Origin of the sequence: Candidatus Soleaferrea massiliensis AP7, from assembly GCF_000820765.1 — a bacterium.
Classification (GTDB): domain Bacteria; phylum Bacillota; class Clostridia; order Oscillospirales; family Ruminococcaceae; genus Soleaferrea; species Soleaferrea massiliensis.
In genome coordinates, this window is sequence record NZ_CCYH01000027.1 from 115,344 (window position 1) to 173,014 (window position 57,671).

Genomic DNA, 57,671 nt, shown 5'->3' on the forward strand with positions numbered 1-57,671 from the left:
TGAATATCCGCCAGCCAGAGGAGCAGGACGGATAGCCGACAGCGCGAAACCGTTATCATTTATGATAGGAGGCATTTATCATGGAAATCATCGTCAGAAAACCGACCGCGGACGAAAGGGAAGAGCTTGAAAGCTGCCCGACCTGGGACTGTGAACCTTCGGTCTTTGACTGGTCCTACAATATGCAGGAAACCGGCCTGATATTGGAAGGCGAGGTCGAGGTGCGCTACGATGGAAAATCCGTCAAATTCGGCGCGGGCGATCTGGTCGTCTTCCCACAGGGTCTTTCCTGTGTCTGGGATGTCAAAAAATATGTCAAGAAGCATTATAAATTTGGTTAAATAAGAAAATCGATGCGCACCTCTTGACAGAATGACTTTTCTGTACTAACATAATAAACAAGATTATAACAAAAATGCGATGACGGGGACGGAACACAGATCCTTTGCTTCAGAGAACTGCCGGCTGGTGAAAGGCAGTGCAAAACCTGTGGGAGCATCACCCCTGAGCAGTCCGCTGAAATGCCTTTCGGCACAATAGGTTGGAACGGTTCCTCACCGTTAGGAAGAGGCTGTATTAATGGATACAGAAAAAGCGGGCATATTTCCGATATGCCAATAAGAGTGGTACCGCGTTGGGTTTTACGGCCTGTCGTCTCTTTTTATGAGACGACAGGTCTTTTATATTGTCCAGATAACTTTCGTATGCCATTCTACCTTTGTAACGAAATTACTCTAAGGGGGCTTTTCATCATGAAACTGACAGGTGCACAGATCATCATCGAATGTCTGCTGGAACAGAAGGTGGACACCGTATTCGGATTTCCGGGCGGCGCGGTGCTCAACATCTACGACGCGCTGTACGAATACAGCGACCGGATCAACCACATTCTGAGCGCGCACGAACAGGGCGCGTCCCATGCCGCGGACGGCTATGCCAGGACCACCGGCAAGACCGGCGTCGTCATTGCGACGAGCGGCCCGGGGGCTACCAACCTCGTAACCGGCATCGCAACCGCCTATATGGATTCGGTCCCGCTCGTGGCGATCACCGGCAATGTGGCCTGCAGCCTGCTGGGGCTTGACAGCTTCCAGGAGGTGGACATCACCGGCATCACGATGCCGATCACCAAGCACAACTTCATCGTCAAGGATGTCACCAGGCTGGCCGACACCATCCGGGAAGCCTTTTATATCGCCAATGAGGGACGCAAAGGTCCGGTACTGATCGATGTGCCGAAGGATATCACGGCGGCGGTCTGCGACTACAACCCGAAGAAGCCCCTCGCGATTGAGCAGCCGAAGCCGCAGTTCACCTCCAATCAGCTCGAGGAAGCCGCCGCCATGATCGCGGCGAGCAGAAAGCCGTTTGTCTACACCGGGGGCGGCGTCATCGCATCCGAAGCGGCTGAGGAGCTCAAAGAATTCATACGGCGCATCGATGCGCCGGCCGCATCCTCACTGATGGGGCTGGGCGGCTTCGACAATACGGATGAACGGTTTATGGGGATGCTCGGCATGCACGGCACCAAAACCTCGGCGCTGGCTATCGGCGAGTGTGATCTTTTCATCGGCATCGGCACGCGGTTCAGCGACCGGGTCATCGGCGACCCGAACCGGTTCGCGCAGCATGCGAAGATCCTGCACATCGACATTGACGGCGCGGAGTTTGACAAGAACATCGTCATCGACGCACAGCTTGAAGGGGATATCAAAACCATCCTCTCCATGCTGAACAGGATGCTGGCACAGCAGCAGCACCCACACTGGATGGATAAAATCCACGGCTGGAAAAAGGCGTATCCGCTGATGCAGAAGGCGATGAACGGCTATCCGACCCCGCAGCAGGTCATCGAAACGCTCGACAGGCTGACCGGCGAGGACACGATCATCACAACCGAGGTAGGACAGCACCAGATGTGGGCCGCGCAGTTCTACAATTTCCGGTCGCCGCGTTCGCTGGCAACCTCCGGAGGACTTGGAACGATGGGCTACGGCCTTGGCGCGGCAATCGGCGCACAGGTTGCGAATCCTGGCAGGCGGGTCGTCAATATCGCGGGCGACGGCAGCTTCTACATGAACGCCAATGAGCTTGCAACGGTTGTGCGCTACCAGCTTCCGGTTGTGGAGCTGATCATGAACAACAATGTGCTCGGCATGGTGCGGCAGTGGCAGAAGCTGTTCTACGGCGGACGCTTCTCTCATACCACAATGAACCGGCCAACCGACCTTGTGAAGCTGGCCGAGGCATACGGACTCAAGGGCTTCACGATTTCGGCGCCCGATGAAGTCGAGCCGGTGCTCAGGCAGGCGCTCGCGCTGCACGAGCCGGTATTGATCAACTGCATGATCGACAGCGACATCAACGTGCTGCCGATGGTTCCGGCAGGCGCTTCGGTCGAAGAACAGATTCTGGAGATGGACTGATTGGTTTGCCGTGTTTCCCAGGCTGATCGGATGTCTGACAGAGTGTGCGAATCCAAGTGAAACGGCACTGCCCTTCAGCTGGATTCCGGCTTTGCTGAATGGATATCCGTTCCGGCAGGTATGAGACCAGACACAGCCGGTCAGTGTGGAATTTATGCCTGACGAAGCCCATTCTGCACCAGTTTTTCTGCATTCTATACTTTTATATTAAAAATAAATCATCCGGCCTTTCTTTTGCTCTTCAGATTTCTTAGATAACATTTCACAGGATCACATCTTAGTTGCTGTGTATCACACAATGTCCTATACCGGACAGGACAGATCAGAAGGAATGGCCGAGCATATAGATAATGGGAGGGAATCCGCATGGAGGAGAAAAAACATCTACTTTCCGTCCTGGTCAAGAACCAGACAGGTGTGCTGATCCGCGTCGCATCGCTGTTCAGCCGCCGCGGATACAGCATCGAAAGTATGTCTGTCTCCGAAACGGAGAACATTGAAACGTCACGCATGACCATCGTGGTCCGCGGCGATGAGAGAACGCTGCAGCAGGCGGAAAAGCAGCTGCTCAAGCTCTGGGATGTCATCGAGGTCAAGCAGCTTCACAAGGCCGAGGCGGTCTGCCGCGAACAGCTTCTGATCAAGATGCAGTTCGACGAACAGAACCGCTCCGCGCTCATTGAGATCGCAAGCCTCTTCAACGCTAAGATCGTCGACGTCTCCAGAGGCACACTGCTGATGGAGCTGACCGGTGAGCCGCAGAAGATCGATTCCTTCATCGAGATGCTGACACCCTACAACGTCAAGGCGATGGTGCGCACCGGCGTCACCGCGCTGGAACGGGGATAGGAAAGAAAGGGGGACACTGCCATGAGAGAGATCGAAATCTTTGATTCCACACTGCGCGACGGCGCGCAGGGGGAGAACATATCCTTTACGGTGGACGACAAAATACACATCGTCAAGGCGCTTGATAAGCTGGGAATACCGTACATCGAGGCGGGAAATCCCGGTTCGAATCCAAAAGACATCGAATTCTTCGAGCGGGTGCAGAATCTGGGACTGAAGAATTCCCAGCTGGTGGCGTTCGGCTCCACCCGTCGGCGCGGCATCCGCGTCGAGGAGGACAAGAACGTCATGGCGCTGGTAGCCGGCGGCACCGACACCGTGGTGATCTTCGGAAAGAGCTGGGATTTGCATGTGACCGAGGTGCTGCGCACCACGCTGGAAGAGAATCTCAGCATGATCTACGATACCCTTCATTTCTTTGTGGAAAACGGCAAGCAGGTCATGTTTGACGCCGAGCATTTCTTTGATGGCTTCAAGCTGAATGAGGAGTATGCGATGCAGACCCTTTACACCGCGCAGAAAGCGGGCGCCAGCCGCATCGTTCTGTGCGATACCCGCGGCGGATGCTTTCCCGAGGAGATTTACAACATCACAAAAAAGGTGGTGGACCGTCTGGATGTGAAGATCGGCATCCACTGCCACAACGACATGGGCTGTGCGGTCGCGAACAGTCTGATGGCGGTCGAAGCGGGCGCCGTACAGGTTCAGGGCACCTATGTCGGCTACGGCGAACGCTGCGGCAACACCAATCTGAGCTCGGTGATTCCAAGCCTGCAGTTTAAAAAGGGGTACCGCTGCATCCCTGATGAACAGATGAAGAACCTGACCGAAACCGCGCGGTTCGTCGCTGAAATCTCGAACATCACACTGTCCGGCGGTATGCCCTATGTCGGAAAGAGCGCGTTTGCCCACAAGGCCGGGATGCACATTGACGGCGTGATGAAGAACGCCGGTTCGTTTGAGCATCTGCCGCCCGAGACGGTCGGCAACAAGCGCAACATCCTGCTTTCGGAGGTGGCCGGACGCACGGCGATCATCGACCGCATCAAGCACATCGACCCGCGTATCACCAAGGATTCCCCGATCGCGCAGGAAATCGTCGACCGGCTCAAGGAGCTGGAGCATGACGGATACCAGTATGAGGCCGCGGCGGCCAGCCTGGAGCTGGTCGTGCTCAAATACCTGAAGAAGTTCCAGCCATTTTTTGAACTGGACCACTTCCGCATCATCGGCGAGCAGGATACGCAGAATTCCCCGAAGGTATCGTCTGCATTGGTCAAGATCAAGGTCGGCGAGCAGTACGAGATCACGGCAGACGAAGGCGAAGGCCCTGTCCATGCGCTCGACAAGGCGCTCAGAAAGGCGCTGACCGTCTTTTATCCGTCACTCAACGATGTACGCCTGATCGACTACAAGGTGCGTGTCATGGAATCCCGCAAGGCCACGGCCGCGAAGGTCCGTGTCCTGATCGAGACGACTGACGGACGCAGTGTCTGGACCACGGTCGGCGTCTCGACCGACATCATCAACGCCAGCCTGCGCGCGCTGCTCGATTCAATCGAATACAAGCTGATGAAGGACTACAACGAAAACCTGAACATGGGCTGACCATGAAATCCTGTGGACTCAGCAAAGACCAATTTGTGTGCATTGATTTTTGGTATATCTATATAGATTAAGCGCACATACCTCGAATCTCGGCCTTTTTGATGTTATAAAATAGACAGTCCCGTTTCAGCTGCATTATTTGAATTGCATAAACGGTACTGGGAAACTGGAGAAACCATATACTTTTTCATTCTTTCACAGGATATACTTTGCATCCTGACAGAAAAAGTTGTATAATAAAGATCGTTAAAAAGAAATCAAACAGGGAAAGGATTTTAGATTATGGAAAAGAAGATAGCAGTGATCAGAGGAGACGGCATCGGCGTTGAAATCGTCAATCAGGCGCTCAGAGTGCTTGATAAAATTGCGGAGAAGTACGGCCACACCTTCCGCTATGTGGATGTTACGGCAGGCGGATGCGCCATCGATGCATTCGGCGAGCCTTTGCCTGAAAAGGAGCTTCAGAAATGCCTGGACAGCGACAGTGTCCTGCTCGGCGCGGTCGGCGGCCCGAAATGGGATACGCTCGAAGGCAGCCAGCGTCCGGAACGTGCGCTGCTGGGTGTGCGCCAGGCGCTGGGACTCTTTGCGAACATCCGCCCGTCCTGCCTGTTTAAGGCGCTGGAGAACGCCTGCCCGCTCAAGCAGGAGATCATCGAGGGCGGATTGGATCTGGTCATTGTCCGCGAGCTGATCGGCGGCGCTTATTTCGGCAAGCGTGAAATTCTGCAGACAGAAGGCGGCAAAACCGCTTATGATACCATGATCTATTCCGAGATGGAGGTCGAGCGCATCGGCCGCGTGGCCTTTGAAACCGCCCGAAAGAGACGCGGCAAGCTGACCAGCGTTGACAAGGCAAATGTGCTGGAAAGCTCCCGCCTTTGGAGAGAGGTCATGCACCGCCTGAAGGATGAGTATCCGGATGTCGAATACAGCGATATGCTGGTGGACAACACCGCGATGCAGCTTGTGCGCAATCCGGGCCAGTTCGACGTCATTGTGACCGAAAACATGTTCGGCGATATCCTTTCCGATGAAGCCAGCATGATCACCGGTTCCATCGGCATGATCCCGTCTTCGAGCCTTGGTGAGGGAAGCCGCGGCATGTATGAGCCGATTCACGGTTCCGCTCCGGATATTGCCGGCCAGAACAAGGCGAACCCGATTGCAACCATCCTTTCCGCAGCTATGATGCTCCTCTATTCCTTCGACGCACCGCAGGAATGCAGGGACATCGAGAATGCCGTGGAAAAGGCGCTTGCCGACGGCTACCGCACCGGCGACATCATGAGCGAGGGCAAAAAGCTGGTTTCCTGTTCCGAAATGGGAGACATCATCCTTGCAAACCTGTAAATTGTCCGATGTGGGTAAAATACTGATTTGGTGACCAGGCTTCATCATAAATTTTCAGGAGCTGATACCGTTTTCGGTATCAGCTCCTGCTTTAATTCCCCGGTCATATATTTCGATCATTCTTTTATTGCAGCTTTAGCAAGAAAAAACACCGGCTGAGCCGGTGAGAATAAAAAGCTTTAAGACAAGTAAAAGCCTAGCGAATAACTATAATCATTTTGCTCAGAGTGAAAAACTATTGGGACATAACCGCTTTAGCAAATACCGTGCGTTTGATGCAAACAACAGTTTTTCAGTGTCTTTGTGAGACGAACTGGTATGATGCCCTACTGGGGCTCGTGCAAACCACCAGTTCAATTAGTGGTTTTGATTTATGCTTATCCTTCATTCCTATACGAGTAACTCCTGTTTTGCCGCGAGAGCGCAGCTATTGCTTCCTGTGCATCCTGATATAATCCCGCGGAGATATGCCGAACTGCCTGCGGAATATCTCCGCATAATAGCTTGGCCCGGAAAAACCGCTGGCCATTGCGGCTTCCGTGACATTACAGCCCGGCTGTGTCAGCATGGATAAGCTTTGATCGATCCGATACCGCTGCAGATAGGTGATCAGCGTTTCCTTCATCTGGCGTTTAAAGAGGTGACAGCATGCGCTTTTGGATAGCCCTGCCGCCGCCGCAATTTCATCCAGTGTAATGTGGCGCATATAGTTCTCATGCAGAAAGGTGAGGATGGTCTTGATCAAGGCATGGCTGCGTTCCTGTTCAAGATCCTCGACAATGCTGCTTTGTATCTCCTGATACAGGTGTTTCCAAACCTCCAAAAGCAGTGCGGTGATGGACAGTTCGTAACATGCCGGCTGCTCCCGATATAAGGTCTCGATCTTCTGAAACAACACGTTGAACTGTTCATCTCTGAGCAGGACACCGGTCAATGACGGGAAGTGCAGGATTGGCTGGACATATCGCTCCTGCACTGCGCATCCCGCTTCGCCAAACAGGGAAGGATGCAGCGTGACCGCAAGATACTGACAGTCAGTATTTGGCACGGCGCATCCCAGATGCAGCGCGTTCGCATTGATAAACAGACAGTCGCCCGCTTTCAGCGAAAACAACTGAGAGCCGGCCTGATAGTGCATCCTTCCGTTCAGGATCAGCGTAAATTCTATCTGCGGGTGCCAGTGGCAGTTGAAGCGGCCGTTTTCATACTGCAGAATTTTCTCATAGCCGATCCGAAACGGAAATTCATACGTTCCGTGGGATTTCAGTTCCCGTCCGTCCTGATTGATCTGGATGTTCCGTGTCATCTTCTCATCCCCGCAAGATTGTTATAAAATTAAGCAAAATACAGGTGGTTTTTGCTCCTATATTTTATTATACTGATAAAAACAAGAAATGCAATCAAACGGGGAGGAATCATCGTGAAGGAAAAAAAGGTCGGCGTAATTTTTGATTTCAACGGGACTTTGTTCGACGACGCATATCAACAGGAAAAAGCGTGGCGTACATTTGCACGGGAGGTATTTAACAGGGAGATCACACAAGAAGAGATGTTCCAGCATATACATGGCCGGAACAATCGGTTTATCATGGAATATCTGGCAGAAAAAAAGCTGGATGACGATCAGGTCGATCTGCTGGTTGAGCGCAAGGAGACCCGATACCGGTCTCTTTGCAGGGAGAATCCAGACAGCTTCTATTTAGCTGCCGGAGCCGTTCAGCTCCTGGATGAACTGAAAGTCCGGGGAATTCCCCGGACCATTGCGACGGCCTCCAGGAAATCCAATGTTGATTTCTATATTGAAAGCTTTGCATTGGAAACCTGGTTTCAACCGGCGGATATCGTATATGACGACGGTTCCATCCCCGGCAAGCCCGAACCGGATTTTTATCTGCGCTCGGCTCAGAAAATCGGAATCGCGCCAAAGCACTGTATCGTTGCGGAGGACGCTGTTTCCGGCATTCAGTCCGCCTGGCGCGCCGGCATCGGCAGGGTGGTTGCTGTGGCACCTGAGAATCGATGGGATACGCTGAGTGAAATGAAAGAAGTCTCGAACCTGATTGAGAATTTTTATGCTTTTGACCGCAGTTGGCTTGAAGAGTAAAGAATAAACTGGAACAGCCATCTCCCTGCATCTTTTTCCGTATTTAAGTATTTTTTTGTTCCTTCTTTCATATATCTGTGATAAGCATTCTACAGATGGGGAAGGACGTGACGTCGATGTTTGCGGTTTTGAATCTTCAAAACGGCCAAAGAAGCGGATTGTTTGAATGGATGGGAAGACTGTTGTTTACGCAGTATCCGGATATCCGGTTGGTACGGTATGGCGAGAGCAAGATACATATCATCTCATATAAAGGCGGCGAAAAGCAAATCGACTGGGATTTCCTCAAGGAGGTCACCGGCCGGCTTGGATATAATCTGGTTATGCCGGATATCAAATGCCCGCATCCCAATATCCGCCGGTTCCAGCCGTATCAATTTCTGCGGCGCACTACCCGTAATGGTGTGGCTAAGATCATCGAGGACATTGAACTGCCATTGTATAAAAAATCCATTGTACTGGTAGATGAATACGGACGTTATCTGGACTATACCCATACACTTATCAAGTACTGCGCTGTGGTTAAGGTCTATACGCAGAATGTACAGAAATATGAACGCTTCGCCAATGACATCATGAACCTGTATGGAGCGCCGGTTATCGTCAGTGATGAACCGGATATTCTTTCTTCACACAGTGTCATTGTGGCGCCGGACGGCATCCGGGAAGAATTGTGCAGCCGTATCCGAAACACCGTATTATCGGTGCATGAACTGCCGGCATCGGCCAATGTTCGCCAGGTATATGATTTTGAATGCGAGACCGATGAAGAGATCGAAGCTTTACGGCTCAAAGGCATCAGCAACAGCGATATTTTGGGTGCGCTCTATGAATTGAACTGCATCCGTGGTTTGGGTGAATTGGTTCCACAATATTGCAGATTTAATGGGGAACAGGTCGCACTGTCAGAGGTGTCAAAATATATCACCGGGGAATTAAAGGATGAAATCCTGATCTGATCACGCAATAAAGCCACAACCTTAGATGGTTGTGGCTTTATTGCGTACTATGAAACATGATCTAAGCAGTCTTAAAAATCAAAAGAAAAAAGTATAGAAAATCTTAAGGTTCCCTTTTTTTAATATTTGAAAGGGGAGATTTTGCGCTTGCCTGTTCCAACTGTTTATTGGAAACATGCGTATAGATCTCTGTCGTTGAAATTCTTTCATGTCCCAAAAAATCCTTTAATGTACGAATATCCACTTCACCGTACTGGTACATCAGAGTAGCGCAGGTATGACGAAGCTTATGTGTGGAGAATCCCATATGATCCAAGCCGATCGCTTTCAAACAATTTTCGACAATTTCCTGAACACGCCGCCGGCTGATGCGCGTACCGCCGCGCGTGATAAACATTGCATATCGATCTTTGACGTTCTTCTGCTTGTACCGCAGTTTCAAATGCCGATCCAGTGCATCCAGCGCAGCGTTGTTCAAATAGATGATACGCTCCTTGTTGCCTTTGCCGAGCACCTTGATGGTATTGTCCTTGATATCGCCGAGATTGAGGCCAACAAGTTCAGAAAGCCGCATGCCGCAGTTTAAAAATAGTGTGATGATGCAGTAATCACGTTCTTTGTTTGATCCGTCAATTTTGTTGAGCATTTCCAGGCATTGCTCCAAACTCAAATATTTTGGGAGAGCCTTCTTCGTGGATGGAACCTCCAGTTCCTGTATTGGATTATAGGTCAGCAAACCGGATTTCTTTGTAAGGTATTTGAAGAAAGATTTTAATACGGAAATTTTCCTGCTGCGTGTAACCGGCGAGTTCTGCCGCTCAGACTGCAGATAATCCAGATACTGATAAACATCCATCAGCGTGACGGATCGGATCAATTCGATATCGACATCTGAAATCTTGATTTCTTCAAAAGAGGTATCCGTGGAGACTAGATTTTTCTGTTGCTTGATAAACCGAAAAAATGTGCGCAGATCGATGTAATATCCATCCACTGTATTTTCGCTGCGCCCTTGAATGGTTTTCATATAAAACAAATATTCTTTAATAATATCCGGGCATTCATCCATAAATTTTGCGTCCAAACTAAAATCCTCGTTTTATTTTAATTCACCTCCTTGGGATGCAATTTCTTTCTATCCCACTACGAACCGCACTAAATACTTATTTAGTGCGGTTTGGGAGGAGTGTTTTAAGTATATCACCAAAATACTGCAAAGTCAATATAAAAAGCGGGTACTGCCTTGAAAATGGCAGTACCCTATGTGCAGCAAAATGATACGAACTAACTCCTTGATTTCATACAACTCTTGCAAATATCAGACAATCTGGATATGCTCTTTAAAAGCCTCTTCATATCTACTTATCGAATCAACGATGGTCTGCCGTTGCTCCTGCGACAGCTGTTCCCATGCAGCTTCTTCGGCTTTCGCCATGCGATCCATGATTTTTTCGGCATATTCCAATCCGGATGGACTCAGGCGAATCGCTTTGTTGCGGCGATCCGACTCGATTTCCACCAGTTCGACATATCCTTGCTTCCAAAACGATTTTATCACAACATTTACAGTCTGCTTTGGCAGATGGGTGTCCTCACAGATGCGTTTTTGTGTACAGCCATCCGGCTTCAGATAAATCATCTCTAAAATGGTCATACCTAAAAAGGTCAGGCCTACGGATTTTGCATACTGTTCATACAGCTTATCAATAGCGCGGCAGTTTTCATTGAACAATGCAATCTGCTCTTTAGCAGTAAGATCCTGCACGATGTTTCGCTTCCCTTCTATATCACGCGTATTTGTAAATGGGTTTCATCTTCTTGAAATAGTAAATAGTCATGAAGATTGCCAGAATCTCTGCAAGCGGTATGGCAATCCAGACGCCGGTCACACCGAAGATAAATGGCAGGGTCAGCGTTGTGATAAGTACAAAGACCAGTGTGCGGAAGAAGGAAAGAATTCCCGAAACTCTGCCGTTGTTGAGCGCTGTGAACATCGATGAGGAAAATCCATTGAAACCCATGAAGAGGAATCCAATACAGGTGATGCGAAAGCCATGTACAGCCATTTCGTAGACTTCGGTACCTGCATTTGTAAAGATTCCGACCAGCGGCTTTGTAAAAACAAGACCAGCGGCCAAACTGATGACGGAGACTGCAAAAATGATGGACAGGCTGATAGAATAAATCTTCTTGAGCCGATCGGTATCCTGTTTACCGTAATTGAAGCTGATGATCGGCGCAATTCCCGAGGAATAGCCCATATAAATCGAAGTCAGGATACCCTGCGCAATCAATATAATGCTGATTGCTGCGACGCCGTTTGAGCCTGCCAGCCTGATTAAGATGTTGTTGATCACCAGCATCGTCACACTGGATGCAAGCATGGAGATCATTTCAGACACACCGTTGGTACAGGATTTGATAATAACCGGTACATCAAGCTTGGGTTTTACAAAGTATAGCCCGCGCTTCCGGCTGCAGGCGAAATAAACGATACCGACCAGAGCAGGGATGGAATAACCTATGCCGGTTGCAAGCGCCGCACCGGTGACGCCCATATCAAATACCGCAATCAGCAGATAGTCCAGGCCGATATTTGCAATGCCGCCCAATACGGATGAAAGCATTCCTAAATTTGGTCTGCCCTCCGTGATAAAGAACTGCTGAAACAGTATTCCAAGGAGTGCGAATGGAATCAGAATAAAGAGGGGCTGGGTATACTCGTAACACAGCGTATAGATGTCGCTGTTTGCACCGAGCAGCCGCAGCAGCGGCTCAATGAAGACGCTGCCAAGCACGGTAATCACTGCGCTGACAACAAAGGCAGCCACGACCAGCAGCGTGAGATTCTGCCGTGCTTCATTCGTTTTGCCCTCTCCCATCTTCTTCGCAACCAGCGCGTTGCCACCGGTGCCCAGCATAAAACCGATCGCAAGGATCGTCATGATCAGCGGTATCACAATATTGACTGCAGACAAGGCATCCGTCCCCACCAGCCGAGAGACAAAGATGCCGTCAACCGAGGAATAAATACCCATAAACACCATGGATATCACCGTTGGCAGTGAAAATTTGATCAGCATGCCTGGAGAAATGCTTCTGTCTAAAGATTTGTCCATGTAAACCTCCCTTATATATGATAGCAACAATCAAATAGTCTGTAATTATTACTATCATCAATACGGACTATAATAAAGCATATCCCCCGCAATGTCAATAAACAATGTATGAACAAAACAACCGGGCTGTGTTCAGCCCGGTTGTTGATTGTTTGGGAGAATTTGATTTCTAAACAGTCCCCTTGTGATTCATTGCATTCTCATATTGGCAGTAGATTTCTGCACCACTTCTATATGAATCATACAACATGAAGTGATTTCTGTCTTGACCCCATCTGAAAAATATAAATGCAAGAATATAAATGGTGTTTTTTACAGTGTAAAACCTGCAGATTGTCACACCACTCTACTCCATGCCGACCGCGCATTTCCATTGGCATAGATGGTAAATAAATATCAAAAAGTCGGTCTGTTTTAAAAACAGACCGACTTTTTGATATTTATTCCACCGTTACGGACTTTGCCAGATTCCTAGGTTTATCCACATCGCAGCCACGCAGAACGGATGTATAGTACGCAAATAACTGCAAGGGGATGATGGTCAGCAGCGGCATGAAGATGTCGCTGACGCTTGGCAGTTCGATGACGTATTCGGCCAAATCGTGCGCTTCAGGCGCATTCTGATGACACACCAGCAGAACCTTTGCCCCTCTCGCCTTGACCTCCTTGATGTTGCCGATCATCTTTTCATACAGCTTGCGCTGTGTAGAAACCGCAATGACCGGGGTGTTGTCGGTGATCAGTGAAATGGTTCCATGCTTGAGTTCACCAGCCGCATACGCTTCGCTGTGAATATACGAGATTTCTTTGAGTTTTAAAGAACCTTCCATCGAAAGCGCGTAGTCCATGCCCCTGCCAATAAAGAACAGGTCTTCGGCATTCTGGAACTGAGAAGCATAGTACTGACAATTCTCGGCATTCTTAAGTACGCTTTCCGCCAATGCTGGGATACCCTGCAGTTCCTTAATATAGGTGCGGACTTCCTCCTCGCTGAGCGTTCCTTTAGCCAGCGCCATGCTCAGTGCGAGCAGATACATAACTGAGATCTGGACATAGTAGGCCTTGGTACTCGCCACAGCGATTTCCGGGCCTGCCCAGGTATAGATGACGCTGTCGGCTTCTCTGGCAATTGAGGAACCCACGACATTGACGATGGCTACGGTCTTGTTGCCGGCCTGTTTAGCCAGGCGCAGCGCCGCAAGCGTGTCGGCGGTTTCTCCGGACTGGGAGATGATGACCACCAGATCGTTCTTGCCCAGAATCGGATTCCGGTAACGGAACTCCGACGCGATGTCGACATCGACCGGAACGCGTACAAGTTTTTCGATCGTTGTTTTACCGACCAGGCCTGCGTGCATTGCCGTGCCGCAGGCGACAATGTGAATCTTTTCCACGTCCTTGAGCATTTCCGGGGCAAGCTGCGCGGAGCTTAAATCCGGCAGGCCGTCGGTGATGCGCGGGGAAACAGTATTGGAGAACGCAGTCGGCTGTTCGTGAATTTCCTTGAGCATAAAGTGCGGATAACCGCCTTTTTCTGCGGCTTCGATATCCCAGTTCGCCACCATCAACTCTTTTTCAATCGGCTCGCCGTCCAGATCAAACAGCTCCACCTTTTCTTTGGTTAGCAGCGCGATTTCATTCTCTTCGAGCAGATAGTATTGACGGGTATATTTGAGGATTGCCGGGATATCCGACGCGATGAAGTTCTCGCCTTCACCCACACCGACGATCAGCGGACTGTCCTTGCGCACCGCATAAATGCGTTCCGGAAAATCGCGGAAGATCACGCCGAGCGCATAGGAGCCGCGCACCTTGGTGACAACCTTCTGAATCGCCTCAAACGGGTCGCCGTGATAATAATAGTCGAGCAGCTTGGCAACCGTTTCGGTGTCGGTTTCCGACTCGAACTGATATCCCTTTTCAATCAGCTTGTTTTTCAGTTGCAGATAGTTCTCAATGATGCCGTTGTGCACGATACAGACGTTCGCATTGCCGTGCGGGTGGGAGTTTACATCGCTCGGCTCGCCATGCGTCGCCCAGCGGGTATGGCCGATGCCGCAGTGCCCCTTCGGCGCTCCTTCATCCTTCATCTTTTTGACCAGATCGGCCAGACGGCCTTTGGTCTTCATCATGTTGATGCGGTCTCCCTCCATCACGGCAACGCCGGCGGAGTCATAACCGCGGTATTCCAGTTTGGACAATCCGTCAATCAGCACGGAGGTTGAATCTTTACTGCCGATGTAACCCACTATTCCACACATATTCACAATTCCTTTCCGTATCAAATATTAGAATGCTTACATCCTTGCATTCCGTTCTATATTCATAGGGATCAAGCTCCCGTTGTTGTTTTCCAATTCATTTGTTTTATAGATAACTGCTATTTTACAAAAGATCGTCATCGCCCCGCGGACGATAGGCTTTGATGTTATACACCCAGCACAGCCAGTCTGATCAGTGCAAACCATTCGCGGACATAATATGAAACATTCAGTCCCATCGGCGTGTCCGCCGAAATTCCTTTGGCCTCCATGCCTTCATTCTTTGCATAGGTCTGTGCACGCAGCTGATGGAACCCATCCGTAACGATGACCATCTCTCCGGGCAATCTGTTTTTTTCCATGACCTCTTTGCTGAAAGTGATGTTCTCAGCGGTGTTGACGCTGCTGTATTCTTCCATGATTCTTGAAGGTTCAATTCCCTGCTCCACAAGGTAATCCTTCATGGCCCGGCTCTCCGGAACCGGTTCATTCTTCCCTTTTCCACCCGATACGACACAGGCGGCTTCGGGATTTTCCTTTAAATATGCTGCCGCTGCTTCCAGGCGGCGGCTCAGCATCAGACTGGGGTAATAGTTTTCCTCGGTGCCCTTGACCTGGCAGCCCAGCACAACAACCGTGCACTGCTCATCCCTTGAAGGCGCTTTGCCGTAAGCTGCGTACAGCATCATCGAAGTAACGACCACGACAAACACAAGAAACAGGCTGCCGATGACGGCGGAGACAATCTTGACAAGATGGAATTTTGAGCCGCACAGATGCCTGATGCGTTCATGGAAGAAGCCGATTCCGCACAGGATCAGTCCGATGGCGAGCATCATATAGACGCCGGCATGTGCCACACCGTGCATGGTGACCGGCATCAGAGCAAGCAGCAGAACCACAATTCCCAAAATTCCAAAGATGATCATTTACACGTCCCCTTATAAACACCAAAAAGGCCATTTCAATCAAACTGCATCTGAATCAGCCCGATAAAGGAAGTATACACCATTGTATTCAGAATTACAATCTAAAATGTATATCATAACGAAAAACAGATTATTTCATTTCTTCCTGCTGTTCAAAATTCATTCAATTGAAATGGCCCTGCCTATTGCATTATTTCTGTATAATGGACTTGCCGGTCATCTGGGCCGGCTGCGGAATGCCGAGGACATCGAGCATGGTCGGCGCGATATCGGCCAGCCTGCCGCCCTCGCGCAGCTTGCAGTCCTTTCCGACCACGACGAACGGCACCGGGTTGGTGGTGTGCGCCGTGAACGGGGAGCCGTCCGGCTCATACATCTTGTCAGCATTGCCGTGATCGGCTGTGATCAGCGCGACGCCGCCCATCGAAAGCACCTTGTCGACGATCTCGCCGACGCAGGTATCCACCGCTTCGACCGCTTTGACGGCCGCTTCAAACACGCCGGTGTGACCGACCATGTCGCAGTTCGCAAAGTTCAGGATGATGACATCGTATCTGCCGCTGTCAAGGCGTCTGAGCACCTCATCCTTGACTTCAAAGGCGCTCATCTCCGGCTGCAGGTCATAGGTCGCGACCTTCGGAGACGCAATCAGCGCGCGGTCCTCGTTCTCATACGGCTTCTCAAGTCCGCCGTTGAAGAAGAAGGTGACATGCGCGTATTTTTCGGTTTCCGCAATGCGAAGCTGTGTCAGGCCCTTGTCGGAGATGTACTGGCCAAAGGTGTTGTCCAGCGATTCCGGCTTAAAGGCGACCTGCACATTCGGCATCAGCGCGTCGTACTGGGTCATGCAGACGAAGTACAGCGGGAAGAAACCGTTCTTTCTCTCGAATCCATCAAAATCCTCGTCGACCAGCGTGCGGGTAATCTCCCTTGCGCGGTCCGGGCGGAAATTGAAGAAGATGACCGAATCGTTCGGCCTGATATTGCCGTCTTTATCGCAGACTGCCGGTATGACGAATTCGTCGGTAACGCCGGCCGCATAGGACTTCGCCATGACGTCGACCGGATTTTCGTTCTGCACGCCTTCGCTGTAGACAAGCGCGGCATACGCCTTTTCAACGCGCTCCCAGCGGTTGTCGCGGTCCATCGCATAGTATCTGCCCATAATCGAAGCAATTTTTCCGACGCCGATTTCCTGCATCTTCTGTTTCAGTTCGGCAATAAAGTCCTTGCCGGACATCGGGGGAACATCCCTGCCGTCCATGAAGCAATGGACATAGACCTTCTCGAGTCCGCACTTTTTCGCAAGCTCCAGCAATGCGAACAGATGGGTGTTGTGGCTGTGCACACCGCCATCAGACATCAATCCCATCAGGTGCAGGGCGCTGCCGTTTTTCCTGCAGTTTTCAACCGCTTCGATAAACGCTTCCTTGCTGAAGAAATCGCCATCCTGAATCGATTTTGTAATTCTGGTGAGTTCCTGATAGACAATCCGACCGGCGCCGATATTGGTGTGGCCAACCTCACTGTTGCCCATCTGGCCGTCCGGCAGACCGACATCCATGCCGGATGCGCCGATCAGCGTCTTCGGGTTGTTTGCCAGTATTTTATCGAGATGCGGCGTATTCGCTGCAACCACAGCGTTGCCGTAATCCGACTCGTTGTATCCAAAACCATCTAAGATCATAAGAATCAAAGGCTTTTTCAAAATATCCCCTCCTGGTCTGTTCATGCGGCACCGTAAAGGCGCGGTAGGATAAAACGCTTTGCCGTCTGCAAGAGGAAAGCATGCTCCCTTTGCTTCTCCTGTCAGGCCTTAGCCCTTCAGGAACACGGCAGCCAGCGCATCTGCTTATCGCCTGACAATGCCTGTCGTTTTGTATCTGCACACAGGATTAGCTTTACCCTTATTTGCTGGCCGCATTCACAATGACAGCAAAATCAGAAGCTTTCAGGGATGCGCCGCCGATGAGTCCGCCGTCGACATCGTACTGTGCGACGAGTTCATCCGCGTTCTTCGCGTTCATCGAACCGCCGTACTGGATCGTGATGCCGTCCGCGGCCTGTTTGCCATACAGCTTCTCGATCAGCACGCGGATGATATGGCAGACCTCATTTGCCTGTTCGGAGGTAGCCGTTTTGCCGGTTCCAATAGCCCATACCGGCTCGTAGGCGATGATGATATTCTTGAGCTCTTCATTGGTCACGCCCTGCAGCGCAACCTTGGTCTGAAGCGAAACGATCTCTTCGGTGATGCCCTGTTCGCGCTGCTCCAGCAGCTCGCCCACACACAGAATGACCTTCAGACCCGCGTCAAGCGCCGCTCTGACACGTTGGTTGACTGTCTCGTCGGTTTCGCCGAAGTACTGTCTTCTTTCAGAATGGCCGATGATGACATACTTGACGCCCATCTCCTTGAGCATCAGCGCGGAGATTTCACCGGTGAACGCACCGGAATTTGCCCAGTGGCAGTTCTCGGCGCCGACACCGATGTTGGTGCCCTCGGTGAGGTTCAGCGCGGTCTCCAGATTGGTGTACGGCACGCAGATCACGACGTCACAGTCGGCGTCTTTGACCAGCGGAATCATCTCTTCTATCAAAGCCTTTGCTTCGGTTCTATCCTTATTCATCTTCCAGTTTCCGGCGATAACCGCTTTTCTCAAGTTCTTGTTCATAGCTCAACAATCCTTTCAAATCATAAAATGATAAAGTGTCCAGATACAACAAATGTCCGCTATCATGCGGACATTTTGGGACATTTTATAAACGATATGTAACAAAGAAAAATTGGTGACCCGTACGAGAATCGAACTCGTGTCGCCGGCGTGAGAGGCCGGAGTCTTAACCGCTTGACCAACGGGCCGTAATTTTTGTCCCTCATCTATTATAGCTTGTTTTTCTACATACGTTTGAACCTGATGTTACTTTTTTATGAATGATACAGAAATCTTTGGGAGCGGAGCTTCTCCGCTCCCAAAGAACTATCACACAATCTGGATTATTTGTCGTTTAAGCAGGCAATACCCGGCAGTTCCTTGCCTTCGAGGAATTCGAGAGATGCTCCGCCGCCAGTGGAGATATGGGTCATCTTGTCAGCAAAGCCGAGCTTTTCAATCGCCGCTGCGGAGTCGCCGCCGCCGATAATCGAAATCGCGCCGGATTCAGCCACTGCGGTTGCAACGGTTCTGGTTCCGCTTGCGAAGTTTTCCCATTCGGAAACGCCCATCGGTCCATTCCAGACAACGGTGCCAGCGCCTTTGATCGCGTCAGCAAACAGCTGTTCGGTTTCCGGTCCAATGTCAAGGCCCATATAATCGTCCGGCATATGGCCGAGGTCGACGATCTTCATGTTGCAGTCCGGTTTGTACTCGTCGCCTACACGATGGTCAACCGGAAGCAGCAGTTTAACGCCCTTTTCCTTTGCCTTCAGTTCAAGCTCTTTTGCCAGCTCGACCTTATCCTCTTCACAGATGGATTTACCGATCGGATGGTTGTCGGCTTTCACGAAGGTATAAGCCATGCCGCCGCCGATGATCAGGACGTCGACCTTGTCAAGCAGGTTGCTGATAACGCCGATCTTGTCGGAAACCTTTGCGCCGCCGAGGATGGCAACGAACGGTCTCTTCGGATTTTCCAGCGCACCGCCGATCATGGCGATTTCCTTCTCGATCAGGTAGCCGCAGACTGCCGGCAGGTAATCGGCGATGCCGGTGGTGGAGGCGTGCGCTCTGTGGGAAGAGCCGAACGCATCATTCACGAAGATATCCGCCATCGAAGCCAGCTCTTTTGCAAAAGCCGGGTCGTTCTTGGTCTCTTCCTTATGGAAGCGGACATTCTCGATGAGCATGACCTCGCCGTCCTTCAGGGAAGCGGCAAGCGCTTTCGCATCCGGGCCGATGACGTCCTTCGCCATCTTGACTTCCTGGCCGAGCAGCTCGGACAGGCGGACAGCGACCGGCGCCAGCGAATACTGCATGTTGAACTCACCCTTCGGGCGGCCCATATGGGAAGAAAGGATGACCTTTGCTCCATGATCTATTAAATATTTGATGGTTTTCAGTGATTCACGGATACGTTTGTCATCCTGAATAACGCCGTCTGCAATCGGCACATTAAAATCGCAGCGGACAAATACTCTCTTGCCGTTTACATCGATATCCTCAACAGTCTTTTTGTTTAAGGTCATGTTATGCACCCTCCAATATAATTTTTCAAACGACCAGATTGTTAAATTAAAATCAATCTACCGTTATTGTACCCGATTCCTGCATGTTTTGCAAGCTTTTCTAAATTATTTTTGGGATAATTTTCACTTCATTAAAATTTCATGGACTCTGCCCAGTTTTTCCGCGGCCGCGCGCGTTTTCCTGTACATCTGTAAGGAGTCAGGCAGCTTTCAGGCCATGACGAATTATTTTATCCGCAGGAATGCCGAAGAAAATCATAACAGTTTCACCCATTTTATGTATCAATGTTTTTTTTACAGAATATGAACAGTTCTATAATTCTAAAAGAACACCGCCGAAACTTCCGTCAGACGCAGCCGGTCGCCGGCGAATTACAGTGCTCTTCTTAGACAAATTATACAGCGGTACAGCGCCGAAGGCCAGTAAGCCTTCCGGCGCTGTACATCCTGCGGGTTGTTACCGCATCATGGTGGCCGCTTCGTCGATCATGCTGCCGACGGTTTTCATCGCCTTGCCCACATTGCGTTTGATCTTCTTTTTGTTTATCTTCATCGGTTTCTGAGAGAGCATATAGGCGGCGCCGCCCACGACTGCGGTGATCCCGAGACCTGTGATAGCTGTACTGACAACTTTGTTCATCTTCATTTACCCCCTTTGTAATCAGCTACAGGATTAGTATGTCCGTTTGCGCGCAAATCATGTCCGGATGCGCTGTATTAATAGATGTATATTGCGCTAAATTTTGTAAAAAATAATGTCAAACGCAAGCTACCTGTTTGAACTGAAAAGAAGGTTGTGAAAACAATGCCCGATTTTATCCTGTCAAACCCGATCAAAACCGGTGCGCAGCGCGTACCGTACCAATATGCATGGCTGTCCGAGAATGAGTCCTGTGATGTGGCGATTGTCGGCGGCGGCGTTTCGGCGGCGCTTTGTGCCTACTATTTTGCAAAAAGCCACATCAAAACCGTTCTGGTCACCTCCAAGCCGGTCGGCTATGGAAAGAGCTGTGCATTCACCTCGCAGTTCCAATATGAATGCTTCCCCAACCTGTCGCAGGTTATCAAAAAAGCCGGCAAGGACCAGGCCGTCAGCCTGTTCAAGCTGGGAATGGAAGGGCTTAACAACATCGAGGAGCTGTGCAGCGAGCTTGCCGACGACTGCGGCTGCCAGAAACGGGACTGCTTTTATTATACCCACGATGAAGAGCATTACGACGACATCTATGCGGAATACCTGATGCGCCGCCATCTGGGCTGCGATGTGGAATTTCTCGACAAGAAAACCGCGCGGGACCGGTTCTCCTTCCCGCTGGAGGCCGGTGTCTATATGAAGAACGCCGCCTGCGACATCGACAACTACCTGTTCACGCAGGAGCTGATTCACGAAGCGTCACTGCGCGGCTGCCGTGTCTATGAAAACACCGCCGTGGAAGAGATCAGTTCGTTCGACGACCATGTGGTGCTGAACACCTCGACCGGCCGTTCGGTCACCGCGAACAAGGTCATCCTTTCGACCGGGTTCTCTCTCTCGCATTATCTCGGCCTGCCGGTCGTTTCCAGAACGGCCTTCATGGTCGCAACCAAGCCGGTCCCGGACTACACCGGATGGGAGAACCGCTGCATTATCCGCGACATCGACCGTCCGTACAATCAATTCAAGACGACCGCCGATTCCCGCATCATTGCCAGCCGCATCGAGAACCTGTTCGTCAAAACAGATGGGCGCATCTCCAAGCTGATGCCGGCCAAACGCGTCTTCCAGAACCAATATGCCCAGATGACGGAGCGGCTCAACGAGATGTTCCCGGCCATCACCGGTATCCGTCCGGAATTCGAATACGCAGGCCGTTTTGTTGAAACGCGGGACCTTCTTCCGTACGTTGGCGAACATGAGAACTACGGCAATGTCTACTTCAACCTCTGCACCGGCAGCAGCGCCGCGCTGCTGAGCGAACAGTCCGCCAGGCTGCTGCTGGATCTCTACCAGAACAAACCGAATGAAAACCGCGCCGTCTTTTCTCCGCAGAAACGATCCGGCGGAAAAAGCGCAGCAGCACGATAAGGCGGTGTTCTTCACTATACCTCCCACCCGAAAAAGCACTTGTCCAACTGGTATATCTTCGCTGGACAGCGGAAAGTAATATGTATCAATAAAGTACCGCTATATGCTGTTCAGCGGTATGCTTTCATCCCAGGGAAATCATCGCAAAACAGCAGGTTTACCTTTGCTGAACAGTGGAAAGCGTTATATGTCATCATATACCATATATCGCTTTAGAATCTTTGTGTCGATTTGAGCAAAATCTATTGAGCCTTGTTATATTCAAAGCAATAGATCTTGTCAACAGCCACAATATACTAAAAGAAAAGCAATAGATCTTGTCAACAGCCACAATATACTAAAAGAAGCGTTCTTTATTCCGACATTTTTTGCATTATTCACAAAAGATTAAGTGGAGTTTCATGGATTGTTAGACTTTCCTATAGTATAATACAATCAATCTTACAATATAAAGGAACGGTTCTAACATGAAATATAAAAAGACGCTCTTATCCCTGCTGGGGATTCTTCTATCTGCTTCCATCCTGTTGAGCGGCTGTTCCGGTCGGAAAATCACAGACGCCAAACAGGCTGTCGCATACCTGTTTGAATCGGCACAGAAAGCGGACGCCGATGCACTGGAAGAGGCTGTCGGCAATAAAAAGCAGTTGGATATCAAAAAAGTTCTTCAGGATGAGAACTACCGGGAAGTGCTGGAAACACTGCTGTCCCAGCTGGTGTACACAGTTGGGGAACCGGTGCTTGACCAGCAGAACGACAACATCGCTACGGTTCCGGTGGTTTACACCTATGCGGACGTCGGCGATATCTATCAGCAGGCGTACACCGACAAGCTGCAGGACAATATGAGCGAAGAGGAGAAAACGGCGCTCAAAAAGGAAGCATCCCAGGCAATACAGGACGCCATCGATAACGCAAGCGTTTCATTCAAGGAAACCAATCTTGAATTGACCGCTGTCAAGGTATACGGAAGCTGGTATGTCAGTATTCCGGACGAGCTGGAAGAACAGCTGTCGGCCGGGATCCTGCGGGGACTGGCCCAGTCGCATCAAACGGATGCCAGCGCAGACGTTTCCGCCGCATCGCAGAGAACGCCGCGCTACGATATCGCTTGAACCTCAAAGTCTTTTAACTGTATATAAGAGGAGATGTTTCGTCTCCTCTTTGTTTTTTATTACGGAAGGAGCTTGACATGAAAACGGTGCTGACCGCTATCAACGCCAAATACATCCATACCAATCTGGCTGTCCGTTACTTGAAAACCTACGCTCAAAAGCATGGATGCACCGGCATCCATCTGGCCGAATACACAATCAACCATTACAACGATTACATATTGAGCGAACTCTACCGGCAAAAACCCGATTTACTGATCTTCTCGTGTTATATTTGGAACATCCGGCAGGTGCTGGATATTGCCAGCACCTATAAAAAGGTCTCCCCTTCCACAACGATTATCCTCGGCGGCCCGGAGGTTTCCTTTGAACAGCCGTCTTTTCTGGAAGATCATCGTTGTGTCGACGCGGTGATGAAGGGGGAAGGCGAAGGGACCTTCGTCTCGCTCCTGCGGCATTTCTCCGGGGATGGACTGCCGCTTTCCAAAATTCCTGGACTGCTTTACCGGGATGACGCCGGCTGTCACGACACTGGCTCCTGCACGGCAATCGATCTCGATGAACTGCCGTTCCCCTATCCGGATGGCTTCGACGCATTGAAAGACAGAATTCTGTACTACGAGGCCTCACGGGGCTGTCCGTTTAACTGTCAGTATTGCCTGTCCTCTTCCTTTCACGGTGTACGGTTCCGCTCGGTCGAGCGGGTTCGGCAGGATTTGCAGGTCTTTCTGGATGCCCAGGTTCGGCAGGTCAAGTTCGTAGACAGGACCTTCAACGCCGACCGGAAATTCGCATGGGAAATCTGGAGGTTTTTGAGTGAACATGACAATGGGGTCACAAATTTTCACTTTGAGATTTCGGCAGACCTGCTGGATGAAGAGACCATTGCGTATTTAAATACGGTTCGGGACGGGCTGTTTCAATTTGAGATCGGCGTGCAGTCCACCAATCCGCAGACGCTGAAGGCCATCCAGCGTGCCGACCGGTTTGATGCGATTTCCCGAACCGTGCAGGCTGTTCAAAAAGGACGCAACATCCATCAGCATCTGGATCTGATCGCCGGCCTGCCGCATGAGGACTATCCGTCGTTCGCGGAATCCTTCAATGCGGTGTACCGGTTGCATCCTGAGCAGCTGCAGCTGGGATTTCTCAAGGTACTGAAAGGTTCCGGCATGCGGCGCATGTGTGAGGAGCTTTCCATCTCCTATCACGACGCTCCGCCTTATGAGGTTCTGAGCACCGACGCGCTTTCATTTGATGAAATTCTGCAGCTTAAGGCCATCGAACACATGGTGGAAACCTACTACAACAGCGCCCGCTTCGGCCGCACACTCCGGTTTGTCGTTCCGTTCTGGGACACACCGTTTTCTTTCTTTGAAGAGCTGGCCGAATACTATGCGCAAAGCGGCATGCAGAATGCCAGTCACAGCCAATTTGAAATGATCTCTTTTCTGTACCGGTTTTTCAGTGCGCGTTTTCCCGCGTCGGCCGATAAAGCGGCGTGGATGCTGCGCTTCGATATGTATCTGCATGAGAAAATCCGAAAGTTTCCCGACTTCATGGAAACGGACCGGACCGGGCTTTACGCGAAAGCCATTCTCGGCTTTTATCAGGATGAACAGAATATTCAGCGGTATCTTCCATCCTTTAGAGATATGGAGCCGAAGCGCATTCTGCGGCTGGTGCACATTGAGGTATTCCCGTTTGACGCAGAACAGCCTGCGCGCGAGGGCCGCTGCGCTTACCTGTTCGACTACAGCCGCCGCGACCTGCTGGGAAACGCCCTGGCGCAGAAGATTGATCTGTCTGGTATTGGATGAACGCATCGTAAATAACGTACAGTATTGACTTCACCGCATGGCAGACTGCATGGTTGACCATTTAACAGACACATGTTGTTTTTGGTTTTTCTGGTTCATTCGATATGGAGATAATTTCAATGGTCCATACTGGTACGTCTCCTCTGTATTTCTGATATTCCGGCTATTCGATCGAATCTTAACGCACAAAACGCCCGCTTCTTCCCTTTTTCGGTGCTTCATACTTGAAAATCAACCTTTTTGCATAATTTCGACTTAATTTTAGATTGAAAAATTGAACGATTTGTATTATACTAATATACCTATAGTCATAAACAGCCCGCATCCGACAGCATTCCATATCTGTCAGCATGATCCGACCGCAAAAAGCCGGATGGGCTTTTCGATTCATCCCCTGCACATCTGATGCAGGATTACTTTTTGTACTTTTGAAACGGAGGTTGGACTCTTTGAATCAGATCAAAACCGGATTCATCGGGGCGGGCAACATGGCGTCCGCTATCATCAATGGGATTTTGAGCAACGGCATTCTGGAGCCGTCTGAGATTGCTGTGACGGACATCGATTCCGCAAAGGTGGAGAAGCTCAGCCAGAAAGGCGTCGTCGGGATGCCGCACGCTTCTGAGGTTGTCAGACAGGCAAAATATATCTTTCTGGCCGTCAAGCCACAGCACATCGAATCCGTATTGGAAGGGATATGCGGCGACGTCCGGGATGAGAATGTCTTTATCTCCATTGCGGCCGGCATATCGGGCGGTTTCATCAAGGAAAAGCTGCAGAAAGACGTCCGTCTGGTTTTGGCCATGCCCAACACGCCGCTGCTTCTGGGCTGCGGGGCAACGGCAGTCTGCAGAATCGATCCAACCGGCGAAGATGAATTTCGGTTTGTACAGGACATCTTTTCTTCCGCGGGGATGGCAAAAGTGATCAGCAGCGACAAGATGAATGAGATCATTCCAGTCAACGGCAGTTCCCCCGCTTTCATCTACCAATTCACCAAGTGCTTTGTCGAGGAAGCCGTTCAGAACGGCATCGACCGCTCGTCTGCGCTGGAGCTGTTCTGTCAGTCGCTGATCGGGTCAGCCAAGATGATGACCGAAAGCGGCTATGACCTCGATGAACTGATTAAAATGGTCTCCTCTCCCGGCGGCACCACCATTGCCGGGCTGAAAGCACTCAGGGAACACGGCTTTGAGGATGCCGTATGCGCCGCATCCAGAGACTGTATCAAGCGGGCTTACGAGCTTGGGAAATAATTCTTTTCCTGTATCGTTTGCACACGGAAGATGGCCGGGGAATCCTGTACAAGACTGTGCATTTCAACGGGAGGGTCTCAGGCGCATAATCTTGTCCATCACCGCATAGGTATTAGTGAGCATCCTCTGGGGATGTCCCACTATAACAGATAGTAAGGTGATGAAAGATGATCCGGACAGCAAAACGGCAGAAGTTCGACAAAAGCGCATTCTTTACATACGTCAAAAAAAATTACCGAAGCATTCTTTTCTTTGCGCTCTTTTTTATCGGCATGATCATCGGCGCAATGCTCATCAGGAATGCGCCGGGCGAAACGCTTGACAACCTGGCATCGATCACCGGCGGATTTGTGGACAAACGCGCACAGCAATCCTTTGCCGATACGCTGATATCATCTTTTATGTCCAATTCGCTGTATCTGATGCTGCTGTTTATCTTTGGTTTCTGTGCGATCGCACAGCCGTTTATCACTGCCGTCCCGCTTTTTAAAGGGCTGGGACTCGGGTTTTCAATCGGATACTTTTACGCTTATTATAAGCTGCAGGGGCTTTTATATGTACTGCTTATCATCCTGCCGGGCGCATTGATTACGACCGCCGTTGTGATTGCAGCCTGCAATCAGGCATACAGCCTTTCCCTGATCTTTCTGCGGGGCATCAACCCCAACAATAACAAAAGTCCAAACAATCAACCGAGCATTACAATCAAAAAATATATGATGCGGTATGTGTTTTTCCTGGTGGTCATACTGGTATCGTCTTCATTTGAAGCAATTTGTTCTTCATTGTTCGGACGATTCTTTTCTTTTTAGTGAGGAGATCTGAAAAATGATACGCTATCTTACAGAATTCGAGGACTATCTCAAGAATGAAAAATCTGTATCCAAAAATACATTTGAATCCTATATGCGGGATCTTCGGAAGTTTTTAAATTATCTCACCGCGCATTCGGTCAGCAGCCTGGGTGCGGTGGACGAGGGCATTCTGAACCGGTATATCGATTACCTGTTCGACGATGGCAAGAGCTCCGCCACGGTGACACGCAGCATTGCTTCCATCAAATGCTTCTTTCAATGCATGATCGGCAAGGGCTATCTCACTGAAAATCCTGTCCTGCAGATCCGCATGCAGCGCTGTTACAAAAAAGCGCCGCAGATCCTTTCCGGCGCTGAGGTTGAGCTGCTGCTGAACAGCCCGGATATCACCGATGACAAGGGAATCCGCGACAGGGCCATGCTGGAGGTACTCTATGCAACCGGCATCCGGGTTTCGGAGCTGATCGCGCTGGATCTCGACTGCGTGGACCTGAATGCCAAGACCATCCTTTGCAGAAATGAACGCTGCGCGCGGGTGATCCCGCTGTATCCGCAGGCGGTCTGCGCATTGGAACGGTATCTGTATCTGGTCCGCACCGCTTATGTCAGCACCGAACGATCCCAGCGGGAGCCGCTGTTTATGAATCTCAATGGAAAACGGCTGACCCGGCAGGGCTTCTGGAAGATCATCAAGGTCTATGCAAGGCAGGCAGGCATCCGGCAGGAGATCACGCCGCATACGCTGCGCCATTCCTTTGCCGTGCATCTGCTCAAGGGCGGCGCTTCATTAAACGACGTCAAGGATATTCTGGGACATGCCGACATCTCTTCGACGCAGGTCTACTCCGATGTGTTGGACAACCAGTTCCGCAATGTGTACAACAAATGTCACCCGAAGGCAAAACAATCGATTTAATCTGTTTTCTCTCCGCCCCTCGTATCTTTCCGTTCCAGACGGAAAAGCGGGGGGTTTTTACGTCTCTACCCGACAGCTTAGATAAAAGCCAAACGCGGAGGATTTTGCCGCGGAGCCTGCTTTCGGATAGCCTATAGACAGACTGGTGAATCAAGGAGCTGCAGAATAGAAATTCTGCAGAATTGCACGTCATCCGTTCGGATGAAAACGCATTTTGTTTACAGAAAATATTTTGAGATTCGCCAAAAACTGTGCTATACTTGAAAACTGAAAGTACATTAGAGTGGAGGAAACTACTATGTCAGATATCATTAGAATTGGCATTGCGGGCTACGGCAATCTCGGCCGCGGCGTTGAGGCGGCCATCAGCCAGAATCCGGACACCGAGCTTGTTGGAATCTTCTCCCGGAGGGATCCCGCTTCGGTCAAACCGCTGACCGGTGTCAAGGTATATACCATAGAGGAAGCGCAGAAGCTGCAGGATCAGATCGACGTGATGATCCTCTGCGGCGGTTCTGCCACCGACCTTCCTGAGCAGGGCCCCCAATTTGCAAAGCTGTTCAACACCATCGACAGCTTTGACACGCACGCGAAGATTCCCGCTTACTTCGAAGCGGTGAATGAAGCGGCCAGCGCGTCGAAGCATGTGTCCATCATCTCGGTCGGATGGGACCCGGGACTGTTCTCGCTGAACCGTCTGTACGCGGAATCGGTGCTTCCGAACGGCAAAAACTACACCTTCTGGGGTAAGGGACTCAGCCAGGGACATTCCGATGCAATCCGCCGGATAGACGGCGTGGAACATGCCGTCCAGTATACCATTCCGATTGAAGCTGCGATGGAAAAGGTGCGCAGCGGCGAAAATCCGGTCTTTACCACTCGCCAGCAGCATCTGCGCGACTGCTATGCCGTCGCAAGGGAGGGTGCGGACACGGCGAGAATCGAAGCGGAAATCGTGAATATGCCGAACTACTTCGCGGACTATGACACGACGGTTCACTTCATCTCCAAAGAAGAATTCCAGAAGAACCACACCACCATGGCGCACGGCGGATTTGTCCTGCGCAGCGGCACAACCGGCCTGCAGAATGAAACCAAGCAGCTGATCGAGTATTCCTTGAAGCTGGATTCCAACCCGCAGTTCACCGCCAGCGTGCTCGTCGCCTATGCGCGCGCCGCCTACCGGCTCTCCAAAGAACAGAATTACGGCGCAAAGACCGTATTCGACATTGCGCCGGCCTATCTGAGCCCGAAGGATGGACAGACACTGCGTAAAGAGATGCTTTAATACTGTCGCCGTTAAACGCTATACCAGCCATGCGATGTGGATTTCCATGCCGCATGGCTCTTTTGTTCCCGGCTACAGATATCTTTTTGGGAACAATGCTGGATTGGAGGTTACATGATGAAGATCATCAAGCGGATCGGCATCCTGCTTGGATTTCTGATTCTCTGCGCATTGCTGGCGCTCGGCTATGCGTTTCTGATAGAACCCGCGCTGACGGTGACCAGCATCCACAGCTTTGGACAGGACGGTTCGGACGCACATCTGCGCGTCGTACAGCTTACCGATATCCAGGTCAGCGAATCCTACTCCGAAGACAGGCTCGCGAAGCTTGCCGAAAAGGTCAACGCCCTCTCCCCCGATGTCATTGTGTTCACCGGGGATTTGTTCGACAACTACGCGCAGTATCATCCGACGGAAGCGGTGACAGCGGCGCTTTCCGCGTTTCGGGCGCAATATGGGAAATATGCGGTCTGGGGAAATCGGGACTATGGCGGCGGCGCGCAGCGCATCTATGAACAGGTTCTGTTCGATGCGGATTTTACACTGCTGGAAAATGACAGCGTCTCCATCCCCCTTTCAGACGGCACACTGCTGATCGGTGGGCTTGACGACGCTTTGCTGGGCGCACCCGACATCCCGGCCGTATCGGCATCGATGCAGCAGACAGCCGACTACAGAATCCTGCTGCTGCATGAACCGGATATTGCGGACGACCTACCCTCCGGCACCGCGGATCTGCTGCTGGCCGGGCACAGCCATGGCGGACAGGTCCGGATTCCGCCGTTTTTCGACGGCATTAAAAACACGCTTGCGGGAACCTATACAAGGGGCTTTTATGAAGTGAACGGCATGCGGCTGTATGTCAGCAGCGGACTCGGAACCTCCCATATCCCGGTACGTTTCCTGGTTCCGCCTGAAATTGCAGTGTTCGACATCTCGTTCTAACCGGCGGAAGAGCGCATTTTGAATTTCAATATGGCACAAATATTTCTTCTATCCCTTTCATCACTTATCAGTGACATGCTTTGTCGTCCCGAAATTTTCATCCAGCATACATTCATTTATATTCATACAGCGATTCCATGATACAAATTCCTCTGCCTGTTTCCAGAAGCATCTTAAAACAAGCATATCGATATTCCCAAAAATACAGGGCCGTCTCACGTTTATTGTGGGACGGCCCTTCGCAGATAAAAAAAGAGGCAGGGAAAATCCCTGCCCTGCTATATCCATTTCGGTAAACAATGTTATGACCTGCCGTATGCGCCGATTCTCTCTTTATCTGGCTAATCTGAGCAGCCGCAGCCGCACTCGTCGTCGGAATCATCCTCCTGCAGTCTTGGCGGGAAGAATTCATCGGTCGGGAATTTGATCTTTTTGAACAGACAGCACGGATCATCGGTGGTCGTCTCGCATTCCTTATCCGGCATGCAGTACTCATAGGTCGGAATCAACAGGGAGACGTCTCTTTCCAGCTGTACAATGGAGAAGATACCCAATGTGATAAGTACAGTCTTACTCGGGGTTCCGCAGCAGCAGAAATCTCCGGGATAACGGCTTGCGATCGGCGCTGGTACGGAAATGGTCGTTTCAAGCGGCAGCCGGCATTCGCATGGCTCGATCAGCTTGCAGCCCAGCACAACCGGCTCCGCAACCTGCACGGTCGCTTTCGGCTTGTTGGTTGGGAACGAGCATTCCGGATCGGTCCAGGATGAACCGGAGACAAACCGTTTGACATTCCGCTCACTGCCGTACAGGATGACTTTTTTACAGAAGGTCGCAAGACCGTCCACAGCCACCGGCGGTGCAATCGGAGATGTATACGCATTCATCTGTACATTCAGGAAGAAGGTCATATCCACGCAGTAGAAGCCCTTGTTGAACGGCACGGATTCCACATCGAGGAATACATTGGTCACATCGACGTCCCTGACTTTGACGGTCATAGCCTGGTCGATGACGGGCTGCACGGAGTTCGTAAAGAATACCTGCAAGTCTTCCCAGCAGTCTTTGTCGCTACAGGAATCATATATTCTTGCCGCATCGATACAGACCGCTTCTTTTATGCAGCCAAGGTCGGATGCTTGCATGTTAGGTTCTGCCATATAAATCCTCCTAATAAAAAAATTGTTTGAAAGCTTTTGAACTTCAATACTATTTTATGTAATCGCCCGATTTTTGTGAACCTTTTTGAGAAATTGCTCAGGATTTTGTTTGAACCGTCTCAAAATCCGGGTTCCAGGCAGCTGTAGGAGGATCAAAATCGCATTGATGAGGGCCTTTCATGGCCTTGGGCCAAGCCATCCGTATATTTCGCATGGGGAAAGGTATTCCCCAGCCAGTTTGTCTGACCTCGACGATCGATTCCTGCATCAACGCCTGAACGTTATATGATAGCTTTTTCCTGCCCGGTCATATGGATTCTTTCAGCTGAAACACCATTGGTGCCGGTTTTCATATGGTATTCTAACATATCATAAAAGCCGCCCGATACATCCCGGGCGGCTTTTTCACAGCTGGCAGAAAGCCAGCGGTCTTCCTCTTTATATTATTCTATTCAAGAATGCTGAGTTTTGCGAAATTCCCCATGATTTTTTTGGTTCCAACCTTGTCAAAGGAAATTTCCAGCAGCACATCCCCCGCCATAGGCGTGGAACCGACGACAAGACCCTCTCCGAACACCTTGTGCTGTACACGCGTGCCGACCTTGATCTGCTGGGTCAGATGATTGGTCTCCATCTTTCCCGCTATGCCGATCTCCTTGCCGACGCGCGCGGAGAGCTTGCGCTTATCCACAAAGGGGACGGTGGGTTCCTGCTTGATCTTCTGCAGGGTGCTGTCGGTGTAATCGATCAGCTCCGCCGGCAGCTCCTTGATAAAGCGCGACGCCGAATTCTTCTTGGTCTGTCCGAAGATCATGCGGATGTTCGCATTGGTCAGATAGAGCTTCTTCTTGGCGCGGGTGATCGCGACATAGCAAAGCCGCCGCTCCTCCTCCACCTCATCCGGGTTGTAAATGACCTGCGTACCCGGGAAGATGCCCTCCTCCATGCCGGCAATGAAGACATATGGGAACTCCAGACCCTTTGCGGAGTGCATGGTCATCAGCGTTACACAGTCGTCGTCCTCGTTCATGCGGTCGATGTCGGTGTACAATGACACCTCTTCCAGGAAGCCCGCCAGAGACGGCTCCGGTGAATCCTGCTCATATTTGATGATGTTGGATACCAATTCCTCGATATTCTCAATACGGGTTCTGCCTTCAAAGCCCTGCTGCATCAGGCTGTCGATATAGCCGGTTTCGCGAAGCAATGTGTGGATCAGCTCCTCAAGCGAGGTGTCCGCCTCCATATCCATCATCTGCTGAATCATATTGGCAAACGAGATCAGCACCTTGCTTTTGCGGTAGAGATGCTCGTATTCATCGGCATGGGACAGCACCTCAAAGATGCTGACACCCTGTTCCTCGGCGATATCGGTCGCCGCCGCAAGCGTCGCGTTGCCGATGCCGCGCTTCGGCTCATTGATGATGCGCCGAAGCCGGACGTTGTCGTTCGGGTTGTTGATCAGGCTCAGATACGCGATGATATCCTTGATCTCCTTGCGCTCATAGAAGCGCAGGCCGCCAATGATGCGGTAGGAGATACCGTGCTTGACGAAGCTTTTCTCGATGCTGTTCGACTGCGAATTCATGCGGTACAGCACCGCATGATCAGAGAACTTCGCGCCGTTCTGCACATTCTCCATGACCGTATCCGCGATGAAGACCGCTTCGTGCAGCTCGTCGCTTGCACGGTACACCTTGATCGGGTCGCCCTTGTCATTGTGGGTCCAGAGGGTTTTCCCTTTCCGGTTGACATTGTTCGCAATGACGCTGTTTGCGACATCCAGGATGGTCTGGGTACAGCGGTAGTTCTCCTCAAGCCGGATGACCAGCGCGTTCCCGAACTGCTCCTCAAAGTTCATGATATTTTCGATCGTCGCGCCGCGAAACTTATAGATGCTCTGGTCGTCGTCGCCGACCACGCACAGGTTGTGATGCTTCTCAGCCAGCAGGCTTACAAGCTTGTACTGCGCATGGTTGGTGTCCTGATACTCATCCACCATGATGTACCGCCAGCGGTTCTGGTAGTATTCCAGCACATCGGGATATTCCTGCAGAAGGCGGACCGTCAACACAATGATGTCGTCGAAGTCCACCGCGTCCGAGCGCTTCAGAATTTCCTGATAGCGTCTGTAGACCTGGGAAACGATCGATTTGCGGTAATCCTCCCCGGCCGCCGCTTCACAGTACTGTACGGTATGCAAGCTGTCCTTCTCCCGGCCGATGGCATGCAGGATCGACTTCGGCGTAAACATCTTTTCATCGACGTTCAGCTCCTTCAGGCAGTCCTTGATCAGCCGCAGGGAATCGTCGGTGTCGTAGATCGTAAAATTCTTGGAATAGCCCAGCTTGTCGATGTTCCTTCTGAGCATCCGCACGCAGGCCGAATGGAAGGTGCTGGCCTGAATGTCCTGCGCCTGCTCGCCGAGCATGCCGGACAGGCGTTCCTTCAGCTCCCCTGCGGCCTTATTCGTAAAGGTGATCGCCAGGATGTTCCAAGGGCGGACCGTCTGATGCGCAATCAGCTGCTGCAGATGGTCCTCATCCTGTTCCTTTCCGGCGATGAAATCCTCCAAAAAGTTAAAATCCTGATCGCTGAGCGTTTCATCTATTGTCTCGGTGCTGTAAGCGTCTCCAAACCGGATCATATTGGCAATCCGGTTGACCAGCACGGTTGTCTTTCCGCTGCCGGCGCCCGCAAGGATCAATACCGGGCCGTTTACGGCAAAGACCGCCTTCCTCTGCTGGCCGTTCATGCGGCTGAAAACCTTTTCCAGCGCCTGTTTCCTGAGCTGTCTCCATCTGGCTGCGTTTTTGTTATCCATATACACCCACCTATGTAGTTTTCCTGTTTCTGTTCCGTTCTTATAACCATCCTCATTATACCGGACAGAAATTGAACAGATATGAAAAAAATTCGCCTTTTCTTTATATTATAGCATTTTCAAATAAAAATAGCAATTCCGGACCTGGAAGGCCTGGAATTGCTATTGTTTGTAAGGGGATGATAGGATGTATGGCTAGCCTAGAATACTCAGCAGGACGCCCGCGGCGACTGCCGATCCGATAACGCCCGCAACGTTCGGTCCCATGGCGTGCATGAGCAGGAAGTTGCCGGGGTTCTCCTTCTGACCGACCTTCTGGGAAACCCTTGCTGCCATCGGAACCGCGGAAACGCCTGCGGAACCGATCAGCGGGTTGACTTTGCCCTTCGTGAAGAAGCACATCAGCTTGCCGAACAGGACGCCGAAAGCGGTACCGACACAGAAAGCCGCAAGTCCCAGCGCGATGATGCCCAAGGTCTGCGCGGAAAGAAAGACCTCCGCGTTCGCCGTTGCACCGACCGATACGCCCAGGAAAATCGTGACGATGTTCATCAGCTCATTCTGTACGGTCTTGTTGAGACGTTCGGTGACACCCGATTCTTTCAGCAGGTTTCCGAGCATCAGCATGCCGATCAGCGGAGCCGCCGCCGGAACGATGAACGAGACAACCAGCGTAACCAGAATCGCGAATACGATCTTTTCCAGCTTGGATACCGGACGAAGCTGTGCCATTACAATGCCGCGTTCCTTCTTCGTGGTCAGCAGCTTCATAATAGGCGGCTGTATAATCGGCACCAAGGCCATATAGGAGTAAGCCGCCACGGCGATCGGGCCCAGAAGCTCCGGCGCCAGCTTTGAGGTCAAGAAGATGGCGGTCGGGCCGTCCGCACCGCCGATGATACCGATGGAACCCGCCTGCGGGCTGGTAAAGCCCAGCATCAGCGCGCCGACAAAGGTTAAGAAGATACCGATCTGTGCCGCCGCACCCAGAATAAAGCTCTTTGGGTTAGCGATCAGCGGGCCAAAGTCGGTCATTGCGCCGACACCTAGGAAAATCAGCGGCGGATATATTCCGAGCTTAACGCCTTTATACAAATAATAGATGAGGCCGCCCTCTTCGGCTGAACCGAGCCCCGCAAGCGGCAGGTTCGCCAGCAGCATACCGAACGCGATCGGCAGCAGCAGCAGCGGTTCAAATTGTCTTCTGATTGCAAGATAAATCAGCGCAAAGGAGATGAGGATCATAATGGCCTGTCCGCCAGTGATGTTCGCAAAACCAGATGCGCTGATCAAATCCTGTATCGTTTGGATGAATGATTCAAACATCTTATCTACCCTTCCTTAATATTATTTACTCCGTTACATAAAGAATGCCGCAGCCGTTCTGCCGGTTAAAACGGCCTGGTGTTCTCCACCATGCCGGCCATTGCCCAAGCGGGTCTGCCCTCTCTGGCTGCCCGGCGGATGCTCTTGACTGTATACGGGGAAGAACCGTCCATCATCATGGAAACTGCCGCCATGATTGCCGCGACCACCTCTTCTTCAATACCGTCTTCTACGACAGCGGCAGTAATCGGCGCCGACTCAGCCGGCTGCTGTTCCTGTACAAGGTCCGCTTTTTTTTTAGCTTTGTTCGCTCTTCTCTTTTCTTTAAAGGAATTGATTCCTCTGGTGGCTGCACCAATGATTTTGCCCATAGCCCAGACCAGAAAGATCAGGATAACCAGTGCCGCAAAGACGATGACAATACCTGAGAAAACAACGTTTCCTGCCAATGCCCAATCCATACCTCAGTCTCCTTACGTTTTAATTTGCATCTGCGATCTCAAAAATCGCCCATGCTAAAAATTATACTATATTTATACAATCTTTGCAATTGCTAATCCACGAAAAGATGAAAAAAAATTGTTAAATTATAAACATTCCTTCCGATGCTTTCGTGAGATTGACAATTTTTTGACTATAGAACGCGCAGATACGTCCTGCGTTTATGGAAAAGGACGCCCACCTGAATGGCAGGCGTCCGCATATCATTGCCCGGATTACTGATCCATTTTCTTTAAGAACTTTTCATGCGCTTCCCGGAGCTCCACCGCGGCCGCTTCCGGAGCCGTGGTGTTGCAGTGCGCCCAGGCGCCGGTTTCGCTTGACGCGTTGAATTTAATCTTGTCGGCGCTTCTCATCGGCGGGAAAAATTCGATATGGAAATGATAGTATTCACTTGTATCTTCACCATTTACCGGCGCATTATGCATACACATCATGTACGGGAAGTTGTAGTCGAACAGGCTGTCGAACATGCCGACGGTTTCCTTCAGGGTCTGTGCCAGCGCGACGCGTTCCTCTTCATTAAATTCCGCAATGTTCTGCTTGTGCGCGTTGCTGAAGACATAGACGCCGTACGGATACTCGGTGAAGAACGGCAGGAAGACCGTGAAGTGCTCATTCTTGAAGATGATGCGCTGCTCGAACTTCTCTTCCTCCTTGAGCATATCGCAGAAGATGCAGGCATCCTTCTCTTCGTGGTATTCCTTCGCGCTGTCCAGCTCAAGCTGGATTTTCTTCGGCACAAACGAATAGCCGTAGATCTGGCCGTGCGGATGCGGCATGGTGACGCCGACCGCTTCGCCCCTGTTTTCGAAGATGAAGACGTATTTGACCTTTTCATCCTCGCTGATCTTCTCAAAGCGTTCGGCCCAGAGGTTGACCAGCTTGGTGATGTGCTGGGTGGTCAGCTCCGGCAGCGTCGTGGTGTGTCCCGGAGAATACAGGATGACCTCGCATTTGCCGTAGGCAGGCTTGACTTTAAAGAAATCGTTCGCGACGTCGTCCGGCTCCGACGGATCCTGCGAGAGCGCCGGAAAGTCGTTGTCGTACTCGTAGACCTCATAGTCGTCCGGAACCTTGCCGGAACCCGGACAGAACGGACACCAGTCCTTCGGCATCTGCGGGCGGTTCTGTCTGTGGGATGCGATCATGACCCAATCCTTGGTCAGCGGATGATAACGAAGCTCTGCCATAATTATTCACCTAATCCTTCCGTAATCTTGGTTCCGCCGACCGGCCGGATGGACAGGACATGGCAGGAACCCGCACCAAATACGTGTTCGATAGTTTCCTTGTATTCCTCAAGCATCTCATTCGGGACAAACGCCTGAATGGTGCCTGCCAGACCGCCGCCGTGCACACGCCACGCGCCTTTTCCGGAAAGCATCTTTTCGGAGAGCGCAAGCGCAAGGGACAATCCCTGTTCGTGCGGGGTCTTGCAGCAGAAGACATTCTGCAGATACATATACGAGGAATGGCCGGATTCGATGATCAATGATTTGAACGCCTCAAAATCGCCCGCTTTCAGAGCGGCCGCTTCCTTCGGCACACGGTTGTTGTCATCAAAGAAATGGATGGAACGCAGCACCGCGCGGTCACCGCACGCCTTGCGGATTTCCGGAATCTTTTTGTAGAATTCCTGTTCATCGGTCTCGCGGAGCACTTCGCCGCCGAGCATCTTCGCTACCTGCTTCATTTCGATCGGCATGGCGGAATACTCGTCGCTCAGGTCGGCATGGTTGCCGTGGGTGTCGACGATGCACAGCGCATATCCGCTGTGCGCAAAGTCGAACGGCACCTTCTCGATGACCGGATTTTTGTTGTCCTTGAAATCGATCTCGACAAAGCTGCCGACACTGGAAGCCATCTGGTCCATAAGACCGGACATCTTGCCAAAATAGACGTTCTCGGCATACTGGCCGAACTGTGCGATCTGGACCGCATCGATGGCCTGGTTGTTGAACAGATAGCTGATGATCGTGCCGACCAGCACCTCAAACGCCGCGGAGGAGGACAGTCCCGAGCCCTTCAGCACATTGGAGGTGGTGTACGCGTCGAAGCCGCTGACCTTGTAGCCAAGCTCCCTGCATCTTGCGGCGACGCCGCGGATCAGGGAAGCCGCCTTATTGGTTTCATTCTTCTGAACGGAGAGATCCGCGAGGTCGATGGTATCCATCTTGTAGCCGACCGACTTGATGCGGATGACATTGTCGTTGTTCGGGGACACGACGCCGATGACGTCCAGATTGACGCTTGCAGCCAGCACCCTGCCGTGCTGATGGTCGGTGTGGTTGCCGCCCACCTCGGTCCTTCCGGGTGCACTAAAAAGCTCAATCTCGCGGTCCTTGCCGAACAGTTCTTCAAACAGTCCGATTAATTCCTGATAGCGTTTTGCCTGGGCTTTGATTTTGCCTTCATCGTTGCCATATAAATAGGAAAAACTTTTATCAAATTGGCCCTGTTCCAAGCGGGAGATGACGTTACTTGATTTTTCCATACACATCCACTTCCTTGTTTTATCATTTATAAGCTTCATTATAGCACATCTTTTTTCGCTTGACAATTGCATTTCAAAAAAATCTCTTCCATTATGGATTTATGTTGTTACATCTATTGATTTTTTGGTCGAATCCTTTTATAATGAGGAAAGAAGCACAGAATGATGCTGCAGAAAGGGGAATACTGATGAACAACGATACATTCAAGTACTCTTACAAATCCCAATTTCGTGAAAATCTTTCCCTGACCGTATATAATACCGGCATCGAGCAGTGTGAGAACGGTTTCGTCTGCGGCCCGCGGGTCAGGGATCATTTTCTGGTTCATTATATCCTGTCCGGCAAGGGTACATACACCTATGGAGATAACACCTATGAGCTTGCCAAAGGGGACCTTTTCATCATCTATCCCTCCGAGGTGACGATTTATAAGGCCGACGACGAGCTTCCCTGGGAGTACTGCTGGGTAGGATTCAACGGCACCGAGGCGGAGAAGCTGCTGCGCTGCACCGACCTGACACCGGAAAATCCGGTGCTTCACTACGACAGGGACGGTAAAATGCGCGACCACCTGTTTAAAATCTACAAGTCACAGGGCAACCAGCTCCAGAACGAATCGCGTATGACCGGCTATCTGTACCTGTTCCTGTCGTTTCTGATGGAGATCAGCACCAAGCAGCAGGACCGGGACATCAGCGGGATCTCCTATATCGAAGCGGCCGTCAAATACGTTCAGCACAACTTCTCGCGGGACATCGACGTCTGCGATATCGCACAGAACATCGGGGTTAGCCGCAGCCACCTCTACCGGCTGTTTATCAAGCATTTGGGCATGCCGCCGAACGAATACCTGTCGCGGTTCCGCATCAACCAGGCATGCAGCCTGCTGCGCCATTCCGATCTTTCCATTGGAGAGATCGCCAATTCGGTCGGCTTTCTTGACCAGCTCTATTTTTCACGGGTGTTTAAAAAGTTTAAGGGTACGCCGCCAAGCAAATACAACCGGCGCTGAGGTCTTATTTTCGCTTGCATGTTCTTATTTTATCTGTTCGTATCTTTTACCGTCCAAGCTGGGCGGACAAGCTGTGTATTCTTTATCTGCATACCGGCGTGCCGCGCATCTTTTCCCTGCGGGCCGGTGTGCGGTGCAGAATGGTCAAACCGATTCGGGCTTTTTTGTCTGCGCGCACGGCCGCTATATTCGCACATAAAAACAGACGCTGCGCCCCGGTTTGAAACATCCAGAAAGATGAACCTGACAGAACCGCCGCTCTGCCCTGTCAAAGGCAGGCAATCGCCATACCCTTTCGTTCCATAAAAGGGCAAATAAACCACTGAAAGGATGATCCCATGTCTATTGAAGCATTTGTCAATCAAGCCAAGCTATATCTGGAGAAAAACGGCGGCAACATCCTGTCCGCTGTGATCATACTGCTGATCGGCTATCTGCTGATTAAGCTGACCATGCGGCTGACCAACAAGGCGCTGGAGAAAAGCCGCATCAATGTATCCGCGCATTCGCTGATCAAAACCATCCTCAAATTCGGGCTTTACACCGTGCTGTTTATCATCTGCGCGTCAAAGCTCAACATCGATACAACCAGCATCATTGCCGTGCTCGGCACCGCCGGTCTGGCGCTGTCCCTGGCGGTCAAGGATACGCTCGGCAATCTGGCCGGCGGCCTGATCGTGCTGTTCACCAAGCCGTTCAATGTCGGCGATTTCATCGAAACCGACGGCGTATCGGGCACTGTGACCGAAATCAGCTTCTTCTATACAAGACTCAACACGATCGACAACAAGCGCATCTTTATCCCAAACGGCGAGGTCACCAACGCGCAGATCATCAACTATTCGGCGGAAGAGCAGCGTCGGCTGGACCTCGATTTCTCGATCTCCTACGACGACGATTTCCGAAAGGCCGAGGCGCTAATCGCAAAGATTATCGAGGACCATCCGCATACGCTCAGCGAGCCGGCGCCGATCATCCGCGTGACCGAGCACGGCCCGAACGCCATCATCATCGCGATGCGGGTCTGGGTCAAATCCGAGCATTACTGGGATCTGTACTACGATATGCTGGAGCTGGTCAAGGAGAGCTTTGACAAAAACGGCATCACCATCCCGAATGTGATCTATGTGACCGAAGGTAAGTCCTGATTTTAACGGATTAAAGCGTTAATAAAAAGAGTCAGAAAAGTTTAAGAAAAATAGCCTGAAATGGTTTATACTATCCTTGTCATATTCTGCCGGCCTGACAGCCGGCAAAACCTGCCTTTGCCCCAAAATGCCGGAATTTCCTGTGAAAGGCCGGACATTTTGGGGCAAAAACGAAGAAGAAGGGTGAAGCAATATGGTTTCATTTACAAAAATGCATGGACTGGGCAACGATTATGTCTATGTCAACTGTTTGGAGAACACGCTTGACGACCCGGCGCGGTTCTCGGTCTTCGTCAGCCGGCGGCATTTCTGCGTCGGCTCCGACGGGCTGGTGCTGATCCTGCCGTCGGACACCGCCGATTTTAAAATGCGGATGTTCAATGCCGACGGCTCCGAGGGCAGGATGTGCGGCAACGCCATCCGCTGCGTGGGCAAATATGTATACGACCACGGGCTGACGGAGAAAACAGAGCTGACGGTCGAAACGCTCAGCGGCATCAAGACGCTGCGGCTTTCGATCAAGCATGACAAGGTTGAGCTGGTCGAGGTGGACATGGGAAAAGCCGTGCTGACCGCCGCGGATATCCCGGTCGCCACCGAGCTGGAACGGTTCATCAACCAGCCGGTCATGGTCGGTCACAAGCTGTACAACCTGACCTGCGTTTCGATGGGCAATCCGCATGCTGTCATCTTCAAAAATGAGATTGATGCGCTGAACCTGGAGGAGATCGGACCGCAGTTCGAACACCACAAGCTGTTTCCGGACCGCATCAACACTGAATTTGTCGAGGTGCTTGACGACCACACCTTGAAAATGCGCGTATGGGAGCGCGGTTCGGGCGAAACGTTTGCCTGCGGCACCGGCGCATGCGCTTCGGTGGTGGCCGCCGTCGTGAATTCGCGCTGTCCGAGGGATGCCGAAATCACGGTGCATCTGCGCGGCGGGGACTTAACGGCCACCTACCGTTCGGACGGTTCGGTTTTGATGAAGGGCAGCGCGACGCATGTGTTTGACGGCTGTATCGATTTTGAATAGCACCGCCGGTGCAGACGGAATTCTCCCCTGCGGCAGGACGATCATGGAAAATCAGAGATAAAGGATGTGGAAGCTATGGCCCGTATCAATGAAAACTACCTGAATCTTATGGAAAGCTATCTGTTTTCGGATATCGCGAAGCGTGTTCACGCATTTTGTAAGCAGCACCCCGAGCAAGAGGTCATCCGCATGGGGATTGGCGATGTGACGCTGCCGCTTGTGCCGCGTGTGACCGAAGCCATGCACCGCGCCGTCGATGAGATGGGAAGCAAGGATACCTTCCGCGGCTACGGCCCGGAGCAGGGATACGATTTTCTGCGCGAAGCCATCGTCTCCTATTATGACAGGATCGGCGTCGGTCTGACAGCCGGCGAGGTGTTTGTCAGCGACGGCGCAAAGAGCGATGTCGGCAACATCACCGATCTGTTCGGCCGCGAAAATACCGTTCTGATCCCGGACCCGGTTTATCCGGTCTATGTGGACACCAACCTGATGAACGGCCGTAAGATCGTCTATCTGGACGCCAATGAGCAGAACGGCTTCCTGCCGATGCCCGGCGATGAACAGGCGGATATCATCTACCTGTGCTCGCCGAACAATCCGACCGGCGCGGTGTACACCAGAGAACAGCTGAAGGTGTGGGTGGACTACGCAATCCGGCGGCATGCGGTCATCCTGTTCGACGCGGCGTATGAAGCGTTCATCACCGATGACCGGCTGCCGAGGAGCATCTATGAAATTGAAGGGGCGAAGCGGTGCGCCATCGAGTTCTGTTCGCTGTCTAAAACCGCCGGTTTCACGGGTACCCGCTGCGGCTATACCGTTGTACCCATGGAGCTTGTTCTGACCGTATCGGACGGACAGGAGATAACGCTTAACAAGCTGTGGAACCGCCGCCAAACCACCAAGTTCAACGGCGTTCCCTACATCATTCAGCGCGGGGCCGAAGCGGTCTTTTCCGAAGAGGGACAGAAGCAGATCAGGGAGAATATCGCCTACTACCGCGCAAATGCCAAAACCATCGGGAATACGCTGACAAAGCTCGGCATTCCGTTCACCGGCGGCGTCAACTCCCCGTACATCTGGATGAAATGCCCGAACGGCATGGGTTCCTGGGAATTCTTCGATTTCCTGCTTGAGAATATCGCGGTGGTCGGTACGCCGGGCGCCGGATTCGGCAGAAACGGCGAGGGATATTTCCGGCTCACCTCTTTCGGCAGCATCGATACGACAGAAGAAGCTATGACTCGATTTTTTAACCTTTTAAAGTAACAGATTGCGCTAAATCGGGTTTTTGAACGTTTTTAATCTCCCGGACCGGGAAATACTATCAATATTCGATTTGAAACCGCGCATCAGGCGTGGTATAATGTAGAAAACCAAGAAACAAATCAACACCTTGTAAAGGGGGCGTGAAACACATGAATGAGTACATGGTCTTTATCTGGATCGGCCTTGGCGTCCTGCTAGGACTGGTGGAAGCGCTTACGCTGCAGCTGGTCTCCATCTGGTTTGCCGCCGCCGCGTTTATCACCGTGATTCCCGCATTGATGCACACCTCCCCATCCGTTCAGATTCTGGTATTCGTTGTCAGCGCTGCAGTGCTGCTGGTCTGTACCAGGCCATTTGTCAAAAGGGCAGTCCATATGAAGAAGGAAAGCACGAACGCCGACATGCTGGTTGGGCAGACCGCTCAGGTGGTCGAAACCATCGACAACGCGAAGGAAGCCGGCAGAGTGCACATCTCCGGACTGGACTGGACCGCACGGACCGTCGACGGAAGGGTCGCTGAGCTTGGGGACTCGGTCATCGTCGACCGGATTGAAGGCGTCAAGCTGATCGTGCGCGCAGATGCGCCGGTCGCGGAGGCCAAATCCTAGAGACTGCCCGGCAACGTACATCCGCTGCTTACATGAAACGCAAAAGAAGGAGAATGAATTATGCTTTACTTCCCGGATTTTGAGCTCAACATTGGACTCGTCGTACTGGCTATCGTTATTTTGATTGTATTGATCATCGTCATTTCCTGCATCAAGATTGTACCGCAGGCTACGGTCTATGTGCTGGAACGGCTGGGCGCTTATAACCAGACCTGGAACACCGGCCTGCATTTCAAGATTCCGTTCATCGACCGCATCGCCGCCAGGGTTTCGCTGAAGGAGCATGTTGTGGATTTCAAGCCGCAGCCGGTTATCACAAAGGATAACGTCACGATGCAGATCGATACGGTCGTCTTCTATCAGATCACCGACGCAAAGCTCTACACCTACGGCGTGGAAAATCCGATCAGCGCAATCGAGAACCTGACCGCCACGACCCTTCGTAACATCATCGGTGACCTGGAGCTCGACCACACGCTGACCTCGCGCGATGTCATCAACACCAAGATCACCAGCATTCTGGACGTCGCATCGGATAAATGGGGCATCAAGGTCAACCGCGTAGAGCTCAAGAACATCCTTCCGCCGCGTGAAATCCAGGAAGCGATGGAGAAGCAGATGAAAGCGGAGCGTGAACGCCGTCAGTCCATCCTGCGCGCCGAAGGTGAGAAGCGCAGCCAGATCCTCGTGGCCGAAGGTGAGAAGGAATCTCAGATTCTGCGCGCCGAGGCTGAAAAGCAGTCACAGATCCTGAAGGCGGACGCAGTCCGCGAACAGAAGATCCTCGAGGCAGATGGTGAATCACAGGCCATCATGAAGGTCCAGAAGGCGCTTGCCGACAGTATTAAGCTGCTCAACGAGGCGAACCCGAACGACAAGGTTTTGACCATCAAAAGCCTGGAGGCGTTCGCCAAAGCTGCGGATGGCAAGGCAACCAAGATCATCATCCCAAGCGAGCTGCAGTCGCTGGCCGGCCTTGCGGTGAGCGCCAAGGAATTCTTCACCGATGATCAGAAAAAGGAACTGCTCTAAAACGGTGATCATAAGATGTTGATCATATCAGGGAGTGCTCTCTGCATTCCTTCAAAAAACGGTATCGTCCATATGGACGATACCGTTTTTCACTGTGACATCGGACTTGGATTGGTTCAGCTTGCCGCATGCGGTTAGCGGATATGCGTTCATCAGGCTGATACGCCGCGGGAAAACCTCATGTCATATAACAATTAAAGATATATCCGTTTGTCTCTTTCAGAATAAAAAATGCCTCAAAAGCTTGCAAGCCGGCCATAAAAGCCCTTTGCAACCACTGGTTGCGCCCTATGCAATCCCATATCGGTGTGCTTTTTCATCGAATACATGGTATAATAAAGACATCAAGATCAAGGTCAGGTGATGAAAATATGACGATTGGACAAATCATCGTAACATTACGTAAGGAAAATCATCTTACACAGGAGCAGCTGGCTGAGAAATTATATGTGTCCCGCCAGGCTGTCTCCAAATGGGAGAATGGGGCATCCATGCCGGATTTGGAAAACATCCGGGCACTCAGCGAATTTTTCGGCGTCTCCACAGATGTCTTTTTGAAACCGGAAGAGGATTATGAGAGAACATCCAAAGAAACGCCTGCCGGCCATTGCGGGACTGACATGCCTGTCAATTTGAAAAAAGATTCCGCGGATATCATAGACACCACCTCTAAGACCTTTCCTTATAAAAAGACGCGGCGGCATCTGTTATCCCTGTTTCAGTGGATGATGGTTTTATCCGGCTGCACGCTTTTGCTTTTACTGCTTGGCATGGGTGCGCTGGTTGCGCTGCAGAGATTTGATATGATCCCTTTGTATCCATGGGCGTTTCCCGCTGCGGCAACGGTTCTCACCCTGATCGACATCACGGTCTGTTCCCTCCTGTGTTTTCGCAGCAGACGGCGCGGGCTGGTTCTTTTCCTGATATCGGCCGCCATATCCGCAGCCATCACCCTTCTGGCATGGATCGGATGCCTGTTTGAAACAAGCATGTTCAGCGACACAACCGCCCATTCCCCCGATCATCGTTTGACGCTGCTGCTTCGGCAAAACAAAGAAACCGGCGTTACCACGCTGTACCGCCAACGCTTTTCATGGCTGATGAAAAAGTCGGAGGAGCTTCCCTACCCCGCTCAGCAGGACTATAAAGTCCAATGGACGGCCGACGACGTCTGCGCCATCACCTACATCGCGCAGACAGATGGCGCCATGCATCAATATATCGCCGCCTTCGGGGACCGAAACGACGGCGCTTCCTATTATGAGGTGCTGACCGCCATCCTTGGAAACTGGTCGGGCATAACAGAAGGAACACAGGAATGGAAGATCCAGGTGACGGATGGGAGGGATGGCGGTCTCACGCTCCGGGTCGGGGAACAGCCGGAAGAATACTATTCCTATGATGACTGCGTCCAGTTCGGCACAACGGCGCTTGTCCTGTGCCGCGGAGGGCTTCCCCGCTGGACCATCACGCTGGGAACCGACTGCGCCATTGAAAGTGTATCCAACCTTGTCGCGCCGGGCGGAACCATCACGCTGACGCAGGTTTCCATGAACAGCACGCCGAATTATCCGTTCCAATGCGACGATGACGAAACGAAGCAGTCGCGCATACAGGAACAGACGATTCTGGACCCGCCGCAGGAACAGGTGGAACGGGAAACCATCAGCAGTATGAAAAGGCTGTCTGAACAGGCGTATATTTCGGCAGAAGACCTGCCGGACGGGGTGAGGCTGATTGAAGAGCATCCGGACAATATCCCATGGATGCTGTTCCTGCAATTCATCGACACGGATGACGCACAAAAGGGGGCGAACAGCGTGGATTTGTGGATGCGCTGGGACAGCCTGCAGCAGATTGCCGGAGATGAATTCGACAGCTGCTGGCAGGTCACCCAAACCGCGGCCTACACATCCCCCGGCAATCAAGGCAGCGCCCCGACGGCTGAAACGAACCAGTCCAGCTTCTATCTGCGCCTGATGAAAACGGCGAACGGCGCATACCTTCTCACAAATTCCAACAACGACCTGTCGTTTGACCTGCCGAAATCCGACACTGAGGCAATTGATCTTTCCGGGAATGACGCCTATCACCGCTTCTCCCCCGCCGACTACAGCGGCGAAAGCTGGAAATTCCAGAATGCCAGCCGCTTATCGCCTGATGAGGCGGCAAAGTGGCTGTATGAAAACGAGTTTTCCGATGAGTATCCACATGCTGTTCCCCTGGAGAACAATGCCAGGGCAGGATATCTGCTGGACGCCGGCAGCGGCTGTTATATGCTGTACGACGGCATCTGGCAGAAAGACGGGCGCTGGGTTTACCGGTTTTGGGTCTATCAGACGCAGACGCCAGCCGTCATCGACTGGAATGGAGAGGTAAAGACGCTGGACCATTATGATGTCGATTTTCACGCCTATGAAAAATAACCCTTTCCTGCGGCTGTACTGACGTAAGCGTTGACTTTCACAAAATCCGTGCGTATTCACGCATAAAGACGAAACCTTTATTGGATTCTCACCGTGAATTCGCTTATGTTAAAGTGAAAATAAGCTTTCATGGTTTGAGCCAGTTGGTCATAGCGCGATGATGGAAACGCCGTTGCTTTCATCATTGCTCTGTGACCATCCGGCAATGGACGGCAGCTTTATCCGTGATGCTGCAGTGCACTGCTCCAATCTCAGGCAGAAACCGAATCTGCAGCCTCTGCCTGAGAATCACATACTCATCGGCATTACGGGTTCAGGTCGCACACCATGATATACTCCTGCTCATTTTCTTCCGCGATTTCAAAACCGACCTGTTTATACAATTTCACCGCACCATTTTCCTTTTGAACGGCCAGAGACGTTTTTGAATATCCATTTTTCCTTAAGCGGTCTATCATTCCGCTCATCAAGGCCCGGCCGATTCCTTTGCCGCGGTACTGCGGGTAAACCGCTATGGCAAACTCCGGTACAGAAGCATCCATGTAGCCAAACGCATGGATGCAGCGCACCCATACCGCCCCGACGATCCTTTCATCAACTTCCGCCACCAGGCAATGGTCGTCTTTTTGAGACCCAAACTTATCAATGTAGATCCATATGGAAGGGTCCTGTATGATTGTTCTAGGAAGCAGATTGTTTGGATCCTTTTGAAAAATCGCTTCGTAGATAAAATCGGTCAAAAGCATAATTTCTTCATCTTTGATATTTCTGATTATCAAATACGACGCCTCCTACTTGGCTATTCCGAGTGCTTTCTTTGAAATACGCACTGCTTTTCGCTCGTTTTTAAGCAGGTTTCATTTTAACATATTGTCCGCAAAAAATCCAACGCATTGTATCCTTCACAGGAAATCACCCGTTTGCCATTCGGGTAATTCCGATTATAATCTGCTATGGAAGGAAACAGTACGGTCCAGAAGCATACGTTCTACTCATACAGCAAACAGATACTGAAATGATATTTGATTTCTACGATACGGCATTTCCCTTAAACACCCCTTTTGCCTGCATGCCGTTCTTCCTTGATACGGTCCCGGATGCGCTCCCTCAGCATCCGGGACCGTTTTTACCAGCGAACACAGTCAAATCCACTCGATGTGTGCCGTCCCGCAACGGACATCGTACGTTTTTTTCGGTGCAATCTCGAAATTTCAGCAAGTTTGCTTTCTATTCATCTTTACGCAATGAAATTTTTCTCTATATCGATTAAACTAATTATGGAATGGATGATTGGCTTGTTTTTTGGGCTGATCATGCCAGCCTTTCTGTTTTCGTGCTGGATGTTGTAAATTTCCGTCGATGGAGGTTTTGATGCATGTCGCGTTATCTTGAATGTCTGATTTATCAACTGCATAGGTTTAACGCCCACAGGATGTTTAACAAGAAAGGTGTATCTAAATTTAACAAGTACGGCTATGGCACATCGGTGGCATAGCCTTCGTTTTTTCACAGCGGGTGTTGTTTGTCCTTTTTGAGGATAAGCAACGCTTTCTGGTTTCACAGAAAAAACAAAGCAAATGGGATGTTTTCCTCTTTTCAGCCGCCGTGCGGCTCTTCATTCGGCTGCGCCGAAAAAACGATTATCGAAAGGGTGTTCCAATTGTCACAAGCTAAAAAAGTTGCAGTCATCATGGGCAGCGACAGCGACCTGCCGGTCGTCAAGGGTGCCGTTCAAACACTGAAGAATTTTGGAATTGAAACCGAAGTGCATGTCATGAGCGCACACCGCACACCGGCTCTGGCCTGCTCGTTCGCAGCCGATGCCAGAGACAACGGATTCGGCGTCATCATCGCCGCCGCCGGAAAAGCAGCGCATCTTGCGGGCGTCCTGGCCGCGCACACCACGCTGCCGGTCATCGGCATCCCGGTCAAATCCTCCACGCTTGACGGACTGGACGCGCTTCTGGCCACCGTGCAGATGCCCAAAGGCATCCCGGTTGCAACCGTCGCGATTGACGGCGCGGACAACGCGGCAATCCTGGCCGCGCAGATTCTGGGCGTCTATGACGGCAATATCGCCTCCCAGCTTTCCGGCATGAAGGAGGACATGACCAAGGGCGTCATTGAAAAGGACCTGAAGATGCAGGAAACCATCAAATCGTTATAACAACAGCGTATTTATAAAATAAAGGAGATATGCGACATGGTTAAGAAACTGGACATGGTATACGAAGGAAAGGCAAAGAAGGTCTATAAGACCGAGGACCCGGAACTGTTCATCGTCGATTACAAGGACGATGCCACCGCTTTCAACGGCGAGAAGAAGGGCACCATCCATGACAAGGGCATCATCAACAACCGCGTCAGCAACCATCTGATGAAGATGCTGGAATCGAAGGACATCCCGACCCATCTGGTTGAGGAGATCTCCGACCGCGAGACCATTGTCAAGAAGGTTGACATCATTCCGCTGGAGGTCATCGTCCGCAACATTGCCGCCGGTTCCCTGTCCAAACGTCTGGGACTGCCGGAGGGCCAGAAGCTGGCGAAGACCGTTCTGGAATACAGCTATAAGGACGACGAGCTGGGCGACCCGATGATCAACGACTATCATGTCTTTGCTTTGGACATCGCGACCAGGGAGGAGCTTGACCTGATTGCCGGCTATGCGCTCAAGGTCAACGAGCTGCTGGCGGACTACCTGAAGGATTTGAACATCGAGCTCATTGACTTCAAGCTGGAATTCGGCAAAACAAGCGACGGCACAATCATCCTCGCGGACGAGATTTCCCCGGATACCTGCCGTTTCTGGGACAGCACCACCGGAGAAAAACTGGACAAGGACCGTTTCCGCAGGGATATGGGCGGCGTCGAGGACGCTTATCAGGAAATCATGAAGAGACTGCTCGGAGAATAATTCCACCCAAAAAGATGAAGAACTTTCTTTGGATGAAATATATATTGGTTCAGGGGGAAAATAAATGTTTGATAAACTGAAAGAAGAGTGCGGCGTGTTTGGTATTTACGACAAGCATACATCGGATGTAGCAAAGAGCACCTATTACGCCCTTTACGCACTGCAGCACCGCGGCCAGGAGAGCTGCGGCATTGCGGTCAACGACGACGGCATAATCCGTGCGCATAAGGATTCCGGGCTGGTCCCGGAGGTATTCACCAAAGATGTACTTGAAAAGCTCGGCAAGGGCAACATTGCGGTTGGACACGTCCGTTATTCTACGGCCGGAAATTCAAACCGCAGCAACGCACAGCCGCTGGTCATCCGCCATATCAAGGGACATATGGTGGTTGCGCACAACGGCAACCTGACCAATGCGGCGGACCTGCGCGAGGAGCTGGAAAACGGTGGCGCGATCTTCCATACCACCAGCGACACCGAGGTCATCGCCTACACGATGACCAGGGAACGGCTCCAGTCCGGCTCCATCGAGGAGGCGCTCGAAAAGACCATGTACCAGATCAAGGGCGCTTATTCGCTGGTCATCATGTCCCCGCAGAAGCTGATCGCGGCAAGGGATCCGCAGGGCTTCCGTCCGCTCTGCATGGGCAGATTGGGCGAAAAAATTCTGTTCGCATCCGAAAGCTGCGCGCTCGACACGCTCGGCGCAGAATTTGTGCGGGATGTTGAGCCGGGTGAAATCGTGGTGGTGGACGACAGCGGCGTCCGCAGCATCAAGACCCATTGCCAGGGCAAGGGCCATTTCTGTGTCTTTGAATTCGTATACTTTGCGCGTCCGGACTCGGTCATCGAGGGTTTCAGCGTACACGACGCCAGACAGCGCGCCGGCGCGTTCCTCGCGCTGGAGCATCCGGTTGAAGCGGATGTAGTCATCGGCGTTCCGGACTCCGGGCTGGACGCGGCGCTCGGCTATGCAAAGGAATCTGGCATCCCCTACGGCGTCGGCTTCATCAAAAACCGCTATGTCGGCCGTACCTTTATCCAGCCGACGCAGGGCGAGCGCGAAAATGCCGTGCGCATCAAGCTGAACGCGGTATCCGCGACGGTCAAGGACAAGCGCGTGGTGCTCATCGACGACTCGATTGTCCGCGGCACAACCAGCGCGAGAATCGTCAAGCTGCTGCGCGACGCGGGTGCAAAGGAAGTGCATATGCGCATCTCCTCTCCCCCATTTGTGAATCCGTGCTATTTCGGCACCGACATCGACAGCAAGGACAAATTGATTGCCTGCAAGATGTCGGTTGAAGAAATCGCCGAACACATTGGCGTCGATTCGCTCGGATACCTGAGCCTTGACCACGTCAAGAAGATTGCCGGAAACGCAAAATGTGATTTCTGTGTCGGCTGCTTCAATGGAGAATATCCGGTTGAACCGCCGAAGGAGATCAAAAAGGACAAATTTGAAATGAAAATCAGTGAGACAAATAAATAGGAGGATACCGAACCGATGAAAAGCTTTAGTGACAGCTACAAAGAGGCAGGCGTTGATGTAACTGCCGGCTACCGGGCGGTAGAACTCATGAAATCCCATGTTGCAAGAACGATGGTGCCGGGCATGCTTTCCGGCATCGGCGGCTTCGGCGGCCTGTTCGAGATGGACCTGACCGGCATTCAGAAGCCGGTCCTGGTATCCGGAACCGACGGCGTCGGAACCAAGCTCAAGCTCGCGTTTCTGCTGGACAAGCACAACACGGTCGGCATCGACTGCGTTGCGATGTGCGTCAACGACATCGTCTGCTGTGGCGCGAAACCGCTGCTGTTCCTCGATTACATCGCGCTGGGCAAGAATGTTCCGGAGCGGGTCGCTTCCATCGTGGAAGGTGTTGCAGAGGGCTGCGTTCAGTCCGGATGCGCGCTTGCCGGCGGCGAAACGGCCGAGATGCCGGGCTTCTACAGCGTGGATGAATACGACCTGGCCGGATTCAGCGTCGGCGTCGTCGATAAGGATAAAATCCTTGATCCGAAGTCGGTCAGAGAAGGCGATGTGATCATCGGCATCGCGTCCAGCGGCGTGCACTCCAACGGCTTTTCGCTGGTGCGCAAGGTGTTTGATGTCGAAAACTGCGACCTGAACGCCTATGCGGATGAACTGGGCGCACCGCTCGGCGAAACGCTGCTGACCCCAACCAAGCTTTATGTCAAGCCGATTCTCCGGCTGCTGGAAGAGGTCTCGGTCAAATCGATCAGCCACATCACCGGCGGCGGATTTTACGAGAACATCCCGCGCGCGCTTCCCGACGGCATGCAGGCTAAGATTCAGAGAAGCGCGGTCGACGTGCTCCCGATCTTTAAACTGATTCAGAAGGTTGGAAATATCCCGGAGCGGGATATGTTCAACACCTTCAATATGGGCGTTGGCATGTGCGTCATCGTCGATGCGAAGGATGCGGACAGGGCGCTTCAGGCGCTTTCCTCCTGCGGGGAGAAGGCTTCGGTCATCGGCGAGGTTGTGAAGGGCGACGGGGTGGAAATATGCTGAACATCGCGGTCTTTGTTTCGGGCGGCGGCACCAATCTGCAGGCGCTGATCGACGCCGCCGAAAGCGGGAGGATCACGAACGGCAGAATCACGCTGGTGCTCGCCTCCAACGACAAGGCGTACGCGCTCGAACGCGCGAAGAAGCACGGCATCGAATCGGTGGTTGTCGCGCGCAGAACGTTCAGCGACCCGAAGGACTTTGACCGCCGGATTCTGGAGGTGCTGGAGGAACACTGCATCGATCTCGTGGTGCTGGCGGGCTTCATGTCGATTCTCGGCGAAGAGTTTATCCGGCGTTATCGGGACAGAATTATCAATGTGCATCCTTCCCTGATCCCGTCCTTCTGCGGAAGCGGGTTCTATGGGTTAAAGGTGCATCAGGCGGCGCTCGATTACGGCGTCAAGGTCACCGGCGCGACGGTACACTTCGTCAACGAGATTCCGGACGGCGGCAGGATCATCCTGCAGAAGGCCGTGTACATCGAGGACGGCGACACGCCGGAAACTTTGCAGAAACGGGTGATGGAGCAGGCTGAATGGAAGATACTTCCTGAAGCGGTCAACATGTTCTGCAACGGCCTTTTGAAATAGGACGGTATATTTTCGCATTTCACGCATCTGCCGGATGGCTTGATGTTCGGCATTGAAACCGATATCTGATTTTTTGACTGATAGAAAGGAATTCGATACAGGATGAAAAGAAGAGCTTTAATCAGTGTTTCCGATAAAACAGGCGTTGTCGAGTTTGCAAAAAAGCTCGAGCAGCTCGGCTTTGAGATTGTTTCAACCGGCGGCACCTCGAAGGTGCTTTCGGAAAACGGCGTGCAGGTCACCAATGTGTCGGACATCACCGGATTTCCGGAATGCCTGGACGGCCGTGTCAAGACCCTGCATCCGATGGTGCACGCGGGCATTCTGGCCATGCGGTCGAATCCGGACCATATGAAGCAGCTCGAGGAGCTGAAGGTCACACCGATCGATGTTGTGGCGATCAACCTCTATCCGTTCAAGGCGACCATCCTGAAGCCGGATGTCGAGCTGGAAGACGCGATTGAGAACATCGACATCGGCGGACCGACCATGATCCGCGCGGCAGCCAAGAACTGGCAGGATGTCGCGGTTATCGTCGATCCGGCCGATTATGACACCGTCATCGCTCAGCTGCAGGACGGTGAGGTCACCCGCGAAACCAAATTTAAACTCTCCGGCAAGGTCTTCGAACACACCGCTTCGTATGATGCGCTGATTTCGAATTATCTGCGCAGGCAGCGCGGTGAGGACAATCTGCCCGAAACCCTGACGCTGACCTTCGAAAAGGTCCAGCAGATGCGTTATGGCGAGAACCCGCATCAGAACGCGGCGTTCTATAAAGAGATTAATAATATGGACAACACCCTTTCCGCCGCGAAACAGCTGCATGGTAAGGAGCTTTCCTACAACAACATCAACGACGCGAACGGCGCGCTGGACATCATCAAGGAATTCGGCTTCGATGTTCCGACCGCAGTCGCTGTCAAGCACGCGAATCCTTGCGGCGTCGGTACCGGCAGGGATCTGTATGAAGCTTACATGAATGCCTACGAGGCGGATCCCGTTTCGATCTTCGGCGGCATTGTGGCGCTGAACCGGCCGGTCGATCTGAAAACCGCACAGGAGCTGGCGAAGATCTTCCTGGAAATCATCATCGCGCCGTCGTTTGACGCAGATGCGCTGGAGATTTTGACCCAGAAGAAGAACATCCGGCTTCTGGAGCTTCCGAATCTCGCAAAGGCCAACACCAAGGATATGGTCGACATGAAAAAGGTCGCCGGCGGACTTTTGGTACAGGATCTCGACACCGAGCTTCTGAACCGGGAGGAACTGAAGGTCGTCACCAAGCGCGCGCCGACCGAGGATGAGATGAAACAGCTTGAATTTGCCTGGAAGGTCGTCAAGCACACCAAATCCAACGGCATTGCGCTGGCTAAGGACAACCGCACGGTAGGCATCGGCCCCGGACAGACCAACCGCATCACCGCACTGGAGCTGGCGATCAAATACGCCGGCGACCATGTACAGGGCAGCGTGATGGCGTCCGATGCGTTCTTCCCGTTCTCCGACTGCGTGGAGGCCGCCGCAAAGGCTGGCATCACAGCCATCATCCAGCCGGGCGGCTCGATCCGCGATGAGGACAGCATCAAAGCCTGTGATGAAGCGGGTATCGCGACGGTGTTCACCGGCATGCGTCACTTCAAGCACTGATTCAGATGCCAGCAGCAAGACTTTTTTGATAGAAAAGCCTTCACCTTCCCGTATTGTGAGGGTGAAGGCTTGTTTTTTATCCACGTCATCATGCCTCTCATACGGTTTGGAGCCGTCTGTTCTCCATCATATGGCACACTGCTTGATAAGAGACGGCGGCACCTCCCTTAAAACGAACATAAAGGAGAATTTCCTATGAATATTGTAGTTGTAGGCGGCGGCGGCCGCGAACACGCCATCATACGCAAGCTGAAGGAAAATCCTTCGGTGGAAGCCATCCACGCATGTCCGGGAAACGGCGGCATCTCCTGCGACGCAGTTTGCCATGATGTAGCCGCGACCGACATTGACGGTGTTGCGGCGCTCTGCAAGGAGGTAAAGGCGGATTTTGTCGTCGTCACACCGGACGATCCGCTGGTACTCGGCATGGTCGACGCGCTCAACGCAGCGGGCTTCCGCACATTTGGTCCGAATAAGGCCGCAGCGATCATCGAAGGCAGCAAGGTCTTCTCAAAAGATCTGATGAAGCGCTATGACATTCCGACCGCGGGATATGAGATTTTCGACGATCCCACAGAAGCCCTTCGCTACATCGAACAGAACGATACCTATCCGATCGTCATCAAGGCGGACGGACTTGCGCTCGGCAAAGGCGTCATCATTGCCAAGAGCTACGAGGAGGCCAAGGACGGCATCCACTCGATCATGGAGGACAAGATTTTCGGCGCGAGCGGCAATCATGTTGTCATTGAGGAATTCCTGACCGGGCCGGAGGTTTCGGTGCTGTGCTTCACAGACTCCAAAACGATCCGGACGATGGTGTCTTCGATGGACCACAAGCGGGTTTATGACAACGATGAAGGCCCGAATACCGGCGGCATGGGCACCATCTCGCCGAATCCCTTCTACACGCCGGAGGTTGAAGAGGAATGTATGCGGAAAATCTTCCTGCCGACCATCGAAGCGATGAATAAGGAAGGCCGTCCATTCAAGGGCTGTCTGTATTTCGGCCTGATGCTCACCCAAAAGGGTCCGTATGTCATTGAATACAACTGTCGTTTCGGCGACCCGGAGACACAGGTTGTATTGCCGCTGCTTCAAACCGATCTGCTGACCATCATGGAAGCGGTCTATGACGAGAAGCTCTCCGAGCTGGACATTCAGTGGAAAAATGGTGCGAGCGCCTGTGTTGTTATGGCATCGGGCGGCTATCCGAAGTCCTATCCGAAGGGCATTGAGATCACCGGACTCGATGAAAACGGCCAGCTTGACGGCGCGGTCATCTACCATGCCGGAACCAAGGCGGAGGATGGCAGGATCAAGACCGCAGGCGGACGGGTACTCGGCGTCACGGCTGTCGGGGACAGCCTGCAGCAGGCGCTGGATAAGGCTTATGAAGCCGTCGGGAAAATCCATTTTGACGGTGCGCATTATCGGAAAGATATTGGTAAAAAGTCGTTTTAAATAAGCAAAGGCAGGAGGATGTTCCGCTGGAACATCCTCCTGCCCTTTTGTCAAAAAGCGGAGTGGGAATTATCTTTGATTATCAAGATGCCGCTGGCGGAATGGTCTTGATATTCTGCGACGCAACAGCTTTATTGAAATTACTAAATTATTGCAGAGCGGCTGTTGTGTGCGGTTGTACAGCGGCTCTACGTTATCTGCTAGGACATGTTGGCACGACGGTTGTTGTACCACTGTAGCATGGTGGTTACACTCTGCATACCAAGCAGCACTTGGCAAAGTGGTGGTTACTTCTTTGCCGGCCAAAGAAGTAACCAAGAAAGGCCGTTCAAGGGGGCCAGCTGCGCTGGTGCACGCGCTACGCGCCACTGAGACAAGAAAAGAGCCTACGACAAACACACCACAACTATGCGGCAGAAAAGGCGGCATAGCCGAGTGCCCCACCGCAGGTGGTGGCCCCCTTGAAAATCCCCTCTAGTATTCCGTTTTCTCCTTCGGCCACCTGCGGGCGGCGTTTGGCTTTGGGCCAAGTGGTTGGGCATAGCTAGCAGCGGACGCTTTCCCGGTTAAAGGTTGTTTTTATGGTGCCCTGATACTTCGGCTGGTACGTTTGTTTTTACGGATTCTCAAACAAATAGGTATCTTGGATAAATATCTTGTTGGTAGTTCTCAGGTGTTCCGGTTTCTTCATTCTGTACTATAGGCAAACCATGCTGTCAAATATGAATAGCAACTAATTCTCTTTTTATTTTTCTGGAACAAATAATCCAATATGTTTGCTTGTGGCATTTTAAACGGGAGCATCCCAGGGGATGCTCCCGTTTATCGCTTTATTATGTTCTTTTGGTATCAGCTTATTGCTGATGATCCATACAATGCAAGCTTTCCAAGATGTCCTTATTCTCTGATGTGATCAGCTTGCCCTGTTTTAGAACACAGATTGATTGCTTATTGCGCAGCGTTGGCAATCATCAGTTTCAGCTGGAGAAGATCGAGGACGTTGATCTTGCCGTTTCCATCGATATCACCGGCTGCAAACTGTTCTGCCGTGAACTCAGCCTGACCATTGATGTATGCTTTGAGCAGCATCAGGTCATCATTGTTGATCACGCCGTCGCAGTTCACGTCGCCAAGCTCCGGCACATAGCCCACTTCGCGCAGCTGTGCAATTGCATCGAGCAATGCGGTTTCCGCCGCGTCCACGTCTGCCTGAGAAACTGCTTCGGTGGTGATAACATTCCAGGCATTCTCGAACACCGGTGCAAAGACTGCCCAGCTCGCTTCGGTATAGTCCGCTTCCTTCTTCAGCATGCCTTCGAGGATCACAAATCCAAGATTGGTTCTGTCGACCACGTTCGCCGCGCCGCTGAAGGATTCCATCGCTGCTTTCAGGCTGACAAAGGCTTCGTCAACCATCTGAGCCGTCAGGTTTTCACCATCTATAATCGCCTGTGCGTTTGCAATAGCTTCATGGAAGTTGTCCACAGTTTCCTGTGCGTATTGGCCGTTCAGATCGCCGACTTCAACCGACGCCGCAAGCTCTTCGGCTTTCGCTATGAGTTCGCCGAGCTCCTCAGTCGCAATGTATTCACTGATGCGCGGGTTACCAAAGTCCGCATGGTCATAACGGTCGTCTGTACCCTCGTCGATGACG

48 protein-coding genes, 1 tRNA gene and 1 other annotated feature (2 of these 50 cut by a window edge) are annotated in these 57,671 nt (G+C 51.8%); of the genes, 30 read left to right on the forward strand and 19 right to left on the reverse strand.

What is annotated here, in order from left to right; all coding sequences use genetic code 11:
* From BN348_RS06365 to leuB, 6 genes are all read left to right on the forward strand, one after another.
* On the forward strand, positions 1-35 hold the 3' end of the coding sequence (locus BN348_RS06365) for a HAMP domain-containing sensor histidine kinase (protein ID WP_242844316.1). Its footprint begins 1,507 nt before the window's first position; only the last 35 of its 1,542 coding nucleotides appear in the window; its start codon lies beyond the left edge, outside the window; its stop codon occupies positions 33-35.
* Between the two features lie 45 nt (positions 36-80).
* On the forward strand, positions 81-341 hold the full coding sequence (locus BN348_RS06370) for a cupin domain-containing protein (protein ID WP_040196986.1): 261 nt from the start codon (positions 81-83) through the stop codon (positions 339-341).
* Between the two features lie 70 nt (positions 342-411).
* Positions 412-662 (forward strand) — a binding site (T-box leader).
* Positions 663-752: 90 nt separating this feature from the next.
* Positions 753-2,426, forward strand: coding sequence for a biosynthetic-type acetolactate synthase large subunit (ilvB, locus tag BN348_RS06375; RefSeq protein WP_040196987.1), 1,674 nt, complete (start codon positions 753-755; stop codon positions 2,424-2,426).
* A gap of 366 nt (positions 2,427-2,792) precedes the next feature.
* Positions 2,793-3,275, forward strand: coding sequence for an acetolactate synthase small subunit (gene ilvN / locus BN348_RS06380; RefSeq protein WP_040196988.1), 483 nt, complete (start codon positions 2,793-2,795; stop codon positions 3,273-3,275).
* 21 nt (positions 3,276-3,296) lie between these two features.
* A complete protein-coding gene (cimA, locus tag BN348_RS06385) occupies positions 3,297-4,883 on the forward strand; it encodes a citramalate synthase (RefSeq protein WP_040196989.1) in 1,587 nt (528 codons plus the stop codon).
* 282 nt (positions 4,884-5,165) lie between these two features.
* Positions 5,166-6,236 (forward strand): 3-isopropylmalate dehydrogenase, encoded by a 1,071-nt coding sequence (leuB, locus tag BN348_RS06390; RefSeq protein ID WP_040196990.1) that lies wholly within the window; start codon positions 5,166-5,168, stop codon positions 6,234-6,236.
* A 427-nt stretch (positions 6,237-6,663) separates the two neighbouring features.
* On the opposite strand, the gene BN348_RS06395 is transcribed toward leuB, so the two are convergent.
* Positions 6,664-7,542 carry a helix-turn-helix transcriptional regulator gene (locus BN348_RS06395; RefSeq protein WP_040196991.1) on the reverse strand — a complete coding sequence of 293 codons (879 nt, stop codon included), beginning with the start codon at positions 7,540-7,542 and terminating at the stop codon, positions 6,664-6,666.
* A gap of 114 nt (positions 7,543-7,656) precedes the next feature.
* Here BN348_RS06395 and BN348_RS06400 point away from each other — a divergent pair, with 114 nt between their 5' ends.
* Together BN348_RS06400 and BN348_RS06405 are read left to right on the forward strand one after the other, a co-directional pair.
* Positions 7,657-8,340 carry an HAD family hydrolase gene (locus BN348_RS06400; RefSeq protein WP_040196993.1) on the forward strand — a complete coding sequence of 228 codons (684 nt, stop codon included), beginning with the start codon at positions 7,657-7,659 and terminating at the stop codon, positions 8,338-8,340.
* A gap of 170 nt (positions 8,341-8,510) precedes the next feature.
* The gene (locus BN348_RS06405; protein ID WP_156136440.1) at positions 8,511-9,299 is read left to right on the forward strand and encodes a hypothetical protein; all 789 of its coding nucleotides are present in this window, start codon (positions 8,511-8,513) and stop codon (positions 9,297-9,299) included.
* 103 nt (positions 9,300-9,402) lie between these two features.
* On the opposite strand, the gene BN348_RS06410 is transcribed toward BN348_RS06405, so the two are convergent.
* From BN348_RS06410 to BN348_RS06455, 10 genes are all read right to left on the reverse strand, one after another.
* Positions 9,403-10,383: a tyrosine-type recombinase/integrase gene (locus BN348_RS06410; RefSeq protein WP_040196995.1), complete on the reverse strand. Its 981-nt coding sequence runs from the start codon at positions 10,381-10,383 to the stop codon at positions 9,403-9,405.
* Between the two features lie 234 nt (positions 10,384-10,617).
* Complete coding sequence (locus BN348_RS06415) at positions 10,618-11,064, reverse strand: MarR family winged helix-turn-helix transcriptional regulator (protein WP_040196996.1); 447 nt, start codon at positions 11,062-11,064, stop codon at positions 10,618-10,620.
* Positions 11,065-11,086: 22 nt separating this feature from the next.
* On the reverse strand, positions 11,087-12,418 hold the full coding sequence (locus BN348_RS06420) for an MATE family efflux transporter (RefSeq protein WP_040196997.1): 1,332 nt from the start codon (positions 12,416-12,418) through the stop codon (positions 11,087-11,089).
* 440 nt (positions 12,419-12,858) lie between these two features.
* Positions 12,859-14,679 (reverse strand): glutamine--fructose-6-phosphate transaminase (isomerizing), encoded by a 1,821-nt coding sequence (glmS, locus tag BN348_RS06425; RefSeq protein ID WP_040196998.1) that lies wholly within the window; start codon positions 14,677-14,679, stop codon positions 12,859-12,861.
* A gap of 167 nt (positions 14,680-14,846) precedes the next feature.
* A complete protein-coding gene (locus tag BN348_RS06430) occupies positions 14,847-15,608 on the reverse strand; it encodes a YdcF family protein (protein WP_052446775.1) in 762 nt (253 codons plus the stop codon).
* Between the two features lie 190 nt (positions 15,609-15,798).
* Complete coding sequence (gene gpmI / locus BN348_RS06435) at positions 15,799-17,316, reverse strand: 2,3-bisphosphoglycerate-independent phosphoglycerate mutase (RefSeq protein ID WP_040196999.1); 1,518 nt, start codon at positions 17,314-17,316, stop codon at positions 15,799-15,801.
* A gap of 199 nt (positions 17,317-17,515) precedes the next feature.
* Positions 17,516-18,283 (reverse strand): triose-phosphate isomerase, encoded by a 768-nt coding sequence (gene tpiA, locus BN348_RS06440; protein WP_040197000.1) that lies wholly within the window; start codon positions 18,281-18,283, stop codon positions 17,516-17,518.
* A gap of 113 nt (positions 18,284-18,396) precedes the next feature.
* Positions 18,397-18,471 (reverse strand) — tRNA-Glu (locus BN348_RS06445).
* Positions 18,472-18,606: 135 nt separating this feature from the next.
* On the reverse strand, positions 18,607-19,794 hold the full coding sequence (locus BN348_RS06450) for a phosphoglycerate kinase (protein WP_040197001.1): 1,188 nt from the start codon (positions 19,792-19,794) through the stop codon (positions 18,607-18,609).
* A 457-nt stretch (positions 19,795-20,251) separates the two neighbouring features.
* Positions 20,252-20,434, reverse strand: a complete 183-nt coding sequence (locus tag BN348_RS06455; protein WP_156136442.1) for a hypothetical protein — start codon at positions 20,432-20,434, stop codon at positions 20,252-20,254.
* A 165-nt stretch (positions 20,435-20,599) separates the two neighbouring features.
* On the opposite strand from BN348_RS06455, the gene BN348_RS06460 reads away from it, so the two are divergent.
* The 8 genes from BN348_RS06460 (at position 20,600) to BN348_RS06495 (ending at position 30,014) form a co-directional block, all read left to right on the forward strand.
* Positions 20,600-21,859, forward strand: a complete 1,260-nt coding sequence (locus BN348_RS06460) for an NAD(P)/FAD-dependent oxidoreductase (protein ID WP_040197003.1) — start codon at positions 20,600-20,602, stop codon at positions 21,857-21,859.
* A gap of 467 nt (positions 21,860-22,326) precedes the next feature.
* Positions 22,327-22,974, forward strand: coding sequence for a hypothetical protein (locus BN348_RS06465; RefSeq protein WP_040197004.1), 648 nt, complete (start codon positions 22,327-22,329; stop codon positions 22,972-22,974).
* A gap of 77 nt (positions 22,975-23,051) precedes the next feature.
* The gene (locus BN348_RS06470) at positions 23,052-24,794 is read left to right on the forward strand and encodes a B12-binding domain-containing radical SAM protein (RefSeq protein ID WP_040197005.1); all 1,743 of its coding nucleotides are present in this window, start codon (positions 23,052-23,054) and stop codon (positions 24,792-24,794) included.
* 449 nt (positions 24,795-25,243) lie between these two features.
* Positions 25,244-26,050: a pyrroline-5-carboxylate reductase gene (gene proC, locus BN348_RS06475; RefSeq protein WP_242844317.1), complete on the forward strand. Its 807-nt coding sequence runs from the start codon at positions 25,244-25,246 to the stop codon at positions 26,048-26,050.
* Positions 26,051-26,217: 167 nt separating this feature from the next.
* Positions 26,218-26,862 carry a stage II sporulation protein M gene (locus tag BN348_RS06480; protein WP_040197006.1) on the forward strand — a complete coding sequence of 215 codons (645 nt, stop codon included), beginning with the start codon at positions 26,218-26,220 and terminating at the stop codon, positions 26,860-26,862.
* A 16-nt stretch (positions 26,863-26,878) separates the two neighbouring features.
* Positions 26,879-27,781 (forward strand): tyrosine-type recombinase/integrase, encoded by a 903-nt coding sequence (locus tag BN348_RS06485; protein ID WP_040197007.1) that lies wholly within the window; start codon positions 26,879-26,881, stop codon positions 27,779-27,781.
* Positions 27,782-28,079: 298 nt separating this feature from the next.
* Entirely contained in the window at positions 28,080-29,069 is a 990-nt protein-coding gene (locus BN348_RS06490) for a diaminopimelate dehydrogenase (protein WP_040197008.1), read from the forward strand.
* Positions 29,070-29,186: 117 nt separating this feature from the next.
* Positions 29,187-30,014 (forward strand): metallophosphoesterase, encoded by an 828-nt coding sequence (locus BN348_RS06495; protein ID WP_040197009.1) that lies wholly within the window; start codon positions 29,187-29,189, stop codon positions 30,012-30,014.
* Between the two features lie 341 nt (positions 30,015-30,355).
* On the opposite strand, the gene BN348_RS06500 is transcribed toward BN348_RS06495, so the two are convergent.
* The 6 genes from BN348_RS06500 to BN348_RS06525 all read right to left on the reverse strand — a co-directional run bounded on the left by BN348_RS06500 (position 30,356) and on the right by BN348_RS06525 (position 38,322).
* Positions 30,356-31,174, reverse strand: a complete 819-nt coding sequence (locus BN348_RS06500; protein WP_040197010.1) for a hypothetical protein — start codon at positions 31,172-31,174, stop codon at positions 30,356-30,358.
* A 448-nt stretch (positions 31,175-31,622) separates the two neighbouring features.
* On the reverse strand, positions 31,623-33,998 hold the full coding sequence (locus BN348_RS06505) for an ATP-dependent helicase (RefSeq protein ID WP_040197011.1): 2,376 nt from the start codon (positions 33,996-33,998) through the stop codon (positions 31,623-31,625).
* Between the two features lie 195 nt (positions 33,999-34,193).
* Complete coding sequence (locus BN348_RS06510; protein ID WP_040197012.1) at positions 34,194-35,324, reverse strand: sodium ion-translocating decarboxylase subunit beta; 1,131 nt, start codon at positions 35,322-35,324, stop codon at positions 34,194-34,196.
* Positions 35,325-35,389: 65 nt separating this feature from the next.
* Entirely contained in the window at positions 35,390-35,785 is a 396-nt protein-coding gene (locus BN348_RS06515) for an OadG family protein (protein WP_040197013.1), read from the reverse strand.
* Between the two features lie 255 nt (positions 35,786-36,040).
* Positions 36,041-37,018 carry a galactose-1-phosphate uridylyltransferase gene (gene galT, locus BN348_RS06520; protein WP_040197014.1) on the reverse strand — a complete coding sequence of 326 codons (978 nt, stop codon included), beginning with the start codon at positions 37,016-37,018 and terminating at the stop codon, positions 36,041-36,043.
* 2 nt (positions 37,019-37,020) lie between these two features.
* On the reverse strand, positions 37,021-38,322 hold the full coding sequence (locus tag BN348_RS06525; RefSeq protein WP_040197015.1) for a galactokinase: 1,302 nt from the start codon (positions 38,320-38,322) through the stop codon (positions 37,021-37,023).
* 188 nt (positions 38,323-38,510) lie between these two features.
* Between BN348_RS06525 and BN348_RS06530 the strand changes: the two genes are divergently transcribed.
* The 7 genes from BN348_RS06530 to BN348_RS13120 all read left to right on the forward strand — a co-directional run bounded on the left by BN348_RS06530 (position 38,511) and on the right by BN348_RS13120 (position 46,857).
* Entirely contained in the window at positions 38,511-39,335 is an 825-nt protein-coding gene (locus BN348_RS06530) for an AraC family transcriptional regulator (protein ID WP_040197016.1), read from the forward strand.
* Positions 39,336-39,673: 338 nt separating this feature from the next.
* Entirely contained in the window at positions 39,674-40,483 is an 810-nt protein-coding gene (locus tag BN348_RS06535; protein WP_040197017.1) for a mechanosensitive ion channel family protein, read from the forward strand.
* A gap of 193 nt (positions 40,484-40,676) precedes the next feature.
* Positions 40,677-41,519, forward strand: coding sequence for a diaminopimelate epimerase (gene dapF, locus BN348_RS06540; protein WP_040197018.1), 843 nt, complete (start codon positions 40,677-40,679; stop codon positions 41,517-41,519).
* 75 nt (positions 41,520-41,594) lie between these two features.
* The gene (locus tag BN348_RS06545; protein ID WP_040197019.1) at positions 41,595-42,791 is read left to right on the forward strand and encodes an LL-diaminopimelate aminotransferase; all 1,197 of its coding nucleotides are present in this window, start codon (positions 41,595-41,597) and stop codon (positions 42,789-42,791) included.
* Between the two features lie 149 nt (positions 42,792-42,940).
* Positions 42,941-43,399 carry an NfeD family protein gene (locus BN348_RS06550; RefSeq protein ID WP_040197020.1) on the forward strand — a complete coding sequence of 153 codons (459 nt, stop codon included), beginning with the start codon at positions 42,941-42,943 and terminating at the stop codon, positions 43,397-43,399.
* 60 nt (positions 43,400-43,459) lie between these two features.
* The gene (locus BN348_RS06555; protein ID WP_040197021.1) at positions 43,460-44,431 is read left to right on the forward strand and encodes an SPFH domain-containing protein; all 972 of its coding nucleotides are present in this window, start codon (positions 43,460-43,462) and stop codon (positions 44,429-44,431) included.
* Positions 44,432-44,802: 371 nt separating this feature from the next.
* Positions 44,803-46,857: a helix-turn-helix domain-containing protein gene (locus BN348_RS13120; protein WP_082020831.1), complete on the forward strand. Its 2,055-nt coding sequence runs from the start codon at positions 44,803-44,805 to the stop codon at positions 46,855-46,857.
* Positions 46,858-47,162: 305 nt separating this feature from the next.
* Here the strand turns inward: BN348_RS13120 and BN348_RS06570 are convergent, their stop codons facing one another.
* The gene (locus BN348_RS06570; protein WP_040197022.1) at positions 47,163-47,636 is read right to left on the reverse strand and encodes a GNAT family N-acetyltransferase; all 474 of its coding nucleotides are present in this window, start codon (positions 47,634-47,636) and stop codon (positions 47,163-47,165) included.
* A gap of 881 nt (positions 47,637-48,517) precedes the next feature.
* On the opposite strand from BN348_RS06570, the gene purE reads away from it, so the two are divergent.
* From purE to purD, 7 genes are all read left to right on the forward strand, one after another.
* On the forward strand, positions 48,518-49,024 hold the full coding sequence (purE, locus tag BN348_RS06580) for a 5-(carboxyamino)imidazole ribonucleotide mutase (protein ID WP_278247741.1): 507 nt from the start codon (positions 48,518-48,520) through the stop codon (positions 49,022-49,024).
* Positions 49,025-49,060: 36 nt separating this feature from the next.
* Positions 49,061-49,774, forward strand: a complete 714-nt coding sequence (gene purC / locus BN348_RS06585) for a phosphoribosylaminoimidazolesuccinocarboxamide synthase (RefSeq protein ID WP_040197025.1) — start codon at positions 49,061-49,063, stop codon at positions 49,772-49,774.
* Positions 49,775-49,838: 64 nt separating this feature from the next.
* Positions 49,839-51,266, forward strand: coding sequence for an amidophosphoribosyltransferase (purF, locus tag BN348_RS06590; RefSeq protein WP_040197026.1), 1,428 nt, complete (start codon positions 49,839-49,841; stop codon positions 51,264-51,266).
* 15 nt (positions 51,267-51,281) lie between these two features.
* The gene (gene purM / locus BN348_RS06595; protein ID WP_040197027.1) at positions 51,282-52,313 is read left to right on the forward strand and encodes a phosphoribosylformylglycinamidine cyclo-ligase; all 1,032 of its coding nucleotides are present in this window, start codon (positions 51,282-51,284) and stop codon (positions 52,311-52,313) included.
* Entirely contained in the window at positions 52,307-52,903 is a 597-nt protein-coding gene (purN, locus tag BN348_RS06600) for a phosphoribosylglycinamide formyltransferase (RefSeq protein ID WP_040197029.1), read from the forward strand. The genes purM and purN overlap by 7 nt, the downstream gene beginning before the upstream one ends.
* 102 nt (positions 52,904-53,005) lie before the next feature.
* Positions 53,006-54,553: a bifunctional phosphoribosylaminoimidazolecarboxamide formyltransferase/IMP cyclohydrolase gene (gene purH / locus BN348_RS06605; protein ID WP_040197030.1), complete on the forward strand. Its 1,548-nt coding sequence runs from the start codon at positions 53,006-53,008 to the stop codon at positions 54,551-54,553.
* A gap of 195 nt (positions 54,554-54,748) precedes the next feature.
* Positions 54,749-56,017, forward strand: a complete 1,269-nt coding sequence (purD, locus tag BN348_RS06610; RefSeq protein WP_040197031.1) for a phosphoribosylamine--glycine ligase — start codon at positions 54,749-54,751, stop codon at positions 56,015-56,017.
* 948 nt (positions 56,018-56,965) lie between these two features.
* Here the strand turns inward: purD and BN348_RS06615 are convergent.
* Positions 56,966-57,671: the final stretch of an NPCBM/NEW2 domain-containing protein gene (locus tag BN348_RS06615; RefSeq protein WP_040197032.1), read on the reverse strand. It continues 2,855 nt past the right edge of the window; the window shows 706 of its 3,561 coding nt (coding positions 2,856-3,561); its start codon lies beyond the right edge, outside the window; its stop codon occupies positions 56,966-56,968.

Bases quoted from the DNA above. Each gene is read 5' to 3' on its own strand.
- BN348_RS06510 (WP_040197012.1), bottom strand. From the start codon at position 35,324: ATGTTTGAATCATTCATCCAAACGATACAGGATTTGATCAGCGCATCT.
- tpiA (WP_040197000.1), bottom strand. From the start codon at position 18,283: ATGAACAAGAACTTGAGAAAAGCGGTTATCGCCGGAAACTGGAAGATG.
- BN348_RS06465 (WP_040197004.1), top strand. From the start codon at position 22,327: ATGAAATATAAAAAGACGCTCTTATCCCTGCTGGGGATTCTTCTATCT.
- galT (WP_040197014.1), bottom strand. From the start codon at position 37,018: ATGGCAGAGCTTCGTTATCATCCGCTGACCAAGGATTGGGTCATGATC.
- BN348_RS06490 (WP_040197008.1), top strand. From the start codon at position 28,080: ATGTCAGATATCATTAGAATTGGCATTGCGGGCTACGGCAATCTCGGC.
- BN348_RS06480 (WP_040197006.1), top strand. From the start codon at position 26,218: ATGATCCGGACAGCAAAACGGCAGAAGTTCGACAAAAGCGCATTCTTT.
- BN348_RS06455 (WP_156136442.1), bottom strand. From the start codon at position 20,434: ATGAACAAAGTTGTCAGTACAGCTATCACAGGTCTCGGGATCACCGCA.
- BN348_RS06370 (WP_040196986.1), top strand. From the start codon at position 81: ATGGAAATCATCGTCAGAAAACCGACCGCGGACGAAAGGGAAGAGCTT.
- purC (WP_040197025.1), top strand. From the start codon at position 49,061: ATGGTTAAGAAACTGGACATGGTATACGAAGGAAAGGCAAAGAAGGTC.
- BN348_RS06485 (WP_040197007.1), top strand. From the start codon at position 26,879: ATGATACGCTATCTTACAGAATTCGAGGACTATCTCAAGAATGAAAAA.
- purD (WP_040197031.1), top strand. From the start codon at position 54,749: ATGAATATTGTAGTTGTAGGCGGCGGCGGCCGCGAACACGCCATCATA.
- BN348_RS06555 (WP_040197021.1), top strand. From the start codon at position 43,460: ATGCTTTACTTCCCGGATTTTGAGCTCAACATTGGACTCGTCGTACTG.
- ilvN (WP_040196988.1), top strand. From the start codon at position 2,793: ATGGAGGAGAAAAAACATCTACTTTCCGTCCTGGTCAAGAACCAGACA.
- glmS (WP_040196998.1), bottom strand. From the start codon at position 14,679: ATGTGTGGAATAGTGGGTTACATCGGCAGTAAAGATTCAACCTCCGTG.
- BN348_RS06460 (WP_040197003.1), top strand. From the start codon at position 20,600: ATGCCCGATTTTATCCTGTCAAACCCGATCAAAACCGGTGCGCAGCGC.
- cimA (WP_040196989.1), top strand. From the start codon at position 3,297: ATGAGAGAGATCGAAATCTTTGATTCCACACTGCGCGACGGCGCGCAG.
- purF (WP_040197026.1), top strand. From the start codon at position 49,839: ATGTTTGATAAACTGAAAGAAGAGTGCGGCGTGTTTGGTATTTACGAC.
- BN348_RS06500 (WP_040197010.1), bottom strand. From the start codon at position 31,174: ATGGCAGAACCTAACATGCAAGCATCCGACCTTGGCTGCATAAAAGAA.
- BN348_RS06525 (WP_040197015.1), bottom strand. From the start codon at position 38,322: ATGGAAAAATCAAGTAACGTCATCTCCCGCTTGGAACAGGGCCAATTT.
- purM (WP_040197027.1), top strand. From the start codon at position 51,282: ATGAAAAGCTTTAGTGACAGCTACAAAGAGGCAGGCGTTGATGTAACT.
- BN348_RS06505 (WP_040197011.1), bottom strand. From the start codon at position 33,998: ATGGATAACAAAAACGCAGCCAGATGGAGACAGCTCAGGAAACAGGCG.
- BN348_RS06450 (WP_040197001.1), bottom strand. From the start codon at position 19,794: ATGACCTTAAACAAAAAGACTGTTGAGGATATCGATGTAAACGGCAAG.
- BN348_RS06405 (WP_156136440.1), top strand. From the start codon at position 8,511: ATGGGAAGACTGTTGTTTACGCAGTATCCGGATATCCGGTTGGTACGG.
- BN348_RS06420 (WP_040196997.1), bottom strand. From the start codon at position 12,418: ATGGACAAATCTTTAGACAGAAGCATTTCTCCAGGCATGCTGATCAAA.
- dapF (WP_040197018.1), top strand. From the start codon at position 40,677: ATGGTTTCATTTACAAAAATGCATGGACTGGGCAACGATTATGTCTAT.
- BN348_RS13120 (WP_082020831.1), top strand. From the start codon at position 44,803: ATGACGATTGGACAAATCATCGTAACATTACGTAAGGAAAATCATCTT.
- BN348_RS06550 (WP_040197020.1), top strand. From the start codon at position 42,941: ATGAATGAGTACATGGTCTTTATCTGGATCGGCCTTGGCGTCCTGCTA.
- leuB (WP_040196990.1), top strand. From the start codon at position 5,166: ATGGAAAAGAAGATAGCAGTGATCAGAGGAGACGGCATCGGCGTTGAA.
- ilvB (WP_040196987.1), top strand. From the start codon at position 753: ATGAAACTGACAGGTGCACAGATCATCATCGAATGTCTGCTGGAACAG.
- BN348_RS06545 (WP_040197019.1), top strand. From the start codon at position 41,595: ATGGCCCGTATCAATGAAAACTACCTGAATCTTATGGAAAGCTATCTG.
- BN348_RS06495 (WP_040197009.1), top strand. From the start codon at position 29,187: ATGAAGATCATCAAGCGGATCGGCATCCTGCTTGGATTTCTGATTCTC.
- BN348_RS06535 (WP_040197017.1), top strand. From the start codon at position 39,674: ATGTCTATTGAAGCATTTGTCAATCAAGCCAAGCTATATCTGGAGAAA.
- BN348_RS06530 (WP_040197016.1), top strand. From the start codon at position 38,511: ATGAACAACGATACATTCAAGTACTCTTACAAATCCCAATTTCGTGAA.
- BN348_RS06430 (WP_052446775.1), bottom strand. From the start codon at position 15,608: ATGATCATCTTTGGAATTTTGGGAATTGTGGTTCTGCTGCTTGCTCTG.
- purH (WP_040197030.1), top strand. From the start codon at position 53,006: ATGAAAAGAAGAGCTTTAATCAGTGTTTCCGATAAAACAGGCGTTGTC.
- BN348_RS06395 (WP_040196991.1), bottom strand. From the start codon at position 7,542: ATGACACGGAACATCCAGATCAATCAGGACGGACGGGAACTGAAATCC.
- BN348_RS06515 (WP_040197013.1), bottom strand. From the start codon at position 35,785: ATGGATTGGGCATTGGCAGGAAACGTTGTTTTCTCAGGTATTGTCATC.
- BN348_RS06470 (WP_040197005.1), top strand. From the start codon at position 23,052: ATGAAAACGGTGCTGACCGCTATCAACGCCAAATACATCCATACCAAT.
- purN (WP_040197029.1), top strand. From the start codon at position 52,307: ATGCTGAACATCGCGGTCTTTGTTTCGGGCGGCGGCACCAATCTGCAG.